The sequence below is a fragment of the Acinetobacter sp. AOR14_HL genome, from assembly GCF_027855175.1.
GTDB classification, from domain to species: domain Bacteria; phylum Pseudomonadota; class Gammaproteobacteria; order Pseudomonadales; family Moraxellaceae; genus Acinetobacter; species Acinetobacter calcoaceticus.
In genome coordinates this window covers 57,672-109,478 of sequence record NZ_JAKTII010000012.1, presented here as the reverse complement: position 1 = coordinate 109,478, position 51,807 = coordinate 57,672, and the positions used below count along the sequence as shown (strand labels likewise).

The window sequence follows — 51,807 nt, the reverse complement described above, 5'->3', positions numbered from 1 at the left end:
GTCGCTTTTTTACTGTTCAAAAACTCAAATTATTGAGCTTGTTGACCAGGTTGAACAACTACAGTACGGCTACCAGTGATTGTCGCGAATACACGACGGTTCATAGCACGGCCTTCTTTAGTTTTGTTGTCAGCAATCGGTTGATCCCAAGCGAAACCTTGAGTAGACAAACGAGATGCATCAACGTTGTATTCGTTTACAAGAGCTGATTTAACAGAGTTAGCACGAGCTAAAGATAAACGTTCGTTCAACTTACGTGGACCAGTGTTATCTGTGTGACCTTCGATACGTGCAGTAGCGTTAGGGTATTCAGTTAACTTCTCAGCAACTTTAGCGATTTCTGGCTTGTATTGGTCTTTGATATTTGATTTGTTAGTATCAAAGAACACACGAAGTTCCATGTTAAGGTCTTCAGTTAACTCTTGTGGTTGTGGAGCAACTGGAGTTGGTTCAACTGGAGCAACTTCTACTACAGGAGCAGCAGGCTTCAAGTGACCACCAAGAACTACGTTCAAACCAGCAAGAGCTGTATAGTTCCAGAATTTTTCGTCAAAGTTATAAGTACCACGAGCTTCTGTACGAAGAGATAAAGCATCGTTTAAGCGCCAGAAAGCACCAAAACCAGCATTACCTAAAGTACCTTCTTCATCATTGTGGTAAGAAAGATCAGGAATCTCGTATTTGTAGTGACCAGCACCTAACAATACGTATGGCTTGATTTTGCTGTCATAGTTTTTAGTGATTAAATCAGAAGTAACATAGAAGTTACCGTTGATTTGTTTTTGTTTGTATTCAGCGCCAGCAGCAAGACCGTCTACATCACCTTTAACTTGGTTATATTCAGCTTCGAAACCTAACCATGGTGTTAACTCAATACCAAGAGCTGCACCAACGAATAAATCGTCTTGTAGTTCAGGTCCGTTAGTTAACTCGCCATCTTTACCGCCATTGTTGTGTTGACTGTCTTGGAAAGTGTAACCAAGCAATAATGGGGTAACAGTTACGCCAGCATTAGCAGCAGCTAATGGAGCAGCGACAAGCATAGCAAGTGCAATACGACTCAATTTCATGGATATCCTCCAGAGATAACAATTGTTGTTCAAGCTCAGCCTAAATTTATTGGCCCCTGAGATATTTTTACCCCAGTATTATTTTTAAGCTATTCACATTTGAATCATACAAACACTTGATAGACTTTCCAAGTGCTTGATAATTTTAATCAAGTAAATTATTGACAAAATTACTTACAATTTCCGTTGTAATTCGGTAATTTTTTACTCAACTAGAAAATATGAACAACTTCTTTCTTTCGCTTAGGGTGATTTTACCAGTATTCTAGCGTCCTGATAACCTTTATTTAATTTTGTGTTTCCTCATTATAAAAAACTATATAAATCATTGATAGAACGCATAAAATCAAAATATTCTTTTATATATTAAGGAATTTTAATGTTTAAATCTCCTGGTTTCACATTGATGGAACTTACTATAACGCTCGCAATTCTTATGATTATGTTCACTATAGCTCTTCCTTTATACCATCAATTTATGGCTTCGGTAGAATTAAAAAACACTCCTCGACTACTGACAATTCATATACAAAAAGCCAAATATGACGCAATTCTACGACATAAGAGTGTCGTAATTTGCCCAAGTGTTGATTTAACGCTGTGTAATAGTAATTGGGATACAAGCCTTATAAGCTTTGTAGACACAAATCATAATCTACAGAGAGAAAGCGACGAAGAGATATTGACCAATGTTGAACTTAATCATCGTTATGGTTCGTTAAAATTTCAAAAATTTGGAAAAAAACTCAATAGTATCGTATTTCAGGGAGACACTGGACTGCCACGTGAATCTAACGGCAGTTTTACATATTGTTCTTATGATCAGCTTAAAAACTTTAAATTGGTTCTCAGCAAAATGGGACATATTCGTTTAGAAGACCTTAAAAATTGTTAGAACTCTACAGTCTAATCCAGAAGATATTTCTCTCTGATTTTTGCAATATACTGCCTAGGTTTTAAACATTTCTTATTTTGAGATTAAGAACAACTGGAGATTAGAACAATGACTGACATCGTAATTGTTAATGGTGCTCGTACTGCCATGGGTGGTTTTCAAGGATCGTTATCGGGACTTACTGCGCCTGAACTAGGTGCTGTAACCATTAAAGAGGCAATCGCAAGAGCAGGTTTACAACCTACTGATGTCGAAGAAGTCATTATGGGTTGTGTTCTTCCTGCTGGTTTAAAACAAGGCCCTGCTCGTCAAGCAATGCGCAAAGCTGGCTTACCAGATTCCACAGGTGCTGTGACTATTAATAAGCTTTGTGGCTCTGGTATGAAAGCAGTAATGCAAGCAACCGATATGATTAAAGCAGGCAGTGCTGAAATTGTTGTTGCTGGCGGTATGGAGTCCATGACAAATGCGCCTTATGTTTTACCAAAAGCACGCGCTGGCTATCGTATGGGTCACGGCGAAATTAAGGATCATATGTTTCTTGATGGACTTGAAGATGCTGAAACTGGTCGTTTAATGGGTTCTTTTGCTCAAGATATGGCAAACACACGTGGCTATACACGCGAGCAAATGGATGACTTTGCAATTCGTTCTTTGAAACGTGCTCAAACAGCGATTACTGAAGGCTATTTCAAAGATGAAATTGTTTCGGTTACCGTACCTAGTCGCAAAGGCGATGTTGTTGTTGATCAAGATGAACAACCTCTAAATGCAAAGATCGACAAAATTCCTTCACTTAAACCAGCTTTTGCAAAAGACGGAACAATCACCGCAGCAAACGCTAGTTCTATTTCGGATGGTGCATCTGCATTAGTACTGACATCAAGTGAAGTTGCTGCTCAACGTGGTTTACAGCCGCTTGCGAAAATTATCGCAACAGCATCAAACTCTCAGCACCCTTCAGAATTTACGATCGCTCCTGTTGGTGCCATCGAGAAAGTTCTGAAAAAAGCTGGCTGGAATGCTCAAGACGTTGACCTTTGGGAAATTAACGAAGCTTTTGCCATGGTCACCATGTGCCCAATTGATGATTTCAAGCTTGATGCTGAGAAAGTAAATATCAATGGCGGTGCTTGTGCATTAGGTCACCCTGTTGGTTCTACAGGTTCTCGTATCATTCTTACGTTGATCCATGCTCTTAAACGCACTGGCGGTAAAAAAGGTATTGCTGCTCTTTGTATTGGTGGTGGTGAGGCTACAGCCGTTGCAATTGAAATCATTTAATTAAAAAAACAATATTTCAAAATCCCGCTTCGGCGGGATTTTTTATGAAAAAACTACAAAAAATGACCCACAAAATCACTTTTACGTTTTAACTTATTCTTCTAAATGAAAACAACAATGGACTATAACAATGCAACTCAATCACTATCTCAACTTTCAAGGTCAAGCAGAGCAAGCTTTTAATTTCTATAAGTCAGTTTTTGGCGGTGAGTTCGGCATGCTGAGCCGCTATGGCGATATGCCATCTACCGAAGGTGTGACTTTATCGGAAGCTGATAAGAATCTAGTTCTTCATGTTTCACTGCCAATTAATGAATACACCGTACTTATGGCATCAGATACCAATGATCAATTCTGTGCTCCTAACAGTGTCTTTACCCAAGGTAATAATCACTACATTTCGATTAACCTTGAAAAAGATGAGCAAGAAAAGGCTAAACAACTTTTTGATGCTTTATCTGCAAATGGTCAAATTGAAATGCCTCTAGAAAAAACGTTCTGGGGCGCATTGTACGGCGCTTTTACCGATCAGTTTGGCATAAAATGGATGATCAACTGCCAGCTTGATACTTAATATTTTCAACACTTAACCTCATAGAAGTACTCTGATATTTCTATGAGGTTCTAAATATCAATATTGGAATATTGAGCAATAATCATCAGCCCTACCGTAATGAATCCAATTCCAACCCACCCTGCCACATCAATATTTTGCCCAAGAAAAATCTTTGCTAGAAAAGCTGTCGCTAATACACCAATTCCAGACCAAAGTACATACAAAATTCCAGCCTGCATATATTTCAAAGCAATCGCAGCACAAGCGAAAGAGATCATATATAGAATAAGAGCAATACCTTGAGCTGTTTTATTAACTAAGCCATTACCTCTGGCAGAATAGAATGTTGAGAGTACATCCGTCGCGATGGCAAATAATAACCACCAAGCACCGGGATTTATTTTTGAAATTAAGCCTAGCATTCTTGTTCTTCAGTTAAGTCATTTAAAAATTATTTATAAAAAAAGCTGAACCTAAGTTCAGCTTTCGTATTTGAAATCTATTTAAGCACCAGTTTGATAACTTGCTTGCGGTACAGCGGTTGAAGCTTGATATGGGTTGGTAAAGTCTTGCAAACCTGCCGCAGCTTCTTGCACGTCTTTGCCTTCTTTTACGACAAAGCTATCAAAACCAGAACGTTTTAAGTAGTTTAAGACATCCTTAAATACATCACCAGTTGCGCGCAATTCACCTTGGAAACCTTGGCGACGTAATAATGCAGCAAATGAATAACCACGACCGTCACCAAAACCTGCAAACTCAATGAAAATTGCATTAAGCTCATTTAATGGGAATGTATGATCTTCAGGTGAATCACTCACAGTCACATACAAAGCTTTTTTGCCTTGAATGTTTGCTAATTGGTCTAGTTGAGCTGTTGTTACAACAACGTCACCTTGAGGAATAACACCATCTTCAGCAATGATTTGATAAGTATTGTCAGCGATCGTGCCATCTTTATAAAGCACTGGTAGAGCTGTATTAAGCATATGCACGCTCCTTAAATGGTTGAATTCCTACACGGCGATATGTATCAACAAAACGCTCACCTTCAGTACGTAAATCAAGATAAGTATTTAATATTTCTTCAATTACGTCTGGAACAGCATCTGCTGCAAATGATGGCCCTAAGATATCACCGATTGATGCATCATGGTCAGAATTACCACCTAATGTAATTTGGTAGAATTCAGCACCTTTTTTATCTACACCTAAAATACCGATGTTACCTACGTGGTGGTGACCACAGGCATTCATACAACCAGAAATATTTAAGTCTAAATGACCAAGGTCATACACCTTATCTAAGTCATCGAAACGACGCGTGATTGCTTCAGCAATTGGAATTGATTTCGCATTTGCAAGTGAACAGAAATCACCACCTGGGCAACTAATAATATCGGTAATGAAACCGATATGTGCACGTGCCATATTTTGTTGTTCAAGCGCTTGCCATACATCGAACAAATCTTTTTGAGGCACATCTGCCAAAGCAATGTTTTGTTCGTGAGTTGTGCGAAGTTCGCCGAAAGTATATTTATCAGCAAGATCTGCAATAAAGTTCATTTCTTCGGTGGTCATATCACCCGGTGCGATACCTGCACGTTTTAGAGAAATCGTAACAATACGATAACCCTTCACTTTATGTGCATGTGTGTTGATATTGAACCATTGCTTGAATTTTGGATGCTCAGCAAATAAAGCAGTGAAATCTTCATCTGCCAAATCTTGATAGTCAAATGGGATGAACTCCTCATCCAGTTTTTTCAAGATTTCTGGCTGAATTTTTAATGATTCACGTGTGTGTTCAAATTCAGCTTCAACTTTCTGAGCAAAAACTTCAGGAGTTAATGCTTTCACTAGAATTTTGATACGTGCTTTATATTTGTTATCACGACGACCATGTAAGTTATAAACACGCAGAACGGCTTCTAAGTAAGAAATTAAATCTTCACGTGGTAAAAACTCACGAATGACACTACCAATGATTGGGGTACGACCCAAACCACCACCCGCCATAATTTTGTAGCCGATTTCACCCCCTTCATTACGCACGATATATACACCAATATCATGGAATGCTGTTGCTGCACGGTCTTTTTCTTCAAGTGCAGAAACGGCAATTTTGAACTTGCGTGGCAAGAATGCAAATTCAGGGTGGAACGTACTCCACTGACGGATCAATTCACATGTTGGACGTGGGTCTGCAATTTCACCAGCAACTACACCTGCATATTGGTCAGTCGTTGTGTTACGAATACAGTTACCACTAGTTTGAATGGCATGCATTTGTACGGTTGCAAGTTCAGCTAAAATTTCTGGTACATCTTCAAGAGCTGGCCAGTTTAACTGAATGTTCTGACGTGTAGATACGTGTGCATAACCACGATCATATTCAGTTGAAACTTCAGCAATTTTACGTAATTGTTTTGAACTCATTAAGCCATACGGCACAGCAATACGCAGCATAGGCGCATAGCGTTGCACATATAAACCATTTTGCAAACGTAATGGACGGTATTCATCTTCAGAAAGTTTGCCCGCTAAATAGCGCTCTGTCTGATCGCGGAACTGAGCAACTCGTTGATTAATCAGCTGCTGATCGAAATCGGTATATAAATACATGGCGTATGGCTAGTAGATTCATTATTAAGGCAGATAGCATAGCGAGCTTTTATTCATCAATAAAATGCTTTTTTTGCATATTTAATAACGGTTTTATTGATAAGCTTTAATATAAATCGATATAAAAAAAGCCTGGATAAATCCAGGCCCTTTTTATAGAAGCATTTTATTTGTTATCTGGTAAGGCATAAGCCACTAAATAGTCGCCCATTTTCGTACCAAATGAACCATGACCACCAGCCATAATTACAACATATTGCTTACCATTGATTTCATATGTCATTGGTGTTGCTTGTCCACCCGCTGGTAAACGCGCTTCCCAAAGTTTCTTACCATTAGTAACGTTAAACGCACGTAAGTAGTTATCTTGAGTTGCACCAACAAACATGACATTACCGGCAGTAGAGATTGAACCACCTAAACCAGGAACACCAATTTTTACAGCTGGTAATTGGAATAGGTTCGGTAAGCTGTCACGAATTGTACCAATACGTTTTTTCCATACCACTTCATGGGTTTTCAAATCTACGCCTGCAACATATCCCCAAGCCGGTTGTTTACAAGGTAAACCAAGTGGAGATAAGAATGCGCTGATTTCTACGCCATAAGGTACGCCGTACATTGGTTGTACGCCCTGCTCAGTTCCCGCACCTTTTGCAGTTTGCGCACGGTTTGGATCAGCAGGAATCAAACGGCTCACAAATGGTAATCCGATTGGGTTCATTACAGCAACTTGACGGTCAGGGTTAACCGACATACCGCCCCACTCAAACACACCTAAGTTACCAGGGAAAACTAAAGTACCGTTTTCAGATGGTGGAGTATAAATACCATCGTAGTTTAGACGTTTGAAAGATACACGACACATGAGCTGATCAAGCATAGTGGCACCCCACATGTCTTTATCAGTCAATTTGTCTTGTGGCGCCAAGTTCAAGTCAGAGAATGGCTGAGTTTTTGAATAATGCTCGCCTTTCGTTTGTGGTCCACGTTTAACTGTTTGTGGAACTGGTTTTTCAGTCACAGGAACAATTGGTTGACCATTACGACGATCAAGAACAAAGGCATTACCTGTTTTCGTCAATACATAGATTGCAGGAACAGTTTGGCCAGCTTTGTTTTTAATATCAGCTAAAGATGGCTGAGATGGTACATCCATATCCCATAAATCGTGATGGGTTGTCTGGAAGTTCCATACTAATTTACCAGTAGAGGCATTAATCGCTAACATTGAGTTTGCATAGCGCTCTTTAAGTTCAGTACGGTCACCACCCCAGATGTCTGGAGTACCTACACCTGTTGGCACATAAACGATATCAAGTTTTGAGTCGTATGCTAAAGGTGCCCACGCATTTGGTGAGTTATGAACAAACGTAGTACCTTGACCCGGCATTGCATTTGGATCTGCTGCGCCAGTATCAAACACCCAAAGAAGTTTACCAGTGTTAACGTCGTAACCACGAATTACACCAGATGGCTCTTTATTTGAGTAGTTATCTGTTACCGAACCAGCAATAACAACTGTTGAACCAGTCACAACACCAGGAGATGTTGGGTTGTAACCACCTGGGTAAGCGTATGGCATAAACTCTTGCAAGTTCACTTCACCATTTTTACCAAAGTCAGTACATGCTTTACCAGTGTCAGCATTCACCGCAACTAAACGGCCGTCATTCACAGGAACAAAGACTTTACGCGGACATTGTGTAGAGTCAGATTTCTTGCCTTGAAGACTTGTTGCAAACTCAGTTGTGTTGTTTGCATCGTAATACATCACACCACGACAAGTTAAATGCTGGAACGATTTATCCGTTTTAAGCTTCGGATCAAAACGCCATTTTTCTTTACCTGTAGCAGGATCAATCGAGATTAATTGCTGATGAGCTGTACAGATAAACATGTTATTACCGATTTTAATCGGAGTAACCTGATTGGTTGTTTCGCCAGAGTCATTACCCGTTTTAAGATCGCCAGTACGTAAAGTCCAAGCAACTTTCAAATCTTTTACGTTTTGGTCATTGATCTGTTTTAACGGAGAATAACGTACACCTGCCTGAGTACGACCATAAGCAGGCCAATCACTCTCAGCAACACCAGGTACTGCTTGAGCAATTTCTGGTTGAGGTGTTTTGATTTCACCATTAATTTCTTGCGGATCATTGAAAATAGAGTAAACCATTAACAAGATTGCAATTGCTAAAGTTGAAGATAACGCAACTTTACTTGATCCAAGGTTGTTGATTCCACGAGTCACAGCTGGAACCAATAACCATAAACCAAGAATACCTAAAATATCTAAACGAGGTGCAAGAGCCCAGAAGTCAGTTCCAACTTCCCAGACTCCCCAAATAATGGTACCTAGCATTAAAGCGGCATATACCCATAGGGCCGTGGATGCGCGCTTATAAAGTTGCCATGCAACAATCAGGAGTAATACACCAGCTATAATGTAGTAAATTGAACCGCCTAGTGTAGCGAGCCAAATACCTCCAATTAACAGGAATAACGCTAATAACCCAATAATAATTACGGTAAAAGTCGTTAAACCTGATCTTGAAGTAGGTTGATTCATAAACCACCTCTTATTAATCATCATTTTTATCGGAAAGATAAACCAAGCTTTTAAATAAAAATCGGCCTATCAATACATCTAAAACAAAACTCAGGCATAAAGAAAAACGGAAGGCCAAGTTACGTCAATTAATGATTTAACCCTCGACAATCCGTTTTCGGAGTAATTACGCTTAGAATGCCGTTGAGAATTTAATACCGCCTACCCAAGTGTTATCACCATTTTTTAATGCACCAACATGACGAACATATTGCACATTTGGACGGATAGTCAGCCAGTTCGTCGCATGGATACCGTAGTAAAGCTCGGTATTGTATTCAGTGTCATATTCTTTATTTTGGACATCGTTCCAATCATCGTTGATATGGATACGTGCAACACCTAATGCCAACTCATCTTGAGGACGTTGATTGAGCAAACCTTTATAGACCAAGCCTACATTTTGCATGTTATCAATTTTGTTGGTGTCAGAGTCGTGGAAAGTCAGGTTCACAAAACCTGTTAAACCGCGATCTGTTTGATCAACAGGCTGGAATAATTTTTGTTTTGCAGTTACCCAAACACCTTGCTTATGAGAATTTTTTGTTTCATCTGCAATTTCTTTAGCATCAGCAGTACTGTAGTAATAACCTAAACGGTATTCACCAGCCATGCTTTGAGCACCTAATTTAGGTGACCAAACCACTTCGGCAGGAATAATTGCACCGTGAGAACCATCCGTACTTAGGTTAAAACCTTTGCCTCGGTCCAGATTTTCTGGGTTATATTCATATACACCAACTTGCGTATATAAGTCTGGTTGCAAGTTATATTTAACACGCATTGCCCATTGGCTAACTGGCCAGTTATACCATTGATCGCCGACCCAGTTCCCTACTTGAGAACCGCAAAGCGCCAAGTTCTGGAAATCACAGTCAAAACTATTGAAGTCTTCACCTTCACCAAAACGACCGACTTTCACGTCTAACTTCTGGTCAAGGAATTTCTTCTTGATCCACAAATCTGTTAAACGCCAAGTCTGCTCACGTCCCCACACTTCTTGTGCCGAGCTTAAGTGCCCTGCTAAAGCTGGTGAGTGTTCAGAAAGCGACTGCCCATCACGATAAGTTAATGTGATTTGAGCTTCGGTATCTTGCCAACCTAAAATTTTATTTAGGTCAAAATGAGTTCCTAGTGCCAGTTGCCCCGTATAAGCACTACCATGCGTAGATGTATTTTTTGAATCTAAAATACCGGCATATTCGCCGGTATATCCAAAAGAAAAATCATAACCTTGTGCTTGTAACGCGGTGCGTTGACCGTTCCAATCACCCAACATCCAAGGACTATTTGGGTCAAATGCAGCAGCAGCTTGTGCGTGCTGTATAAAAAGAGTAATTGATAAAACGGATAAACAGGAAGCCATCAAGGATTTATGTGTTTTCATGTTTACATACCTTTTATGTCTTTGTTTATAAAGGGTACGCTAATTTTATGTAAAGAAATTATTCAAAATGTTAATCAATTGATTAATCTAATAATAATCTTAATACACATTGTATAAGAAATGGCCTCTACTCTTTACCACTGCCCTTCACCAAGCTTTTGACCTATAAAGGAATATCTCATTTTCGATCTTGAAAACTTAATTGGACATGCCAATTGTGGTTCTGTATCTGCTGTATTATTTTGCAAAGGTACATCCACAATCCATCCACGTTGTTGTGCTAGGGGCGAGTTTAAGGACTCAGTTAGGCTTAAAACAGGTTCTACACAAACATCAAGATTTGCGAATATTTCATGCCATTCTTTAAATGTTCTGGTCTTTATTTTTTCTTGAATAGCTTGTTTAACTTCCTGTCGGTCATCGGCATCTAAGGAAGCGCCTTTTTGTAATAATAGTGGCAAATCAAGAGCTATTGATAACCCTGACATAAATTGTGGTTCAAGACTGCCAATTGAAAGATAACGACCATCTTGGGTCATATAATAGTCATAGAAAATGCCACCATTAAGCATGCCATGCTCTGGAGCCTGTTCGACCTGTGCAGCAAGTGTGGCTGATGCAGCCATACTATTTAAGCTTGCCACGCAATCTGTCATAGAAATATCAATATATTGCCCCATGCCGCTACGCGCGCGCTCAACCACTGCGGCTAAAATAGCAATGACTGCATGAAGTGAACCACCTGCAATATCTGCAACTTGAATGCCAAGCGGTGGCGGGCCACTGTCTTGTCGGCCGCTATACCCAGCAATACCAGCTAAAGCTAAATAATTAATGTCATGCCCAGCTCGGTCTTTATAGCTTCCAGTCTGTCCATATCCGGTAATTGAACAATAAATTAAACGTGGATTAATTTCTGCAAGCGTTGAGTAGTCTAATCCTAGACGGCGCATCACATCAGGTCGAAACTGCTCGATGACAATATCAAATTCGGAAATCTTAGCTTTAATCAGCTCGATACTCGCTTGATCTTTTAAATCGAGAACAATCGACTGTTTATTTCGATTTAAATAACTATGTGCCGTTGCTTGTCCATTTGCATAAGGCGGCATAATGCGAATTAAATCTGGACGTGATGGAGATTCAATATGGATGACTTCTGCGCCCATATCGGCTAAATACATTGTGGCAAAAGGTCCAGGTAAGAGTGTCGAGAAATCGAGAACTTTAAGTCCATTTAATGCTGTCGTCATCGTTTTTTAACCACTATTATTCATATTTTCTTTTATATTAGTTAAGCAAATATTCTAAAACAATGTCATGTTCAGCCATTTACCTTGATCATTTCGGCAATTTAACATGTAAAAAGTGCTTTTACTCTGTTGTAAATCGCCAATTTATTTTTTTAGACGGTCATTTAGGTCAATTTAAAGTGAACATCAAAGAGACTGAAGGATTCAATATGAGTCGCGATACGATTAGCATCCACTTCGTGAATGCGGCTTTGACAGGCGTAAAACGCCTTGGCATGGATGTCGAGACGTTACTTTCACATGTGGGTATCGAAGCGGAACTATTACGTCAACCTAAAGCTCGAATCTCGCCAGAACAATACACTCGTTTTATAAAAATGTTGTGGATGGTCACACAAGATGAACACGTCGGTTTTGATGTACAGCCGCGTCGTTTGGGCACTTTTGCCATTATGTGTCAGTTGATTATTCATGCAAAAACCTTGGGCCAAGCCCTTGAACTCTCATCTCAATTTTACAAATTATTCGGTGATGAATGGTCTGTAAGCCTAGAGCGTGACAAACATGAAGCACGTTTAGTTCCACTCATTCCAAAAACATTAGATCCGGACCATTTCATTACTGAAAGTATGTTAATGATTTGGCATGGTTTGGCATCTTGGCTGATTGAACGTCGCTTACCTTTAGAACGTGTTCATTTTAGCTATCCACGTCCTGCCCATGCAGATGAATATGATGCATTATTTTTTGCACCAGTCATGCAGTTTGATGCACCGCGTACTGAAATTACTTTTGCAGCCGATTATCTTGACTTACCAATCCGCCAAGATGAAAAAACGCTAGAAGAGTTCTTAAAAGCAGCTCCTGCTCAGCTTTTAGTAAAATTCAAAAACACCAACTCGCTGACTTCTCGTATTCGTGACGTACTCAAAAGTCAGATTGGTGAAGAAATGCCAACGCTTAATGACGTTGCATCAATGTTGTACTTATCTCCTCAAACCTTACGCCGCCGCTTGGCTGCTGAAGGTAAAAGCTACCAAGGCGTGAAAGATGCCCTACGTCGAGATGCTGCTATTCACTTGTTACTCAACCCTGAATTAACACTTGAAGATGTTGCACAACAAGTTGGCTTTAGTGAAACCAGTACTTTCCACCGCGCATTTAAAAAATGGACTGGTGTGACCCCTGGTTTATATCGCCAGCTACACGGCTACCACTAATTCTTTAATCTATTTAAGTTTCACATTTAGCCCAAGTTCAACTTGGGCTTTTTTGTATCTCTATTGGCAAAAATCATCACCTGACTGGTGCGCTTATCGTCATTGCACTCGCTATTAAAACCAGTACACTCAAAACACAAATAAATTTTAAGCAATAAAAAAGGAACTGTTATGAGCGAGGCTTATATTATTGATGCCATTCGCACACCACGCGGAAAAGGAAAAAAAGACGGCTCTCTTTACGAAGTAAAACCAATTACCTTACTCACCACTTTATTAAATGAATTACAGCAGCGTCATCAACTCGATACGTCTAAAGTCGACGATATTGTTCTGGGCTGTGTAACTCCTATTGGTGATCAAGGTGGTGATATTGCCAAAACAGCAGCCATTGCAGCGGGTTGGAATGATGATGTTGCTGGAGTGCAAATCAATCGTTTTTGTGCTTCAGGTTTAGAAGCAGTCAATATGGCAGCAATGAAAGTTCGCTCAGGCTGGGAAGATTTAGTGGTTGCTGGTGGCGTCGAGTCAATGTCACGTATTCCAATGGGCTCCGATGGCGGGCCGTGGGCGTTAGACCCTGAAACAAACCTTAAATCATCATTTGTTCCACAAGGTGTGGGGGCTGACCTCATTGCAACCTTAGATGGTTATAGCCGCGAAGATGTAGACACATTTGCAGTAAACTCTCAGCAAAAAGCCGCAGCAGCTCAGGCAAATGGCTATTTCGATCAATCAGTGGTTCCAGTAAAAGATCATTCTGGTGTGGTGATTTTAGAAAAAGATGAATTTATTAAAGGAAATACGACAGTTGAAGGACTGACTAAACTCAACCCAAGTTTTGAAATGATGGGACAAATGGGTTTTGATGCTGTTGCCTTACAAAAATACCCTGAAGCACAAAAAATCAATCATGTTCATCATGCAGGTAACTCATCTGGCATTGTCGATGGAGCTGCTGTTGTTTTATTGGCCTCAGAAAAAGCCGTGAAAGAACAAAACTTAAAACCACGCGCTAAAGTTTTGGCGACTGCACTCGTAGGGACAGACCCTACGATCATGCTTACTGGCCCTGCTCCTGCTGCACGTAAAGCCTTAGAAAAAGCTGGTCTTACCATTGATGATATTGACCTGTTTGAAGTCAATGAAGCCTTTGCAGCAGTTGTAATGCGTTTTATCAATGAACTCAATGTTCCACCAGAAAAAGTTAACGTAAATGGCGGTGCGATTGCTTTAGGTCATCCATTGGGTGCAACGGGTGCCATGATTTTAGGCACGCTACTTGATGAGCTTGAACGTCAAAATAAAAAGCGCGGTTTAGCTACGCTCTGTGTTGGCGGTGGTATGGGTATTGCCACCATTATTGAACGCGTATAAAGATTAGGGATATAAAAGATGAGTGCAATCCAATACGAAAAAAATGCCGACAACATTGTCATTTTAACGCTTGATTCAACAGGTCAATCTGCAAACACCATGAATGCCGAGTTTCGTGACTCGCTTGATGAGGCAACGCAGAAACTTAAAGCAGAAACAGCACTTGCGGGCGTTATTTTCCGCTCAGCCAAAAAAACTTTCTTTGCTGGGGGCGATTTAGATGAGCTTATTCAAGTTCAGCCTGAACATGCCACTGATTTTTTCAACATGGTTGAAAAGTTAAAAGGCCATTTACGTACGATTGAAACTCTAGGTATTCCAGTCGTTGCAGCCTTGAATGGCACAGCCCTTGGTGGCGGTTGGGAAATTGCATTAAGCTGCCATCATCGTATTGCAATCAATGACCCAAAAAGTAAGTTCGGCCTACCTGAAGTCACTTTAGGCCTGTTACCGGGTGGCGGTGGTATTGTCCGCATGGTACGCCTACTTGGCTTACAAAATGCATTTCCTTTCTTAATGGAAGGCAAGCAATTTGGTGTCGATAAAGCAAAATCTTTAGGTTTAATCCATGACACTGCCGAAAACGAACAAGAGCTTTTAGATAAAGCGATCACATGGGTAAAAGCCAACCCTAAGTCTCAACAACCTTTTGATGTGAAGGGTTATAAAATTCCGGGCGGCGATCCAAAGACTCCAGCTGTTGCTCAAGTTCTTGCTATTGCCCCAGCCATGTTAAGAGACAAAACAAAAGGTTGTTACCCTGCTCCTGAAGCAATTATGGCGGCAGCAGTTGAAGGCGCTCAGGTCGATGTAGATACCGCTTTACGCATCGAATCTCGTTACTTCACCGAACTCACCACGGGTCAAATCTCTAAAAATATGATCGGCACTTTCTGGCACGGTCTAAATGCAATTAAGTCTGGTGCTAGTCGCCCTGCCGATGTTGCAAAATGGCAAGCCACCAAAGTTGGTGTGTTAGGTGCAGGCATGATGGGTGCTGGTATTGCATATTCAACCGCAATTAAAGGCATTCCTGTTGTACTAAAAGATGTATCTGTTGAAAATGCTGAAAAAGGCAAAGCCTATTCGCAGAAACTCCTTGATAAACGCGTTTCTCAAGGCCGTATGACCGCAGAAAAACGTGACCAAGTATTATCCCTCATTACAGCAACTGCCTCAGCACAAGACTTACAAGGCTGTGATCTCATTATTGAAGCTGTATTTGAAAACCAAGAGCTCAAAGCCAAAGTTACTCAAGAAGCTGAACAATCTTTAGCTGAAGGTGGAATCTTTGCATCAAATACCTCCACCCTACCAATCACAGGTTTGGCAACGGCGAGTAAAGATGACCAGAAGTTTATTGGACTACATTTCTTTAGCCCAGTCGACAAAATGCAGTTGGTAGAAATTATTAAAGGTAAAAACACTTCAAGCGACACACTTGCTAAAGCCTACGACTTTGTACAACAAATTGGAAAAACGCCAATTGTTGTCAATGATAGCCGCGGCTTCTTTACCAGTCGTGTGTTTGGTACTTTTATTCAAGAAGGTATGCGCTTACTTGCCGAAGGCGTTCATCCGGCCCGCATTGAAATGGCAGCGCTTAAAGCAGGCATGCCTGTAGGCCCTCTCGCTATTCAAGATGAAGTATCTTTAACCTTAACCGAACATGTTGCCAGTGAAGCACGTAAAGCGCTACAAGCCGAAGGGAAAGATTTGCCTAAGACCTCTGTCGATGAGGTCGTTCATACCATGATTCATGAGTTAAACCGTAAAGGTAAGGCGGCTGGAGCAGGTTTCTATGAATATCCAGAAAATGGTAAAAAGCATCTATGGGAAGGTTTAAACCGCTGGCAAAAAGATCATGGTATCTCTGAACAAGATATGATCGATCGCATTCTGTTTGTACAGGCCTTAGATACATTACGTTGTTATGAAGAAGGCGTATTGGAGTCAGTTATTGATGCCAATGTTGGCTCTATCTTTGGTATTGGTTATGCACCTTGGACGGGAGGTGCGATCCAGTTCCTCAACCAATATGGTACTGATAAAGCACAAAAACGAGCTGAAGAATTAGCTGCCAAATATGGTGAACGTTTTACACCTCCAACTTTGCTAAAAACCAAAGCTGAGCAGAAACAAAATATTCAATAACTTAGACTTATTGGATATTTAAAAACTGCATAAACCTTGCCCATATAAATATATTTTATTTATATGGGTTTTTCTTTATGACCTTTAAGATTTCAGCCTCCTGCCTAAATATGCTATAAATAGACTTCATTTTTGTGCTTCTAAAGCACATTCGAGAAATCCTTATGTCCGATAAAAATTCTTCCGAGTCAGCAATTTTAGGTTGGAAATTTGTTCTGATCGTTGGTGTTTTGAGTGCGATTTTCCTTGGCTTTTTCTATTTAGCGATGAGTAATGAACCTGACTATATGCCAGGGGCTCAGCGCAAAGCACAACAAGAGCAAATGCAGCAAAAAGCTGAAAATTCCACAGAGCAACACGCTCAACATAGTGACAACATGTCTGAAATGGATATGAAAGAACATCAGAACTCAACTCAGTAATTAGATATCAAATGACAGATTTTTCCCGTAATGCACTCGTTGTAGAGGGTGGAGGCATGCGTGGTGCCTTTACCAGTGGCGTACTTGATGCTTTTTTACAGCAGCAGTTCAACCCTTTCGATTTATATGTTGGCGTATCATCTGGTTCAACCAACGTTGCAAATTACTTAGCTGGTCAACAAGGCCGCACGTTAACGTTTTATATTGATCACTCACTCCGTCCTGAATTTATCGATTACAAACGCTTTTTTAAAGGCGGCGATTTACTTGATTTAGAATGGATGTGGGAAGTTGGTGAAAAAGAACATCCACTTGATCAGCAAAGTCTGTTTGCCAAAAATCCTGATTTTTATATGGTGTTGACGCATGCCAAAACAGGTCATGCAGAATATCTTCGTGCGGGTAAAGACAATTTGCTAAATGCACTTCGTGCGTCTAGCTCAATTCCAGTTTTAACGCGTCATCCCGTCGATATTATGGGTGAACCATACTTTGATGGTGGCGTTGCAGATGCCTTACCTGTTCGTTGGACGGCTCAGCAAAGTGATGTCAAAAAACTGTTAGTTTTACGCACTCGTCCGAAAAATTACTTTAAAGCCAGTAGTAAAGGCGATCAATTCCTCGCGAAATATGCGTTTAAACATCATTATGGTTTTGCAAACAGCTTACGTAGCCGTTGTGCTCGCTATAATGCTTCGGTCGATTTTGTCCGTGGTTCTAACTCAGACCAGCAAATTTTAGAAGTTTGCCCGCCACCCCTTAAGAATATGGCAGGTCGTTTAAGTACTAATCCGAAAAAGCTTCGTTATAGCTATGAAGTTGGTTTAGAAACAGGGCTGCAGGCAATTGAAAGCTGGAATTCAATGAAGTAAATCCAAATTGAGATTTCTAAAAAGAAGTCTCAATTTAACTCTAAAGTCATATCAATATGTGGGATACCACAATCTAGATACTCTTCGCCTTGAACCACAAAGCCCAATGCTTCATAAAACGCGGTCACATAAGTTTGAGCTGAAAGCTTTAGATAAGGTAAGTTCTGCTGGCGCGCATATTCAATAATATGCTGCATTAAAATTTTACCTATACCCTGCTTTCGATAAGGCATTAAAACAGCTACCCGCCCTACACTATGCTGTGGCAACAAGCGTGCTGTAGCAATTGGTTGCTCACGATCATACACAATAAAATGCAAAACTGTGGCATCCAAATCATCCCATTCATCTTCAGGTGCAATTCCCTGCTCTTGAATAAAAACCTGCTCACGAATGAGCTTGGTATCTTTCTCAAGCTGCTCCCACCCACCCGCTATAATTTTATACATGGGATAACCTGCTTAACACTTACAACCAATATTCTCGATAGGCAACTGGTCTTGTAATAACAATTCTAGAGTTTGTTTTTTAATACCATACATGTCTTTCAAGGCTTGAATTTGAGCCATGATCTTGGCATCAGGCTGAGTAACATCCTTACGCTTCGTTGCCAGAATCATTTTGTTTTTACTGGTATGTTCAAGCGATACAAACTCAAAGACTTTGGTTTCATAGCCATAAGCTTTTAAAAGTAATGCACGTAATGTATCCGTTAACATTTCAGCTTGCTGACCAGCATGAATCCCAAATTGCAGCATTGGCTGTAAAACTTCGGGACTATGTAATTGTGGGCGCAACTCTTTGTGGCAACATGGGGCACACATAATCATTGATGCATTTAAACGAATGCCAGTATGAATCGCAAAATCGGTAGCAATGTCACAAGCATGCAAGGCAATCATAACGTCCAACTTCTCCGGTTGATAACTACGTACATCGCCTTCAAAAAAGTCTAAATGATTGAAATCAACTTTATCTGCAACTTTTTGGCAAAATTCAACTAGGTTTGGGCGTAATTCAACACCGGTAATGAGAGGTGTTTTTTGTTGTTCTTGCAAATAATCATATAAAGCAAAAGTTAAATAGCCTTTACCTGAACCGAAATCGACAATCCGTAACTCTTGCTGAGATGCGTCAATCTGTTCATAGGCACTCGCAAAAATTTCAATAAATTTATTTATCTGTTTCCATTTACGGGCCATGCTTGGAATGATTTGGCCTTTTTCATCGGTAATACCAAGCTCTTTTAGAAATGCATTGCCTTGCTGTACATAGCGTTGCTTTTCACGATCATGCGCCTGCACCATTTGTGTCGCATTTACAGCCTGCTTTTTACCCATATTTAATAAGGCTTTTTTCTTATTTTTTTTAAGTTGGATTTCTTGAGTAGTTGAAAATAAGTTCGCTTGCTTACACCGCACTAAAAGCGCTGTAATCTGTTCTAAGCCCTCTTCAAATGAATAATTTTTGGTCACATCTTGGGTTGTATAGTGATATAAAGCCGAAAGCTGCTTTTGTCCATGTAACTCTACAATACGGAAAGTGATTTTTTCCAGTTGTTCCAACTCTCCTTTATATTGGCTCAAAATCAAACGCTCAAAAGTCTGCTCATCAAGCATTTGTTTGATTTCATAAAAGAATTGCTGTTCTTGCTCAAAGGAGAAAACCGACACGGATATACCTAAAAAATGAAGACTCATATAAAATAGAAGTTTAAAGGGTCTAGGATTAAAAATAAAATAACTTTACGACTGTTTTGTATTTCTATACATTTGTATTTTTAATCAAAAAAATTAAACTCATGAGTAAATCTGTGCTGGAAACTTACGATCCAAAAGAAGAACTACTTAACGCCTACAGCCATGGAGCTGGTGTCGTTATGGCAGTTATTGCTTCTATCTTTTTAATTATGAAGGGATCTTATCTTCCAACTGCTCAGTGGGTGGGTTTATGGGTATACTCATTTAGTCTAATTTTAGTTTTCACGAGTTCAACACTCTATCACTTTGCTCAAACACAAAATCTACGTTACTGGTATAAGAAACTAGACCACACTGCTATTTATTATTTAATTGCTGGGACATATACCCCTTTCTTAAGCATCGCGATTCCTACACAAAAAGCCCATATTCTGCTGATTGCTCTATGGAGCATTGCTGCAATTGGTACACTTTTCAAGTTAGTTTTTATTCATCGTTTTCAAAAAATTTCTTTACTTGCCTATATTGTAATGGGATGGCTTGCTGTTTTTGTAATGGATGATATGCGTACTTATTTGAGTAAAGACGCATTGATTTTCTTGATTATTGGCGGGTTAGCTTATACGGTTGGAGCATTGTTTTACGCGTTAAAAAAGGTAAGATATACCCATGCGATCTGGCACATTTTTGTGCTTTTAGGTGCAGGAGCACACTTTCTTGCGATCTATTGGTACATTGTTTAGTTCATTTTTCACTCTTATTCAGTGATCCTGAAAGAGTCATGGATGATGTTCTTTCACGCTATTCTTTGAGAAAAATATGTCTTTAAAAAGAATAGTAAATTAAAAATAAATTTTAACTGATATAAGGTCTTATATGGAGTCAACTTCTGCGACTGCTGCTCCAGCAGTAGCCACTAATTCAAAAACGCGGGTTTTGTTTGCAAGTTTAGTCGGTACAACCATTGAGTTCTTCGACTTTTATATCTATGCAACTGCCGCAGTACTTATCTTTCCTCACCTGTTTTTCCCTGCTAGTAGTGGCAGTGCCGCAGTCTTACAATCTTTAGCAACCTTCGCCATTGCCTTTATTGCCCGCCCTATCGGTGCAGCATTATTCGGCCATTTAGGAGACCGTATTGGTCGTAAAGCAACTCTAGTTGCAGCTTTGCTCACCATGGGTATTTCAACAGTATGTATTGGTTTACTTCCAACCTATGCACAAATTGGTCTTGCCGCACCTTTACTATTAGCTGTATGTCGTCTAGGGCAAGGCTTAGGTTTAGGTGGTGAATGGAGTGGTGCTGTATTACTTGCAACAGAGAATGCACCTGAAGGTAAGCGCGCATGGTATGGCATGTTCCCACAACTAGGGGCTCCAATTGGCTTTATTTTGGCAACAGGTTCATTTTTATTATTGGGTGCAGCCATTCCTGAGCAGGCATTCATGCAATGGGGCTGGCGTATTCCCTTTATTGCAAGTGCTGTATTAGTGATTGTTGGCTTATATATCCGTTTAAAGCTCCATGAAACTCCAGCATTCCAAAAAGTTTTGGATAAGCAAAAAGAAGTCAATATTCCATTTAAAGAAGTCTTAACCAAACATACAGGTAAACTTGTACTTGGTACGATTGCAGCAATCTGTACGTTTGTGGTGTTCTATCTTACAACCGTATTTGCCTTAAACTGGGGAACCACTAAACTCGGCTATTCACGTGGTGAGTTCTTAGAACTTCAACTCTTTGCCACACTGTGCTTTGCTGCATTCATTCCTTTATCGGCTATTTTTGCAGAAAAATTTGGTCGTAAAGCCACTTCGATTGGTGTTTGTATTGCTGCTGCAATTTTCGGCTTGTTCTTCTCTAGCATGTTAGAGTCTGGAAATACGTTAATTGTCTTTCTCTTCTTATGTACAGGCTTGTCGATTATGGGCTTGACCTATGGTCCGATTGGTACTGTTCTTTCTGAACTTTTCCCAACTTCAGTTCGTTATACGGGTTCAGCATTAACGTTTAACTTGGCAGGTATTTTTGGTGCATCTTTTGCTCCACTCATTGCCACTAAGCTTGCTGAAACTTATGGTTTATATGCAGTTGGTTATTATCTTACTGCGGCATCACTTCTATCACTCATCGCTTTCTTATTCATTCGTGAAACAAAAAATGATGATGTGAATAATCAGATTTAAAAACTAGAAATTCTTATAAAAAAAAGCCGGTTCATCATTGACCGGCTTTTTTATAAATATATGACTTAATTTATTGATGCTGGAGCTGCTACATTGCTTGCTGCAACAGCGGCTGCTCCTGCTACAGCTGCTTCACCAATTAAAGCCACTTTTGCTTTTTCTTGGCTCTTCACAGATAAAGCAGGGTTAGTTGCCACAATACGATTAATGTTTGCTGAGTTTGCCGGAGCAATCGCAGTAGTTTGTAAAATAATTGGGCGATTAGCTGTGTTACCCAACGTATAGCGAATACCTGTGCGAGGGCTAATCACTGTTGTATTTTCTTGCTTCACTACAGCTTGAGCCGAAGTTGGGCCTTTTGCTGCAAGTACTTTGTCAACCGTTGTCGTTTGAGGGGCTGAAGCTGCTTCTGCTGCGAAAACAAAACTAGGCACAGCAAGAACAGTTAAAAATAAAGGTTGTAATACTTTTTTCATTGTCTTTCCAACATACACTCTGGATGAGAAGTAAATAGCATTTAATGCTTAAAACTGCAAACATTATTCACAGGCTTACTACAAACGTAAAAAAAAGCAGAACAATTGTTCTGCTTTTTTTTGTGAAGGCAGATTAAATCTTACCGTGACATTGTTTATATTTTAGTCCAGAACCACATGGGCATGGCGCATTGCGGCTTTCTGGAACAGGAAAAGTTTGCTGATCGGCAGACTCGTTCATGGTTTCTTGAGAAAGTGTAACTTCACCCGTTAAACCATCTACATCGTCATGTTCAAAAGAAAGCTTCATCGATTCAGCTTGCTGCTGCTGTTGAGCTTCCATTTCTGCAAGTTCTTCTGGTGTTGGGATATGTACACGAGACAAATCAGTCACAACATCAGTTTTAATAATACCGAGCATATTTACAAACAGGTTGAAAGCTTCTTTCTTGTATTCCTGTTCAGGATTCTTTTGTGCATAGCCACGTAAGTGAATACCTTGACGCAAGTAATCCATTGCAGCTAAGTGATCTTTCCAATGGCGATCAAGAGAGTTTAAAACGAAGTGACGTTCAAGCATTGCTGCTGATTCATCACCCATTTGAGCACGGCGTTGACGATAACGTTCAATCACTTCATCACTGATTCGCTCAACTAAACCCTCTTCATCCAAACGGCGATCTTGATCTAACCATTCCTGAATTGGTAGCTCAATACCCAAATCAATACGTAAAGCATTTTCTAAACCTTCAACATCCCACTGGTCATGAATTGACTCAGGTGGAATAAAGTTAGCAATCACGCCTTTCATCACTTCATGATGCATTTCTTCAACGTATTCTTTTAAAGTATTTTCAGCTAACACTTCATCACGTTGTGAATAAATGATCTTACGTTGTTCATTATTCACATCATCGTATTTCAATAAGTTTTTACGAATATCAAAGTTACGTGCTTCAACTTTACGCTGAGCGTTCTCAATTGAACGACTCACCATTTTATGTTCAATCGCTTCATTTTCTTGTAGACCCATCGCGCGCATCATTCCGACTACGCGGTCACCTGCGAAAATACGCATAAGGTCATCTTCAAGAGACAAATAGAAACGAGAAACCCCAGGGTCACCCTGACGGCCCGCACGACCACGTAACTGGTTATCAATACGACGTGATTCATGGCGTTCAGAACCAATGATATGCAAACCACCTGATTGCAATACATCTTCATGGTCTTGTTCCCATTGTGCTTTCAGACGTGCTTCATCTTCAGCAGTAGGGTTTTCAAGTTTGGCAAGTTTCGCTTTCCAGTTACCACCCAAGATAATGTCAGTACCACGACCCGCCATGTTCGTTGCAATCGTTACTGCATTCGGGCTACCCGCTTGAGCAATAATGTCAGCTTCACGCTCATGTTGTTTTGCATTCAACACTTCATGGTGAATGCCAGCTTGCATTAACTTAGAAGACAAAATTTCACTGGCTTCAATGGTTGCTGTACCAATAAGAATCGGTGCCACACCTTGCTCACGAATATTCGTAATTTCTTGAATAATCGCGTCATATTTACCATTACGGTTTAAATAAATTAAATCGTTTTGGTCATTACGTACCATTGGGCGGTGAGTTGGAATAATCACAACATCAAGGCCATAAATTTCTTTCATTTCCGCAGCTTCAGTATCAGCAGTACCTGTCATACCTGAAAGCTTTTTATATAAACGGAAATAGTTCTGGAATGTTGTGGTCGCTAAAGTCTGGTTTTCAGGCTGAATTTCCAAGCCTTCTTTCGCTTCAACTGCTTGATGCAAACCTTCTGACCAACGACGGCCCGGCATTGTACGGCCAGTATGTTCATCAACAATCACGACTTCACCATCATGAATAATATAGTGAACATCGCGCTGGAATAAGAAATGTGCACGAATAGCGGCAGACACATGGTGAACAAGGCTTAGATTCGTTGCTGAATATAAGCTTTCACCTTCAGCCAACAAGCCCATCTGAATAAGTTCTTGCTCAACAGTTTCATAACCAATTTCGGTCATTTCAACTGAACGCTGCTTTTCATCAATCCAGAAATGCCCGCCATCTGCGACTTTTTCTTCTTTTTGCGGACGTAATCTAGGGGGAATCGTATTGATTGCAGCATAAAGATGTGAAGAGTCTTCACTTTGACCAGAAATAATTAATGGTGTACGTGCTTCATCAATCAAGATTGAGTCAACTTCATCGATAATGGCATAGTGCAAGCCACGTTGTTTCTTTTCTGCTAAAGAAAACACCATGTTGTCACGTAAGTAGTCAAAACCGAATTCGTTATTGGTACCATAAGTAATATCAGCAAGATAAGCTTCCGCTTTTTCTGACGGGCCTTGCATTGAATAGATCGTACCAATAGATAAACCCAAAAATTCAAATAATGGGCGGTTCAACTCAGCATCACGCTGTGCCAAATAATCGTTCACAGTAATGACATGAACGCCTTCGCCACTTAATGCGTTTAAATAACACGCCAAAGTACCCATAAGGGTTTTACCTTCACCGGTACGCATTTCGGCAATCTTACCTTCATGTAAGGTAATACCACCAATAAGCTGAACGTCATAGTGACGCATGCCCATTACACGTTTGGCAGCTTCACGACACACTGCAAACGCTTCTGGAAGTAATTTATCTAAACTTTCGCCATTATTATAACGTTGTTTGAATTCTGGAGTTTTTGCAGATAAGTCTGCATCGCTTAAAGCTGATATCGTCGGCTCGAGCGCATTGATTTGCTCAACAATTTTGCGCATGCGTTTGAGTTCGCGCTCATTTTTTGTACCGAAGATACCTCCGATCAGACTTGCCAACATGGATAAACTCTCTAAATCTTGCTTGGTCAAATGAATAAACTTTTTCTCAGTCGTTTATTATGGTGCCAGAAATTTGAAGTACAAGGGTTTTGCACAAAACCCCTAAAAAAAATCTGATAGTTAGACGAATGGTTTTATCATTCGCCTAGTCCCCCGTAATGCGCCCTGCCCCTAAAAACGTAACATTAACGCTCATCTATTAAGCATAACTTCCGAGAAATCTAATTTAGCAAATTTACCTTAAAGTTACATTGATTAAGCACATAAAATAGTGAGTTTTAGTCATATATATTTACACTTATATAAAAAACTCATAATAAAATACAAAAACAATAATTTTAATCATAAAGATAATGCTGCATATTTATTGGATCGAATAACAAATTATGAGCAATTGAGGAACGATCATGACACTACGATTAGGAGACACTGCCACCGATTTTCAACAAGAATCGAGTGAAGGCACAATTAATTTTTATGATTTTCTAGGGGATAGTTGGGGAATTTTATTTTCACATCCAGCCGACTATACGCCCGTATGTACAACAGAGTTAGGTTACACAGCAAAATTAAAAGATGAATTTACGAAGCGTAATGTTAAAGCGATTGCTTTGTCAGTAGATGATGTAGAGTCTCATAAGGGCTGGATCAACGATATTAATGAAACACAAAATACGACTGTAAATTTTCCAATCATTGCAGATAAAGATCGTAAAGTCTCTGAGCTATATGGTTTCATTCATCCAAATGCCAGTGAAACACTGACAGTACGTTCATTAGTGATTATTGATCCAAATAAAAAAGTTCGCTTAATCATTACCTACCCTGCTTCAACAGGCCGAAATTTTAATGAAGTCTTACGTGTTGTTGACTCATTACAATTAACTGACAAGCATAAAGTAGCGACGCCAGCGAACTGGCAGCAAGGTGAAGATGTCGTTATTGTGCCATCACTTAAAGATGAAGAAGAAATTAAACAACGCTTCCCTAAAGGCTATACAGCGGTTAAACCTTATTTACGCTTAACACCACAGCCTGAGCAAGATTAAAGCCTTTAAAAAAGGCTTTAATCGAAGTGCAAGACAAACGAAGTGCGTAAGCAAGCATTTGAAAAGTTCGCTACAAGACAAGCGAAGCGCGTAGGCAAACATTCTAAAGTTTTCGAATAAAAACTGACAGCAACACGTATGCAACCAGTTAAAAAGTTCATAACAGAGCATCGGAAATAAGTATCAAATTTTTAGAAAATCTTAAGTAAATATCACACCCTAAAAAGTCATCCAACGTGATGGCTTTTTATTTATGTATTGAATACACATGGTTTTTACTGCCCAGATCAGTTATAACTCGAAGCGATTCGGTATAAAAAATAAAAATCATGATCTATAAAATTCATCATTTAAAGTGCGGCAGCATGTGCCCAGTTTGTGCCCCACTCTTTGGACAAAAAGGCTTCCGGGCTGAAGTCGTCTGCCATTGCCTGTTGGTTGAAACCGATCGCGGCCTTGTACTTATTGATACAGGTTTTGGGCTACAAGATTATTTACATATGAAGCAGCGACTAGGTTCATTAGTCCAACGTTTAGGCAAAATTGAGACTAACCTTGAGTTTAGTGCCATCCAGCAAATCCAAAAGCTCGGGTTTAATCCTAAGGATATTCAGCATATCTTTGTCACTCATCTTGATTTTGATCATGCGGGTGGAATTTCAGATTTTCCCCATGCCACAGTTCATGTTTTAGCAGCAGAATATAACGCGGCCCAACTTCCAAATCTTAAGGGCAAACTTCGCTATAGAACTAATCAATATAAAGACCATCGTTACTGGAACTTTGTTGAATATCAGCAAGGTGAAGCATGGTTTAACCTTGAAAAGGTAAAAGGTTTTCCTCTTTTTCAAGATGAAATTTTAATGGTGCCTTTATTGGGTCACTCAGCTGGTCATTGTGGCATTGCGATAAAGCAACAAAATCAATGGTTATTATTTTGTGGAGATGCGTATTACTCACACCTAGAGTTAAACCCTAAAAATAAATTAAGATCTCTTAGTTTGCTGGAAAAAACATTTGCAGAAGATAATGAGAAACGTCTTGTTAATCTCAAACGCTTGCAGCATTTAGCTCAACATGAGCCAACGATTGAAATAATTTGTGCTCATGATCCTTATGAGCTTAACCGGTATCAAACATGAAAAAATTATCACTCATCACACTTGCCATCTGTATAAATTTACAGGGATGTATGCAACATGAAAGTATTGCCCATGAGCATCGACCACAAGACTGGGGGACATTAGTCTCTCAGAGTCATAACTTTTATCAAATTAGTGGTGATGTTTTTCGCAGTGAACAACCCGATGCAACGATGGTTCCCGAGTTAAAACGCCATCAAATTGGAACTATTATTAACCTAAGAGCCAAAGCGGCAGACGATTTAGTTTTTAAAAATGAAATTTTTAATCTTGTGCATATTCCTATCAATACATGGGCAATTGATCGACAAGATCTATTAGAAGTCATGCAACAAATTAAGATTGCCAAACAGAATAATCAACGTGTTTTATTGCACTGCTATCATGGTTCAGACCGTACAGGAGCCAGTGTTGCCATGTATCGTATTATTTTTGAGAATTGGGCAATTGATGATGCGGTTAAAGAAATGAAGGAAGGAGGATACGGTTATCATATTATTTGGAAAAATATTGACCGTTTATTCACCCCTGAAAATGTAAAATGGATTCAACAACAACTGTCGAATTCCAGCAGTTAAAGACTGGATTGCTTTTGTATACAAACACAATTGTTAGGCAAATAAGTTGGCTCAATCACCAACTTATTTATTGTTTTCATTCTTATCAATTACATCGAAAAACATACATTTAAAGATAGATGACCATCAAAAATATGATTTAATTTTATGATTTTCCCAAAGCGGCGTTGCTGAGTAATACCTTCAAAATTTCAGAATCACCACCATCACTGTCTGTCGCTAATAAAAATACTTCGCCATCAGATCTCGACTCAAACCAAGTAATCCCTTCAACCTTGATTGGCAACGTCTGTCCTTTCGCATCTCGAATCAAATGAGCTGCTAAAGCTTTACCCTCAGGCGAAAACACCAAGATAAAACTTCCCAAGACAGCACCGTCATCATAGGTATTGAGTGTTTGTTCGACCGCAGCTGTAGCAACAATCAAATTTTTATCCGCTAAAAAACAAGCATCTGAAATGCCACTTGCTGAACCATCAAGCTCAGCTAAGCTCAGTTTGAGCGAATGTATAAGTGCATTTGCTAAGGATTTTCCTGCTTGAATTTTGATTAAATCAAAGACTAAAACCCCATGATGGAGATTTATGTTACCACGTTGAAAGATATAGAGATAACGATGGTCTGAACATATGGCTTCTATATTGAGATCAGCCCCGCCTGTTAATTCAACCTGATGCTGCAAAAAATCATAATCAACCGCATCCAAGAAAGTTCTGACCTGATCATTGGCAGGGTTATAGAGTAATGCTCGTTTTCGATTTTCTGTAGAACCGGAGCCCATCACCAAAAGCTGTGATTGTCCGTTCCAACTTATGGAGGTTAAAGCTTCAAAATCAGGCTTCTGTTCTTTGCTTAATGCACTTAGCGGTATTTGCTCTGAAGGATCAAATAACGGAATTTTTTCAAAGACCGTTGCATCGGCCATGTTCTGGGTTCGATTGATTCTTAATAAATAAGGGAGATTATCACCAACAAAATAAACATCATCCCCCACACAAGCAACTCCAGACAGCGCGCTAATCCCTGAATCTTGTGCAAAAACAAATCGTTCTAATATTTTGATCGTTGTATTCATCTTTAAGATCCCCTATTGAATGGAACACTCCTCACAAGATAAAGCCTTTGAAGTGTTCCTGATTTGATTTAGGGGATGATCAGCCGTTATCGCTGATCAAGCGGCACCCAGTCAATTACCCAAGCCGATTTCATATTTAAACTTGAATCAGAAGTAATTTTCTTACGGGCTGCATCTGCTGTATCACGGTCTTTCGCTGGTCCAACCATAATACGGATTCCCTTGCTGGTTTGGCTCGTAGTTACCTTGTAGCCTTTAGCTCGTAATTTAGAAACAACTGAATCTGCATTTGCTTGGTTAGCAGCCAATGCAACTTGCACCATCCACTTTTTATCACCATTTTCAAGTAGTTCACGCGCTTTTTCAGCATCAGCTTTTTTATCAGCTTCTGCTTTGCGTTTAGCATCTGATGCTTTCTTATCTGCTTCTGCTTTGTGTTTCGCTTCAGCTGCTTTCTTGTCAGCTTCTGCCTGACGTTTTGCTTCAGCTGCTTTCTTATCAGCTTCTGCTTGGCGTTTCGCTTCAGCTGCTTTCTTATCAGCTTCTGCTTGGCGTTTTGCTTCAGTTACTTTCTTATCAGCTTCTGCTTGGCGTTTTGCTTCAGCTGCTTTCTTGTCAGCTTCTGCTTGTCGCTTGGCATCAGCCGCTTTTTTATCTGCTTCTGCTTTTGCACTATCTACAGATTTTTTATTCACATCAGTTTGTTGACTTTTTACTTTACCATCACTGCCGACAACTTCCGGTGGAATATTGTCTGAACTTTCTTGAGCAGCGGTACGACGCGCATTAATCGCAGCATATTCGGCAGCTGCTTTACGAGCAGCATCTGCTTCAGCTTGTTGTTGCATGGCTAAAAACTCAGCTGCACGTGCTTCCTGTTCTGCAACAGCCTTTTCACGCGAACGGCGTTGTTCTTCTAGCAAACGCTTTTCTGTTGCAACATCAACCGCTAGAGGTTGTAGTTGTACCATTTGTCCTTCGGTTGCTTGCTTTGGCTTAGTTTGAGTTTTTGGTGATGTGGATGGTTGAACTTCAACCTGCTTTATTTCTTCATTTCCTTTTAGAAGTAATGCTGCCAATAAAACACCACCACCCAGTAAAACAACACCACCCATCCAGCGTTGTTTGTTATTCATTGACATTCTTCCAAATACTCCCAAATCGCTTCTAAAGTATGAAACGAACCACAGGCCAAAATCAGCTGATTGTTATTTGTTTGCTCAAGCGCTGATTTAAATGCCTCTTTGATATTGCCATATTGTTGTACTGTCCGACCTTGCAAGGCATCATTGAGTTGCTGAATCGATGCAGCACGCGGCACATTCAACTCAGCAATTTTCCAATGTAAAACAGTAGGTTTCAATAATTCGACTACTGATTTTATATCTTTATCTGCCAGCATTGAAAATACTGCGACAACTTCTGTGTACTGTTTATTGTATTCTAAGAAATTTCGCAATTGCTTTAACAAAAATTCAACACCATGTGGATTGTGTCCGGCATCAAAAATTACCGTTTTCCCTTCCACTTGACGCTGTTCAAAACGCCCGGCTAGGCGTGCAGCTTGAATACCTTTTTCTAAAGCAGACTGAGAAATTTCAAGTCCGCTATTTAAAATGGCTGCAACCGCCCCCGCAATATTTTCGATGGCTAAATGGCCTAAAGGAAGCTTTAAAGTGGTTCCTTCTGAAGCAAAGTACCAGTTTTGCCCATCATCGGCGAGTTTATAAAAATAATCACGATTAACGGTATATAAAATTGCTTGTGTGCTTTCTGCTTTATCTTGAATTGCTTGAGGTAGAAGTTGTTCGCCAGCAAAGACAACCGGAATGTGTGGACGAATAATGCCTGCTTTTTCAAAAGCAATTTTTTCAATGGTATCGCCTAACCAATCGGTATGATCTAGGCCAATATTAGTAATAATCGCAACATTGGGATCAATTACATTAACAACATCTAAGCGCCCGCCCAAACCGACTTCGAGCACCCATACATCGCATTGTTGTTGTTTAAAAATGACAAAAGCAGCCAAAGTGGTTGCTTCAAAAAAAGATAAGCTTAAATCACAATCGCGACGAGCCTGATCGACTTGAACAAAAGCATCAATCAGACTTTGATCATCGACTTCGACTCCACCTAATTTGACTCGTTCATTAAAGCGATAGATATGCGGTGACTGATATAACCCAACTTTGTACCCCTGCTCATTTAATATGGCAGCTAGTGTAGTTGTAGTTGAGCCTTTACCATTCGTTCCGGCTACTGTAAAAACTTTAGCAGTAGGCTGAGTTACGCCCAGCTTTTCTGCCACAGGAATTACACGTTCCAGACCAAGATCTATCCCTGTAACGTGAACATGGCTCCAATAATTGAGCCATGTATCTAAAGAGTCTATTGAAAGTGGAGCTTGTTGATTCAAGGTAAGTTCATCAATTTCGATACAAGTCGAGATACAGTATCACGTAAAGCATGACGATGAACAATCTGATCGATTACGCCATGATCAAGCAAATATTCAGCACGTTGGAATGGCTCTTCCAATGTTTCACGTACAGTTTGTTCAATTACACGTTTACCTGCAAAGCCAATCATCGCTTTCGGTTCAGCAATATGAATATCACCTAACATTGCTAAAGAAGCTGTTACACCGCCATATACCGGATGTGTTAACACCACAATATAAGGTAAACCTGCATCTTTTAATTTTTGGATCGCCGCTGAAGTACGTGCCATTTGCATAAGTGACAACATGCCTTCTTGCATACGTGCGCCACCAGAAGCTGCGAAACAGATTAATGGTTGACGTTTTGCAATAGCAAGTTCAGCAGCTTGAACAAAACGGTCACCCACTACAGTACCCATAGAGCCGCCCATAAAGTCGAACTCAAAAGCACATGCAATCATATCCACGCCATTTAAATTGCCTTGCATTGCAATTAAAGCTTCTGTTTCACCAGTTTTGCTTTGCGCTTCACGCATACGGTCTGGATATGGTTTAGTGTCGACAAACTTTAATGGATCTTTCGCGCTAAACTCTTGACCCAATTCAGTCACGACATTATCGAAGAACCAATTCAAACGATCACGAGCTTTCATTCGTAAGTGTTCATCACACTGCGGACAAACATACGCATTGAAAGATATTGCTGTACGTGTCACTAGAGCATGACATTCAGGGCATTCAATCGTTGGCTCAGTAAATGTTGCTTTGAGAATTTGTTGCTCATTTGCGACTTCAATACCTGGAACCGGACGTTTTGTCCATGGTGTCGAAGGGCTAAGAACTTTCCCTGATTTCACTTCTTGATTCATACTAACTCATCGAGCGCTGCTCGAAGCTCCTTGACTTTATTCACCGTCTGTTCAACAGCGTCATCCGCTGCCAACGTTGCAAAATTTTTAACGAAAGCACTACCTACAATCACAGCATCAGCAACACTACCCATTGCTTTTGCTGAAGCAGCATCACTAATACCAAAACCAACACCAACTGGAATATCAGTGGCATTTTTGATTTTCTGAATACGTGCAGCAGCTTCTGCCGTATCTAGTGTTGCTGCTCCTGTTACACCTTTAAGTGAAACATAGTAGATAAATCCACTTGCCTGATTTGCCACATGTTGAATGCGTTGGTCTGTAGAAGTTGGCGCGAGCAAGAAGATTTGATCCATGTCATGTTGCTTCAACACAGCACCAAACTCTTTTGACTCTTCTGGCGGTAAATCCACCAGCAATAAGCCATCTACACCACACTGTTTCGCATGAGAAATAAACTTCTCGTAACCAATCACTTCAACCGGATTCAAATAACCCATTAAAACAACAGGTGTATCCTGATCCTGTTCACGGAACTCCTTTACCATATTGAGAGCATCTAATGTGTTAGTCCCTGCTGCAAGCGCACGTTCAGCTGCAAGCGCAATTACCGGACCATCAGCCATTGGATCTGAAAATGGTAAACCAAGCTCAATGACATCTACTCCTGCCGCAACCATTTTATGCAGTAACGGAACTGTTACTTGCGGTTGTGGATCACCCGCCATAACATAAGATACAAGCGCTTTACGTTGTTGGGACTTAAGCTTTTCAAAACGGGTGGCAAGACGTGACATAGGGTTGTGCTTTCCTTGAATTATTTAAAATTGAGGAGTTGTTTGTAGAAATACAAGAACATCGCATTTTAACGCTATTTTTTGTCCATTGAACAGGTCTAACGTTATGGCGATATTCGATTGTATGATTCATACAACCCATGGCGTACATTTATCAATATTTTGAAACTTTTCTCAATGATCAAAGCTTCCTATTTTCGAGCCATTATTAGATCGTCATCTGAATAGAAAACCATCCAAAAATGCCTATTTCACTGCATTTTTATTGGTTAGCTGTAATTGTCTTTTTCTTGTCAGCAAGGTTTGTCCTGTCAAATTTTTATGAGCCCGTGCAAGTGCTGACTGGTCCGAATATCCCAACTGTTCAGCAATTAAAGTGAGGCTTGCATTTTGGTTGAGTAATATCTCACAACGTCTCATGCGCTCTGCATCTAAAATTAATTTAAATGAAGTGTTTAATGACTGTAGCTGGCGTTGTAAGCTTCGTACTGAAATATTCAACTCGATGGCAATATCTTCTATTTTTGGCGCTTGCTGTCTTTGCTTAAAATATTCATGCACGATCCAATGTATTTGCTGAGCTAAATCTGTTTGTATTTTACGCTGAGCTAACGCCTCTTCTGCCTGTTTCACCAAAAGTTGCATTAAGGTCGGGTCTGCATGTTGAGGGCGAATACTTAGTCCCTCACTTGCAAAAGTTAATGCATAGTAAGGTTTCCCAAATGATAATTTGCATTGAAAGAAACGCTGATAGTGCACTAACGGACCACGTGCGCTGTGCACAAACTCAACTTGTTGCAAGAGAAAATCATGCAGTGGGGCTATTTGTTTAGCAAGTTGTACCATAGCTGCCAAGGTCAATTCACAAAGTATGATATTACTGTCATCAACCAACGGCCAATACAAACGAATTTTAGAAGCATCTTGCTCGATTTGCATAGGCACGACTTGCTCACCGTCAATCACCAGACGGTGAAACTTCATGATATATTCAAGAACCTCTGCAAAGCTACCACTTCGGGATGCCATATATCCCAATACACCAAAATTGGCAGGTGTAATACAAGTCGCCATTTCCAAAGCTAAATTGGAAACTTGTAGGCGAGATTCGGTCAGCTCTAAAAGCTCAAGAAAAAAAGTTAAAGGTGATTGAGCATCGATAGATGCAGATAAAATGTTTTGAACTTGGCGAACTTGAACATCTGTTAGATTTAATGCCTGCCAGTCCATCCCCTTTTCTTTTAAGTAAGTATTCCAAAGGTAAAAATAACCATTTGAAATCGTAAACTCCTGCATGGCGCATCCTTTTTTTACTGCCACCTTGTCGTAAACTGTATAAAAATTGGCAATAACTGTCAAAACAAAGCCGACCAGTCGCGACATACTAGTGAACAAGTTAGATGCGAGAAATAAAAATATGAACGCACATGTTTCTTATCAGGTCGATCCAGTGGTTCGTAAAGATCTAGATTTTCATTTAAACGAAGCACCTCGCTTTTGGTTTAATAATGATCCTTTTTTGACTCGTATGTTCGATGCACTCAGCTTAACCTTTCCAGATGGAGAGCGTTATTTTATCGAATGTGTTCGTATGTTCCGTGACAAAATTGATGATCCAGAACTACAAAGACGAGTTGTGGACTTTATTAAACAAGAAGCTCAACATGGTATTGCTCATGACAAAATGAATCAGATCATGAAAGAGCAAGGCATGCCCGTTGACCAGTTCACAACCACCCTCAAAAGGATTTTCCGTTTTGAACTGACAAAACGCTCACCTCAATACAACATTGCCATGACAGCCGCGGCAGAACATTTAACAGCCTTAATGGCAGAGACGTTTTATAGCAACAAAAAAACATTGGAAAATGCACATCCGTATGTTCGAGCACTGTTTGCATGGCATGCCATTGAAGAGATGGAGCATCGTGATGTTGCTTTTGATGTCATGAAACAAGTGGGTGAAGTGTCTGAGTCAACACGTCGCTTTGTATTAGTTGCTACAACAGTATTGATGTTTGGTTTTACACTTTATCGCACCAATGTCATGTTGAAATGTGATGGTTTTAGTTCTAGAGAAAGACTGTTGATGACACTTAAAGGTTTGCCTTGGTTTTTCGGTAAAAATGGCACATTAACAGCCATGAAAAGCCAATATCTAGACTGGTTTAAAAAAGATTTTCATCCAATTCAGCATCCGGTAATTCGTCAATATCCTGTTTGGATTGAAACACTCGAAAAGACAAATGACCCTATTGCAGCTGGTGAGGCATTCTGGCAAGCAGGTTTATAACCTGCTTGTTACCATTTTGCGTAATGTTGTTCTAGTAAACCGTATTGCTCATTGCAAGTAATGACATCATTCGTCTCATGTTCAATCGTGCCACTAATTTTAGCTTGCCACTGATTGAACTGACTTCCAATCATTCTTAAATTAATATTTTCGTATCTACACCAACCAATATGGATTTGTAGATTAAGCTTTTGATCTAGAGAACTAATTTGCCAGAGTTCATCATTTACTTTTTCAAATAGAACATCTGTCAGGGGAAATAAAACCCCATTAATCCATAAACAGTTTTCATTACCAAAACTTTCATTAACACCAGAAGCTAAATTTAGGCCAATACGTCGGCCTTGTTCATCCCAAAAATTACATGAAAGCCAAAACCAAGCTGTTTCAGGTCGCAAAAAACCACAAGTATCGTCTAAAGATGCAAAAGTCTTTTCATCAAATTGTACAACTTGGTTTTGTTTATTAATAAACATCCCTTCTACACCCAACGTCGTCTGCTTTTGAGTATAGGTCCAACCATTAATTCCTGTCGGTGTACACAAACTTAATATATCGGTGCCAGCACAAAAAATCCGAGCACTGAGTTTAATCTCACCATATTTAGTGACTCGAATGTACCGCACACCATTCGCATGCTGAATATCAAATTGATAAGGCGATTTAGAAAAATAGCTTTGATTAAACAACGGCTGTTCATCAAGATAGGTTTTATGCCCTAAAGGCTGAATCGCATTCCATTCAATGACCTGCTGGGTTTCATGATCATAAATATAAAAAAAACCATGACCGACCCAGCCAATATCAGCAATGGCAAGACCAATACTATAATGTTTATGTTGAATGCCACAAAATTTAAATTTCTTGTATTTTAATTGCTTACGCCAGCCTTTTAAGACCTTACCATAAGGGGTTTTATAAATATAATGTTGTACATGAATGGTTGACGGTACAGATTCAAAACGCCCATAACGAGGCTGTCCATTTTCTTGAATTAAATCCATTTACCCACTTCCATATGAATATTAGATTTCAAATGACCTATACCACGGTCAAATACGTATTTTCCCAAACTGTTGCAGCAAAATCGCCTTTTATTAAATGAATATAGCGCCCTGCCACACAATCTATCGCTAAGCAGTCATCAATATCAATGACTCGATCCGTATGCGCTTTTTGCCACTGTTGATCTATAAATTGTTTACCCAATTGTTTTGCAACAACAGCATTTGGTGCAACTACAAACTCATAACGGTGAAGCTCACCGAACTCATGAGCATTATATCCGCCCAGATTAATTAAATATAACTTTAAGTCATCTGGTTTTGGTGCTGCGTCAGTAAAATGAATTTGATAATTTTGCTCTTGAGATTTTAGTCCCGAAAGCTTAGCCCAAGCATCAATATGTAATCCTTGAGCCTCACCAAACCAAGCCTGTTTAAGTTGAGGATAAACTTCTTCCAAAGTATCTCCTACAGCCATGACAACATCATGAACTTCTGTATTTGCGCGTGCATGACGCCCACCCAACATTACCATAAACAGACTTGGCATTATATCCTCTTACATCTCAACCATTTCTACGCCATCAATGCGTGCAACAGTCATTAAATCTTTATCACCACGACCTGAAACGGTCGCAATAATAATCTGATCTTTAGACATCGTTGGTGCAAGCTTAGAGACATACGCCATTGCATGTGAGCTTTCAAGAGCAGGAATAATCCCTTCAATTTTGGTTAAATCACGGAAGCCTTGTAGAGCCTCTGTATCATTAATCGGCACATACTCAACGCGCTTCATATCTTTCAAGAAGCTATGTTCAGGACCAACACCCGGATAATCTAACCCAGCAGAGATACTATGTGTTTCGATAATCTGACCTTGCTCATCACTCATCAAGTAAGTACGGTTACCATGTAACACACCAACGTGACCCGCATTTAACGGCGCAGAGTGTTTACCAGTTTCAATACCAAAACCAGCAGCTTCAACACCGTACATTTTCACATTGGCATCGTTTAAGAATGGATAGAACAAGCCCATTGCATTTGAACCACCACCGACACAAGCAACCAATGCATCTGGTAAGCGACCCGCTTGTTCCAAAATCTGTTTACGCGCTTCACGCCCAATAATTGACTGGAAATCACGTACAAGTTGTGGGTACGGATGTGGACCTGCCACCGTACCAATCACATAGTAAGTACTATCAACATTGGTCACCCAGTCACGCATCGCTTCGTTCATGGCATCTTTAAGTGTTTTAGAGCCACTTTGCACAGGCACAACAGTCGCACCCAATAAACGCATACGATAAACGTTCATCGCTTGACGCTTAACGTCTTCAGCACCCATATAAACAACACATTCAAGACCCAAACGCGCTGCAATTGTTGCAGTTGCCACACCATGTTGCCCAGCACCCGTCTCGGCAATAATACGTTTTTTACCAGAAAGCTTTGCCAATAACGCCTGACCAATCGTGTTGTTTACCTTATGTGAGCCTGTATGGTTCAAGTCTTCACGTTTCAGGTAAATTTGTGCACCACCTAACTCTTTTGACCATCGCTCAGCATAATAAAGTGGACTAGGACGACCTACATAGTAGGCGAGATCGCGGTCGAATTCTGCCAGAAACTGTTCATCATTTTTCATGCGGGAATAGAGATTTTCTAAATCTTCTAATGCCGCCATTAAAGTTTCTGACACAAAACGTCCGCCATGGATACCGAAATGCCCTGCAGCATCTGGGTACTGTGTATAGTCAATCACATTGTTTTGCTGATCCACGTTGGACTCCTTGCATAAATCGTTCAATGAGTTGTTGGTCTTTTATACCTTTTGCGGACTCTACGCCTCCGCTCACATCTACTGCAAAAGCACCGGTAGTATGAATAGCGTCAATGACATTGTCAGGGGTTAAACCACCTGCCAAGATTAATGGAATATCAAGTTTTGGGAATTTAGACCAGTCAAACTGATGTCCTGTGCCCCCTTTAAGCTCAGGATGCCACGCATCGAGCAAGACAGCACTGGCTCCAGCCGCCTGATATTTTTGAATTTCAGCAATAACATCAAGGTCAGGCTTAACCTGAATCGCTTTATACCAGCGACGTTTACAATGGCGAGCTATCTCCTGACATTGTTCTGGAGTTTCGTCGCCATGTAGTTGTAATACATCTAGGGGAACACAATCAAGTACTGACTGAATCTCAGTAGCACTTGCATTCACAAACAAACCAACAAGTTGTACATAAGGAGGAATAAGTTTAACTAGTTCTTGTGCCTGCTCGAGTGTGACATGTCTTGGACTTGGCGGAAAAAATACAAAACCAATTGCGTCTGCTCCAGCCGTAACTACTGACTGAACATCTTGAGGGCGAGTAATTCCACAGATTTTCGCTCGTGTACGTTTTTGGTTTGAAGGGCTCATGATCTGCCTAAACTACAACCATTTCTTAAAATAAGCGCCATTGTAATGCAATTTTTGTCCCTTGCGTAAAAGTTCTCTGGGAATTGGTCCAAATGACATTGTATGAAATAAATCGCCACTTTATACTGCGTAAAATTGGAAGCAAGTGTAAGCAATTAATGCTTTAGGGAAGCTGGTGAAAGTCCGGCACTGCCCCCGCAACGGTAACAATGTAAAGCATATTTTTTAAGTCGTTCTCGACTTACACCACTGCAATGATGTGGGAAGGTGAATATGTCCATAACTTAAATATGGCGCTGAAGTCCGGAGACCTACTTGTTTCATCTATCTACCCGATCATTCACGTGGGGTGAATGTATGGAGCATGTTATGTCTAAGACTTTTCAACCTACTCGTCTGGTAGGGGCTATCGCTATTGCGATGGGGTTTTCACCTGTTATTTTTGCTGAAGATACAACGAACGCAACTCAACTTGATCCAATTGTAGTGACTGCTTCAAAAAGTGCTGAAAAAGCGAGTGAAGTTCCAGCGCGTATTTCTATTGTTGAACCTAAAGTTGTAGAACAGTCGCCAATTGCTGAATTACCACACTTATTAATGAATGATGCAGCTATTAATATGGTTCAAAGTGGTGGTTTAGGGCAAACATCTTCAATTTTTATTCGTGGTACTAATTCTGAACATGCTTTGATTTTACGTGATGGCGCTCGTCTGAACACTGCCTCAACTGGTGCAGCAAATCTTGCATTTATTGATACCACTGATATTAAACAAATTGAAGTATTGAAAGGACCAGCATCTGTTCTTTATGGTACTGATGCGATTGGTGGTGTTGTACAAATTATTTCAAAGACTCCAGAAAAAACTTCTGCATTTGTAACTGGAGAAATTGGCGAAAATAAAACTTACAAATCCATTGTAGGTGCCGACCTTGCTGAAAACGGTTTTTATGCGCAAGTTCGCGGTCAACGTTTAGAGTCTGACGGTTCACGCATCACTGATCTAAAAGGTAATGACATTAAAAAAGCCTCTTATGATCAAAAAGGCTTTAGTACTAAAGTTGGGGTAGAAAAAGAAGATTTCGGAGCATCTGTTGACTACACACAAAATGAAGGAACAAGCCAATACGATACTTTTCGTTATGATGGTTCATTAACTTCTCAAGATTTCAAAAATGAATTACTTAATATTCGTGGTCGTGTAAATCTCAATTCTGATATTTCTCTAAATGCAAGATTATCTCAATTTAAAGATGAACTTGATCAAAATGGTTCAAGTGATTTTGTACATAGTACAACAAAAGAGGCTGAGCTTTATGGCAAATGGCAATTCACCTCATCTCAAAATGTATTGGCAGGCGTAACTCATCAGAATATTGATGGGGACGTACTCTCTTATGGCTCACCTTACGATGAAGACGTTAATAGCACAGGCTATTTTGTACAGCACCAATATCAAAATAATGGTTTAAACACTCAAATTGGTGTTCGTGTAGAAGATAACCAAAAATATGGTACACATACAGTTGCACAAGGTGCTATCCGTTATCAAGTTTTACCACTGACGAGTATTTATGCCAACATTGGTTCAGCTTTCAAAGCACCAACCCTTAATGACATGTATGGCTCTGGGGGTAATCCAAACCTGAAGCCAGAAGAAAGTATTTCTTATGAAGTCGGTATAGATCAGAAGTTAAACTACAACATTTCAACTGGACTTTCAGCGTATTACACCAAAATCGACAACTTAATTGAATCACGCTGTATAGCTGTGTGTAATGGCGATTGGATAAATACATTCCCTATTTATCAAAACATCAACATTGATAAGGCATCTATGCGCGGTGGCGAAGTTTATGCAAACTGGAACAGAGATGACTTATTTATTAAATCATCTTATAACTACGTTAAAGCTATCAATGATGAAACTGATCAAGATTTATCACGACGTCCTCGTCAAAGCTTTACTTTAAGTACGGGTTTACAAAACGAACATTATGGACTGAGTGTTTCACTTTCTGCGAAATCTAAAGCAAAAGACTATAATCAAGATACTCCGGGATATACCACTGTTGACTTCAATGGTTACTGGAATGCTACACCAAACGTTAAACTCTTTACCAATATCCAGAATATGGGTGATGTGAAATATAAAACTGCTTCCTATGACAAAGGTATCTATTACGTAAATGGCGGCCGCCTTGCATCAGCTGGTGTGACCTTAAGCTACTAAGCAAAACTTTATTATAAAAATATTTTCTTAACTCCAGTTTCGGGGTAATGTTCTGACCGACATTATCCCCTTTTTTATGTTCAGGATATCCATCATGGGACACCGTTTAAGCAAAATCTATACACGCACAGGCGACTCAGGTACAACAGGTTTAGGCGATGGTTCTCGTGTTGCCAAAGATGATTTACGGATTGCAGCACTTGGTGATGTCGATGAACTCAATGCCATTATTGGCGTTCTTCGAGCTCAAATCACTGCAAGTCAAGTAATAGACAAAGCAAATTGGGATAAGAGTTTGAGCTTAGTTCAACACTGGCTTTTTGACTTAGGCGGCGAGGTTTGTATTCCAAACTACAATTTACTTCAGCCTGTTTGCATTGAATTTCTTGAAAAAGAAATTGACCGTATGAATGAAGACTTACCCATGCTGAAAGAGTTTATTCTACCATCTGGCTCTTTAACTTGCAGTTATGCCCATCAGGCACGTGCTGTTTGCCGTCGTGCAGAAAGATCGCTAATGTCAGTACAAACACGCGACCAAAATATTCAAACCACAGCGCTCCAGCTTTTAAACCGTCTGTCTGACTGGTTGTTTGTCGCATCCCGCGCTTTACAACGTGCTGAAGGTGGACAAGAAGTGCTTTGGCAAAAAAATATTAATGAGATTATTTAAAAATAGATTAGATTAAGAATGGTCTCTACTCTTTTGAAGAGACCATCATTAAAAATAGTTGATAGAAGAAAATTATGCGCATTATTGGTCATCGTGGTGCACGCAAAGAAGGTCCTGAAAACACGCTAGGTGGTTTTCAGCACTTAAAAAATCTAGGTATTCGTGGTGTCGAATTTGATATTCGTCAGCTTCAAGATCAAGAATTAGTTGTGATCCATGATGACAACTTTTTACGTACTGCGGGAATAGATCAAATTGTTGAGCAATCTAATTTGTCTCAAGCATTGTCATTTGATCATCGTCAAAACTGGCCCAATTGGCCAAACTCTGAACCAACACCTACACTTACAGGCGTTTTAAACTTACTTGATAACTTCGATCATATTGAAGTTGAAGTGAAAGCTGTAAGAAACATGGCTTTAGCAGAAAGACTCGTTCAAAAGCTTGAGACTGAATTGCAGGGTTTTGAGAAAGTTGTGACCATCACAAGTTTTGACCTTCAAATTCTAACCGCCTTACGCGACATCAATTCTCAATTTAAACGTGGGTTGTTAGTTGAACTTCCAGTGGGTGCAATCGCAATTGAACTCGCTCATCAATATGGTTGTTGTCATATTGGCTGGCATGATCAACTCGCAACAGATGAAATGATTCAGCTTTCACAACAAGCAAACCTAAATATTAGTGTTTGGACAGTGAATGATGTAGAAAGAGCAAAAAAGCTACGGGATTTAGATGTACAAGGGCTAATTACAGATATTCCAACTGCGATGTTACAAGCGCTTTAGATATAAAAAAGGTGGTAAAACCACCTTTTATTATTTCTTTTGCGCCTGAATCAATCGCTGACCGCTTTGGTCAAGCAAATAGAGTGTATTACCTACCAACTGAAATTTTTGAATACGCTGTAAAGAATCAATCAACTCTGCCTCTTGAGCCAACGCACCATCACAACTTGAATGTCCTGCATTAACCTGCATATCAAGTTTCTGTTGACTGAAATCAAAAGTATATCGACCAAAAACGCCATTGCAGCCTGTATGACCTGATACTGTTTTGACAGCAGAATTTAAAGAAAGAACTGGCCATTGGTTAAAAAACTTAGCCTTGTGACCATTAATTTGGGTAATCTGCCAATCAATATCTTGAATACCATCAGGACTCACTCTCTTTTTTACTACAGGAGGTTGTACGCGATGGACTGGTTTTACTTGAGCTTTCTGGCCTTTCTGAATATTTTGTTGTGGGGTACTTTGACATGCAGCTAATACAAGACTGATCGTGATCAAGATAGACTGCAATGATAATTTTCTTGCAATATCAATGTTGTTCTTTTTTTTCAATCGTTGTACGTTCATTAAACAACTTCTCCTACTTGAAAAACTCTGTTACATAGTTTAAATCTGTTACCGTTCTTTCAATACATCTGTACAATAATGTTAGTGATTCTCACTAAGCACGTGCTAATATGAAGGATAGAATAGCAATATATCTTGATGATTGGTTTTGCTATGTCGTTTTGTCTTTGTACCTTGTCTGACAAGGTTTCTAGGAGCGCTGCCGGATATGACTTCCGCCCCACTCAAAGCCCCAATTAACTGGACCGCTAGCATTACCTTAATTGGTTTACCAATTCTTGCTGCAATCATAATCCCGATTTATGCGTATTATTATGATTTTAGTGTAAGTGCATGGGTAAGCTTATTTTTTCTTTTAGCTCTAAGTAGTATGGGGATTACTGCTGGTTACCACCGCCTGTGGGCTCACCGAGCTTATGAAGCGTCGTTACCACTTAAAATTCTTTTAATGATTGGTGGTACATTTGCCGTGCAAAATAGTATTTTGTTCTGGGCATCTGGTCACCGTACACACCATCGACATGTTGATCATGTTGATGAAGATCCATATTCAATTAATCGTGGTTTTTGGTATGCCCATATGGGTTGGATGATCCGCGATCATTCACCATCTGAGCCAGATTTTAAAAATGCACCAGACTTATTGAACGATAAACTGGTCATGTTCCAACATAAATACTATGGTTTACTCGTAGTTGCAGTTCATGTTGGAATTTTAGGCTTAATTGGTTGGGCAACTGGCGATTTGTGGGGTGTAGTCCTCATTGGTGGTCTATTGCGTTTAATCATTAGCCATCAAGTGACTTTCTTTATTAACTCGCTTTGCCACATGTGGGGTAAACGTCCTTATACAGACGAAAACACTGCACGTGATAATTTCTGGTTAGCCATTGCTACCTGGGGCGAGGGTTACCATAACTACCATCACATCTTCCAATACGATTATCGTAATGGTGTGAAATGGTGGCAATATGATCCAACAAAATGGTTGATCTGGTCATGTTCTAAACTTGGTTTAGCTAAAAATTTACGTCGTATTCCAAGCTTTAATATTAAAAAAGCAGAATTAGCGATGAAATTTAAATACGCTGAACAAGACCTTGCTATTTATGGTCACAATGTAAATGCTGATATGACTCAGATGAAACAACGTATTGCTCAGGAATACGAAGCTTTTACCCATACATTAAATGACTGGGCAAAGCTAAAAGAGCAAGAACTACAAGCGAAAAAAGCAGCAATGGCTGAAAAGATTCATAGAATGGATCACAAGCTTAAAGTTGATTTTCAATTGCTTGAACACCGTTTAAGTCATCATCGTGAGTGTTTAGAAACTTTAATGCGTAACATTAAAAAGAACACTAATGTAGTATCAGACTAAAATAAATTCTGCTCTAAAATAGCTCTTTCGGGAGCTATTTTTATGCCCGCTTTTTAACTATGGTATAGTGAAATCTGCTTTCTCTATTTTGCCAAGCCCATGCAATTTAATCCGCTTTACCCTTCACTTCCGTCTAAATTATTCCATGTTCAGCAACCATCACCTTTACGTGGTGCAAAAGCAGGTCATTTCAATACTGCTTTGGCTGATGAGCTGCAATGGTCAGAAGACGAAAAAAATGCATGGGTTGAAATCTGTAGCGGACAGCGTACTTTCTCTGAATTTCCTTCTCTTGCTATGGTCTATGCTGGTCACCAATTCGGACAATGGGCGGGACAACTCGGAGATGGTCGTGGCTTATTGATTGCGCAAATACTTAATACAAAGGGTCAAACCATAGATCTACATTTAAAAGGTGCAGGCCCGACACCCTACTCAAGAATGGGAGACGGACGCGCAGTGTTGCGTTCTGTGGTTCGTGAATATTTAGCTGGGCATGCTTTAAATGCTTTAGGAGTCGCTTCTAGTCACGCGGTAGGTTTTACAACCTCCACTCAAGGGGTACAGCGCGAAAAACTAGAGTTAGGTGCGATGTTACTAAGAACATCTGAATGCCATATCCGTTTAGGGCATTTTGAATGGATTAATCAATACGCTCCAGAGTTGCTGCCAGAATTCACTCAAAAATGTATTGAGTGGCATTATCCTGAGTGTCTAGAAACCGAGAACCCTATTTTATCTTTTGCCAAAAAGGTGGTTGAGCGTACTGCAATCATGATTGCTAAATGGCAGTTGGTTGGATTTGCTCATGGTGTGATGAATACAGACAATCTTAACATTACTGGTTCTACACTCGATTTTGGTCCATATGGCTTTATGGAGCGCTTCCGTCCGAACTGGATTAATAACCACTCGGATTATCAAGGCCGTTATACATACCAAAATCAACCAAGTATAGGTCATTGGAATTTATGGACGTGGTTAAACAACTTAATCCCTCTCGCTGAGCCTGAACAAAAGGATCAGTTCAAAGAAGAGTTAGCGCGTTGCTTAGAACAATTTGAACCAACCTTCATGGAACATTACACAACTGGTTTATGTCAAAAAATGGGATTACCTCATTTTCATAAAGATAGTCTTGATTGTAGTTTTACTTTTTTAAAAATCTTACAAACTGAACAACTCGACTACACTCAGAGCTTTATCCGACTTCAAAATAAAGAATATAAAACTCTACGAGATGATTGCCTTGATATTCGACAGTTTGATGAGTTTCTTAGCCAATATCAAAGTATTCGTGAACATCAAGATACTGATAAACTTGATGCAAAGATGCAGGAAGCAAATCCGATTTATATTTTACGGAATCATATGGCGCAACGTGCTATTGAAGCAGCTGAGCGAGATGATTTTAGCGAAGTAGATCGTTTATTTAAGCTGCTTAATCAGCCATATACAAGACAACCAGAACTTGAACAGCCACAAGATTTAGGTCCTTTACCAAGTGACGTACCAGATGTAGCGGTAAGCTGTTCTTCTTAATATTTTAAAAGACTAAAACTCTCTTAAGCCGCTTTAGTGGTAGCTTAGAGAGTTTCTTAAACATTAAAGAATAATATATGAAAATTAGACCTATCATTTTTTGTACACTTCTCATGATTCCATTAGGAATCGCTTTTTATAATTATGAAAAATATTTACCGACTTTTACATCATCCCATAAAGCTCTTTCAACCGAAGAGATCTTAGAACTAATTAAGACCAAGCCCATCACCTCAATTGAAGTGTTTAAAAGTCAACGCGTACTTCTACTCAAAAATAATGAAGAAGTAATCCGTCGTTATCCTATTCGTTTAGGCTTTAACCCTGAAGGGCATAAACACTTTGAAAATGATGGAAAAACACCTGAAGGGGTTTATTCTATAGATTGGCGCAACTCACAAAGTGCCTACTATAAATCTTTGCATATTTCCTATCCCGATGCGAAAGATATTGCTTATGCCAAGCAACATAATCAACCAACAGGTGGAGATATCATGATTCATGGATCAGTCCCAAAATCCTTACTATCGATGCCTTTTAGCTCGACTTATATGCCACATAAGGATTGGACTTTAGGATGTATCGCAGTTAGAAATTCAGATATAGACGAGATTTGGCAATTCGTGCCAAATCATACAAAGATTATAATTTATCCATAAAATCTTTAAAATTATCCACATTTTCTGTGGATAACATTGTGGTTATCCACAGAATAACTTCTGTGAGTGTTTTACTCTTCAGGATATTCGAAGCGGTAACCTACACCGTAAACTGCTTGAATCCACTCATGGCGGTTACCAGTTTCAGCCGCTTCACTAATTTTTCGCCGCAAGTTTTTGATATGACTGTCAATCACACGATCGGCAACGTCAAAACTATCTGGATTAATATGATCCAATAATTGTGCTCGTGAATAGACTTGTCCAACATGCTCTAAAAATAGCTCAAGTAAACGAAATTCGGTTGGCGTTAAGCTTAACGATTTTTGTTGATACCAAATTCTTTGCTGTGCTTTATCAATTCGGAAAGAATCATTCTGTTCCGGCTCTGCCTTACGTTCTAAACGGCGTAAAACTGCCTGTACGCGAGCAACCAACTCTTTTGGGCTAAACGGTTTACATACATAATCATCAGCGCCCATATTCAGACCCAAGACGCGGTCGATTTCTTCGGTACGAGCAGTCACCATAATAATCGGCAAATCTGACTGTTCACGAACCTTACGGCAAATGGTCAAACCATCCATTCGTGGAACCATTAAGTCCAGAACCATTAAATTAGGTTTACGTTGCTGGAAACTTGCATAGGCATCTTGACCATCATGAAACATACTTACTTCAAAACCGGCAGCTTCAAGATAATCACGCACCAAATGCGCCAATTCGACTTCATCTTCAACCAACATCACATGTTTCATGAGATATTTTTCCTTTTATATTTAACTCTGCTTTTTAAAAGTGAGTACACAACGTAAACCACCTAAAGGTGAATGTTCAAAACTGAGTGTACCACCGAGCGCCTGCGCAATTTTACAAGACAAAGCCAAGCCTAGCCCTGTTCCACCTGTACTACGCGTACGCGAATCATCTACGCGATAGAAACGTTCACCTAAACGAGATAACTGCTCATCGTTTAAACCAAATGGGCTGTCATCAACATACAAAGTCCACTCCTGCGGAGTTTGAGCTGTATGAATATGAATTTTGCCACCTGTTTCTGTGTAACGAATACTATTACTAATTAAATTAACAATAATCTGTTTAAACCGATCACGATCTAATAATAGCGGAGAGCTTGTTCCTTCAACTTGAATTTCGAGACCAGCCTGCTCAAGTTTCGGTTTAAAGTTTTCAACTTCTTGTAATACAACTTCCCATGGATTTACAGAACTCAAATAACACTTGAGTTGTTGTGCATCTGCCTGCGCCAAGTCTGCAAGGTCTTGTGTTAATTTTTTCAGGCTTGAAACCTGACGCATCATCGCATTAAGATGTTCAGGGGTTGCCTTTCGAATACCGTCTTGCATCGCTTCAATTTGTGCTTGCAATACAGCCAATGGCGTTTTTAATTCATGGGAAGTATCCGCTACCCATTGACGACGTGATTCTTCATGCCGATGTAAAATCTCTGCCAAATGGTTTAATTGGGTGGATAAATCACCTAATTCGTCATTTCGTTTAATAACAACTTGATGCTGATAATTTCCTTTAGTTAATTCATTTGTCGCATTTAATAAACGCTGAATCGGTTTCTTAAAATAAGTTGCCATCAATAGCGCTGCAACTAAACTTGAGAGCAAGGTTAAAGCATAAATTAAGAGTAAATAACGCTTTTGATTACTAAAGAAATTAATACTTAAAGCATCTTCTTTATCCAAAACGGGTTTTAAGCCCAAATATCCCACGACTTGATTGTTTAAGATAATCGGGCGAAATGACATCTGATCTGAAGAAGGCGGTTCACCAACTACAAACTGGTGATTTGCATCATATAAAGATAAACGAGAACTTAAACCCAAGCGGTCAGGTAAAGCAATAAAACGCTTCTTACCATTTTGAGTTTCAATATCTTTTAAGCTCCCCTTCTTTGACTTATTTTTATCATCACTTGGGCGAAACTGGTTTGCACTTAAAGGGAAACGTAGCCCTTCAAACGGTTGATATTGAGAAGGTAAATTTTGCTCAAGCGTTTTTAACTCTTCATCGCTAAAAATAGTATTTTTATTTGTTGGCGTAACTTCGGGTGAAATATTGATGAGGGCATGTTCATCGAAAGAGTGCTGTTGTATGGCAATATCATATTGACGACGAAGCCACCACTGCGAGAGGCGATCATAATCATCGGGAGCCGCAGTCCCTTCGATTTGTAAAATTTGTGCCTGAATCGCATTTCCCCAATCATGGTACACTGTATAGACATTGCCAAGATTGGTAATAAGGCGGTCGAGCTTTTGCATTTCAACGTCGGCCACATATTTGGCAAAGTTCTTTTGCATTGTCCAGTGCAAAACACTCAAGCTTGCAGTCGCAATAAGCAATGTGGTGAGCAAGACTGTCAAAAACAACCGTAATGCAATGGGAACACGTAGAACGTTCAAAAGCACTCTCTCATTTTTACCCTATATTTGGCATTGTAACCAACAACGAAAAGAAAAACTCTCCATTGTTTCTACATCTTTATTATCTAATCTTTAAGCCAATGGTAAACACAACATTAAAAGGCTTTAAATATGAAAATGACGGCAAAAATTGCATTATTCAGTGCGGCAATTGTAACAATGGGAAGTTTAGCGGCTTGTCAATCGACGACTCAACCACCTAAGCCAGAACGTGGCATGATGCAAGATGGCCCACGTGAAGGCCACCACCGTATGAAACATCGTGAGTTCACACCAGAACAAAAAGCAGCATGGGAACAGCACCGTGCAGAACGTCAAGCTCGCTTTGAACAAATCCAAAAAGCATGTGATGGTAAGGCCAACGGACAAGCAGTAAATGTTCAAGTTGGAGATAAGACACTTGAAGGTACTTGTAACCTTCGTTTTGAACCAAAGCGCCCTCAACCACCAGTTAACGCCCCTGCTCCTGCATCAGCTCAAGCAAAATAATTCTAAAAATTATGAAACAAAAGGCGCCTATAGGCGCCTTTTGTTTATACATAACTATTTACGATTTTGACTATTTGTATCATATAAACATAACCAAAAGTGTTTACACTCAAAGCACTTAGCTAGTTTAAGCATTTTTTTCTTGACTTTGCAGTCACAAAGTAAAGGTCCTGAGGTGCTTGTGCAGTTATGCAAGTTGTTGCACGATGTAATAGTCCAAGGTGCCTCATGGCACATTATCATAGATTAAGATTATAACTCTGGTTTCACCAGTATTGAGGAACCCGATATGCCACAATACAAAGCGCCCTTACGTGATATGCAATTCGTTTTGCATGAATTATTAAATGCTGAAGAACACTATGCAAAATTACCTGATTTCCAAGGTAACGTAAGCCGTGAATTGGTTGATCAATATTTAGAAGCTGCGGCAGACTTTTGTGAAAATGAACTTTCTCCTTTAAACCAAGTTGGCGACCGCGAAGGTTGTACTTGGAATGATGGCGTAGTTACCACTCCAACAGGCTTTAAAGAAGCTTATCAAAAATATATTGAACTTGGCTTCCCGTCTTTATCAGCAGAAGAACAATACGGTGGTCAGGCTTTACCTAACTCTTTAGGTATTGCAATTTCTGAAATGGTTGGTACAGCAAACTGGTCTTGGGGTATGTACCCAGGCTTGTCTCACGGAGCTGTACGTACATTAGAACATCATGGTTCTGATGAACAGAAAGATACTTATTTACCAAACCTTGTTTCAGGTGTTTGGACAGGTACGATGTGCTTAACTGAATCTCATGCAGGTTCGGACTTAGGTATTATCCGCTCTAAAGCAGAACCAAATGCTGATGGTAGTTATGCAATCTCTGGCGAGAAAATCTTTATCTCTGCTGGTGAACACGACATGGCTGAAAACATCATCCATATCGTTCTTGCACGTTTACCAGGTGCACCGAAAGGTACTAAAGGTATCTCATTATTCATTGTCCCTAAATTCCATGTAAATGCAGATGGAAGTATTGGCGAGCGTAATGCGGTACGTTGTGGTTCTATCGAACACAAAATGGGTATTCATGGTAATGCGACTTGTGTCATTAACTTTGACCAAGCTAAAGGTTACTTGATCGGACCTGAAAACCGTGGTTTGAACTGTATGTTCACCTTCATGAACACAGCACGTATTGGTACTGCTGTTCAAGGTTTAGCAGCGTCTGAATCATCGTTCCAAGGTGCGTTAACTTACGCGAAAGAACGTTTAGCAATGCGTTCACTTTCTGGTCCGAAAGCTCCAGAAAAAGATGCAGATCCGATTATCGTTCACCCTGCTGTACGTAATATGCTTTTAACTCAAAAAGCGTTTGCTGAAGGCGGTCGTGCACTTGTTTACTTACTTGCTCAATATGCTGATATCGTTGAAAAAGGCGAAACAGAAGAAGAGCGTAAGTTTGCTGACAACATCTTGTCTTTATTGACTCCAATTGCAAAAGCATTCTTAACTGAAACTGGTTCTGAGTCTGCGAAGCACGGTGTTCAAGTCTTCGGTGGTCATGGTTTCATTTCTGAGCATGGCATGGAACAAATCGTACGTGATACACGTATTTCTTGCTTGTATGAAGGTACAACTGAAATTCAGGCACTTGATTTGTTAGGTCGTAAAGTATTGCAAACTCAAGGTGCAATGCTGAAAGACTTTACCAAAATGGTTCACAAATTTGTTGAAGCAAACAAAGACAATGCTGCCATGAAAGAATTTGTTGAGCCGCTTGCAGCGCTTAACAAAGAATGGGGCGATCTCACCATGCAAATTGGTATGCGTGCAATGCAAAACCCAGATGAAGTAGGTGCTGCTGCTGTAGACTACCTCTACTTCTCAGGTTATATCACTTTAGCGTACCTATGGGCTCGTATGGCACTTGTTGCACAAGAGAAATTAGCAGAAGGTACTAGCGAAGTTGACTTCTACAATGCAAAAGTAACCACTGCTCGATTCTACTTCAAAAAAATCTTGCCACGTGTTCGCTCACATGTAGATGTTATTGCTGGTGGCTTAGATCCATTAATGTCATTAGATGCTGAACATTTCGCTTTCTAACCATAGTTAGTTGCGATATGCAATGTTAAAAAACAAAAAAGGACTGCTCAGTTTTGACGGTCCTTTTTTTATAAAATCAATGATAAATTTACACTTTAAATTCCATATCCATTTCGTTTTACAGGATATCTAGCACAGGCCAATGTGCACAAAAAAGGTGAACGATTATGCCAATTTACAATGCTCCTTTAGCTGATATGAAATTCATCTTAAATGATGTATTCAAAGCAGAACAATTTTGGCAGTCTAATGAGAAACTTGCTCATGTAGATGCTGCAACTGCTGAAGCAATTT

The 51,807-nt window shown here is 39.8% G+C and carries 47 protein-coding genes and 1 riboswitch (1 of these 48 cut by a window edge); of the genes, 23 read left to right on the top strand and 24 right to left on the bottom strand.

Annotated elements, in window-relative coordinates; all coding sequences use genetic code 11:
* Positions 1-29 precede the first annotated feature (29 nt).
* Entirely contained in the window at positions 30-1,070 is a 1,041-nt protein-coding gene (gene omp38, locus MKL38_RS13135; protein WP_270903468.1) for an outer membrane protein Omp38, read from the bottom strand.
* Between the two features lie 379 nt (positions 1,071-1,449).
* Between omp38 and MKL38_RS13130 the strand changes: the two genes are divergently transcribed.
* The 3 genes from MKL38_RS13130 to MKL38_RS13120 all read left to right on the top strand — a co-directional run bounded on the left by MKL38_RS13130 (position 1,450) and on the right by MKL38_RS13120 (position 3,823).
* Positions 1,450-1,965, top strand: a complete 516-nt coding sequence (locus tag MKL38_RS13130) for a GspH/FimT family pseudopilin (RefSeq protein ID WP_270903467.1) — start codon at positions 1,450-1,452, stop codon at positions 1,963-1,965.
* Between the two features lie 108 nt (positions 1,966-2,073).
* Positions 2,074-3,249 (top strand): thiolase family protein, encoded by a 1,176-nt coding sequence (locus MKL38_RS13125; protein ID WP_004638962.1) that lies wholly within the window; start codon positions 2,074-2,076, stop codon positions 3,247-3,249.
* Between the two features lie 130 nt (positions 3,250-3,379).
* Positions 3,380-3,823: a VOC family protein gene (locus tag MKL38_RS13120; protein WP_270903466.1), complete on the top strand. Its 444-nt coding sequence runs from the start codon at positions 3,380-3,382 to the stop codon at positions 3,821-3,823.
* A 50-nt stretch (positions 3,824-3,873) separates the two neighbouring features.
* Here the strand turns inward: MKL38_RS13120 and MKL38_RS13115 are convergent, their stop codons facing one another.
* The 6 genes from MKL38_RS13115 to MKL38_RS13090 form a co-directional block, all read right to left on the bottom strand.
* Positions 3,874-4,227: a DMT family transporter gene (locus tag MKL38_RS13115; RefSeq protein ID WP_004638961.1), complete on the bottom strand. Its 354-nt coding sequence runs from the start codon at positions 4,225-4,227 to the stop codon at positions 3,874-3,876.
* A gap of 81 nt (positions 4,228-4,308) precedes the next feature.
* The gene (locus MKL38_RS13110) at positions 4,309-4,794 is read right to left on the bottom strand and encodes a DUF934 domain-containing protein (RefSeq protein WP_005036243.1); all 486 of its coding nucleotides are present in this window, start codon (positions 4,792-4,794) and stop codon (positions 4,309-4,311) included.
* The gene (locus MKL38_RS13105; protein ID WP_270903465.1) at positions 4,787-6,430 is read right to left on the bottom strand and encodes a nitrite/sulfite reductase; all 1,644 of its coding nucleotides are present in this window, start codon (positions 6,428-6,430) and stop codon (positions 4,787-4,789) included. Before MKL38_RS13105 ends, MKL38_RS13110 begins: the two co-directional genes overlap by 8 nt.
* A gap of 166 nt (positions 6,431-6,596) precedes the next feature.
* Positions 6,597-9,002: a glucose/quinate/shikimate family membrane-bound PQQ-dependent dehydrogenase gene (locus tag MKL38_RS13100; protein WP_270903464.1), complete on the bottom strand. Its 2,406-nt coding sequence runs from the start codon at positions 9,000-9,002 to the stop codon at positions 6,597-6,599.
* A gap of 172 nt (positions 9,003-9,174) precedes the next feature.
* The gene (locus MKL38_RS13095; RefSeq protein ID WP_270903550.1) at positions 9,175-10,407 is read right to left on the bottom strand and encodes a carbohydrate porin; all 1,233 of its coding nucleotides are present in this window, start codon (positions 10,405-10,407) and stop codon (positions 9,175-9,177) included.
* 155 nt (positions 10,408-10,562) lie between these two features.
* Positions 10,563-11,681, bottom strand: a complete 1,119-nt coding sequence (locus MKL38_RS13090; RefSeq protein WP_270903463.1) for a CaiB/BaiF CoA transferase family protein — start codon at positions 11,679-11,681, stop codon at positions 10,563-10,565.
* Positions 11,682-11,890: 209 nt separating this feature from the next.
* Here MKL38_RS13090 and MKL38_RS13085 point away from each other — a divergent pair, with 209 nt between their 5' ends.
* The 5 genes from MKL38_RS13085 (at position 11,891) to MKL38_RS13065 (ending at position 17,726) form a co-directional block, all read left to right on the top strand.
* On the top strand, positions 11,891-12,901 hold the full coding sequence (locus tag MKL38_RS13085) for an AraC family transcriptional regulator (protein ID WP_004638954.1): 1,011 nt from the start codon (positions 11,891-11,893) through the stop codon (positions 12,899-12,901).
* A gap of 171 nt (positions 12,902-13,072) precedes the next feature.
* Positions 13,073-14,278 (top strand): acetyl-CoA C-acetyltransferase, encoded by a 1,206-nt coding sequence (locus MKL38_RS13080; protein WP_092708709.1) that lies wholly within the window; start codon positions 13,073-13,075, stop codon positions 14,276-14,278.
* A gap of 18 nt (positions 14,279-14,296) precedes the next feature.
* The gene (locus tag MKL38_RS13075) at positions 14,297-16,432 is read left to right on the top strand and encodes a 3-hydroxyacyl-CoA dehydrogenase NAD-binding domain-containing protein (protein ID WP_270903462.1); all 2,136 of its coding nucleotides are present in this window, start codon (positions 14,297-14,299) and stop codon (positions 16,430-16,432) included.
* Positions 16,433-16,596: 164 nt separating this feature from the next.
* The gene (locus MKL38_RS13070) at positions 16,597-16,854 is read left to right on the top strand and encodes a hypothetical protein (protein WP_004638947.1); all 258 of its coding nucleotides are present in this window, start codon (positions 16,597-16,599) and stop codon (positions 16,852-16,854) included.
* An 11-nt stretch (positions 16,855-16,865) separates the two neighbouring features.
* On the top strand, positions 16,866-17,726 hold the full coding sequence (locus tag MKL38_RS13065; RefSeq protein WP_270903461.1) for a patatin-like phospholipase family protein: 861 nt from the start codon (positions 16,866-16,868) through the stop codon (positions 17,724-17,726).
* Between the two features lie 29 nt (positions 17,727-17,755).
* On the opposite strand, the gene MKL38_RS13060 is transcribed toward MKL38_RS13065, so the two are convergent.
* Entirely contained in the window at positions 17,756-18,175 is a 420-nt protein-coding gene (locus tag MKL38_RS13060) for a GNAT family N-acetyltransferase (RefSeq protein ID WP_270903460.1), read from the bottom strand.
* 12 nt (positions 18,176-18,187) lie between these two features.
* Positions 18,188-19,399: a class I SAM-dependent methyltransferase gene (locus MKL38_RS13055; RefSeq protein ID WP_270903459.1), complete on the bottom strand. Its 1,212-nt coding sequence runs from the start codon at positions 19,397-19,399 to the stop codon at positions 18,188-18,190.
* Positions 19,400-19,527: 128 nt separating this feature from the next.
* On the opposite strand from MKL38_RS13055, the gene trhA reads away from it, so the two are divergent.
* Positions 19,528-20,169: a PAQR family membrane homeostasis protein TrhA gene (gene trhA / locus MKL38_RS13050; protein WP_003655229.1), complete on the top strand. Its 642-nt coding sequence runs from the start codon at positions 19,528-19,530 to the stop codon at positions 20,167-20,169.
* A gap of 133 nt (positions 20,170-20,302) precedes the next feature.
* Positions 20,303-21,613 carry an MFS transporter gene (locus MKL38_RS13045; protein WP_270903458.1) on the top strand — a complete coding sequence of 437 codons (1,311 nt, stop codon included), beginning with the start codon at positions 20,303-20,305 and terminating at the stop codon, positions 21,611-21,613.
* Between the two features lie 65 nt (positions 21,614-21,678).
* Here the strand turns inward: MKL38_RS13045 and MKL38_RS13040 are convergent, their stop codons facing one another.
* A complete protein-coding gene (locus tag MKL38_RS13040; RefSeq protein ID WP_004638939.1) occupies positions 21,679-22,089 on the bottom strand; it encodes a hypothetical protein in 411 nt (136 codons plus the stop codon).
* Positions 22,090-22,222: 133 nt separating this feature from the next.
* A complete protein-coding gene (gene secA, locus MKL38_RS13035; RefSeq protein ID WP_017392451.1) occupies positions 22,223-24,943 on the bottom strand; it encodes a preprotein translocase subunit SecA in 2,721 nt (906 codons plus the stop codon).
* A gap of 407 nt (positions 24,944-25,350) precedes the next feature.
* Here secA and MKL38_RS13030 point away from each other — a divergent pair, with 407 nt between their 5' ends.
* The 3 genes from MKL38_RS13030 to MKL38_RS13020 all read left to right on the top strand — a co-directional run bounded on the left by MKL38_RS13030 (position 25,351) and on the right by MKL38_RS13020 (position 27,712).
* Complete coding sequence (locus tag MKL38_RS13030; protein ID WP_270903457.1) at positions 25,351-25,992, top strand: peroxiredoxin; 642 nt, start codon at positions 25,351-25,353, stop codon at positions 25,990-25,992.
* A gap of 329 nt (positions 25,993-26,321) precedes the next feature.
* A complete protein-coding gene (locus tag MKL38_RS13025) occupies positions 26,322-27,134 on the top strand; it encodes an MBL fold metallo-hydrolase (RefSeq protein ID WP_270903456.1) in 813 nt (270 codons plus the stop codon).
* Positions 27,131-27,712 (top strand): dual specificity protein phosphatase family protein, encoded by a 582-nt coding sequence (locus tag MKL38_RS13020; RefSeq protein ID WP_270903455.1) that lies wholly within the window; start codon positions 27,131-27,133, stop codon positions 27,710-27,712. Before MKL38_RS13025 ends, MKL38_RS13020 begins: the two co-directional genes overlap by 4 nt.
* Before the next feature lie 145 nt (positions 27,713-27,857).
* Here the strand turns inward: MKL38_RS13020 and MKL38_RS13015 are convergent, their stop codons facing one another.
* The 6 genes from MKL38_RS13015 to MKL38_RS12990 all read right to left on the bottom strand — a co-directional run bounded on the left by MKL38_RS13015 (position 27,858) and on the right by MKL38_RS12990 (position 34,195).
* On the bottom strand, positions 27,858-28,787 hold the full coding sequence (locus MKL38_RS13015) for a DUF6929 family protein (RefSeq protein WP_270903454.1): 930 nt from the start codon (positions 28,785-28,787) through the stop codon (positions 27,858-27,860).
* Between the two features lie 86 nt (positions 28,788-28,873).
* Positions 28,874-29,929: an SPOR domain-containing protein gene (locus MKL38_RS13010; protein WP_270903453.1), complete on the bottom strand. Its 1,056-nt coding sequence runs from the start codon at positions 29,927-29,929 to the stop codon at positions 28,874-28,876.
* Entirely contained in the window at positions 29,920-31,206 is a 1,287-nt protein-coding gene (folC, locus tag MKL38_RS13005; RefSeq protein WP_270903452.1) for a bifunctional tetrahydrofolate synthase/dihydrofolate synthase, read from the bottom strand. Before folC ends, MKL38_RS13010 begins: the two co-directional genes overlap by 10 nt.
* Positions 31,203-32,099, bottom strand: a complete 897-nt coding sequence (accD, locus tag MKL38_RS13000; RefSeq protein WP_017392445.1) for an acetyl-CoA carboxylase, carboxyltransferase subunit beta — start codon at positions 32,097-32,099, stop codon at positions 31,203-31,205. Before accD ends, folC begins: the two co-directional genes overlap by 4 nt.
* The gene (gene trpA, locus MKL38_RS12995; RefSeq protein WP_017392444.1) at positions 32,096-32,899 is read right to left on the bottom strand and encodes a tryptophan synthase subunit alpha; all 804 of its coding nucleotides are present in this window, start codon (positions 32,897-32,899) and stop codon (positions 32,096-32,098) included. Before trpA ends, accD begins: the two co-directional genes overlap by 4 nt.
* A gap of 246 nt (positions 32,900-33,145) precedes the next feature.
* Positions 33,146-34,195 carry an AraC family transcriptional regulator gene (locus MKL38_RS12990; RefSeq protein ID WP_004638919.1) on the bottom strand — a complete coding sequence of 350 codons (1,050 nt, stop codon included), beginning with the start codon at positions 34,193-34,195 and terminating at the stop codon, positions 33,146-33,148.
* Positions 34,196-34,316: 121 nt separating this feature from the next.
* Here MKL38_RS12990 and MKL38_RS12985 point away from each other — a divergent pair, with 121 nt between their 5' ends.
* Positions 34,317-35,192 (top strand): metal-dependent hydrolase, encoded by an 876-nt coding sequence (locus tag MKL38_RS12985; protein ID WP_270903451.1) that lies wholly within the window; start codon positions 34,317-34,319, stop codon positions 35,190-35,192.
* Positions 35,193-35,200: 8 nt separating this feature from the next.
* Here the strand turns inward: MKL38_RS12985 and MKL38_RS12980 are convergent, their stop codons facing one another.
* The 4 genes from MKL38_RS12980 to MKL38_RS12965 are packed head-to-tail and all read right to left on the bottom strand — an operon-like array spanning position 35,201 to position 38,628.
* The gene (locus tag MKL38_RS12980) at positions 35,201-36,196 is read right to left on the bottom strand and encodes a DUF2804 domain-containing protein (RefSeq protein WP_005050104.1); all 996 of its coding nucleotides are present in this window, start codon (positions 36,194-36,196) and stop codon (positions 35,201-35,203) included.
* Between the two features lie 37 nt (positions 36,197-36,233).
* Positions 36,234-36,746, bottom strand: coding sequence for a DUF1543 domain-containing protein (locus tag MKL38_RS12975; protein WP_270903450.1), 513 nt, complete (start codon positions 36,744-36,746; stop codon positions 36,234-36,236).
* 9 nt (positions 36,747-36,755) lie between these two features.
* Positions 36,756-37,985, bottom strand: coding sequence for a tryptophan synthase subunit beta (gene trpB, locus MKL38_RS12970; protein WP_003655197.1), 1,230 nt, complete (start codon positions 37,983-37,985; stop codon positions 36,756-36,758).
* Positions 37,960-38,628: a phosphoribosylanthranilate isomerase gene (locus MKL38_RS12965; protein WP_205468545.1), complete on the bottom strand. Its 669-nt coding sequence runs from the start codon at positions 38,626-38,628 to the stop codon at positions 37,960-37,962. The genes trpB and MKL38_RS12965 overlap by 26 nt, the downstream gene beginning before the upstream one ends.
* 126 nt (positions 38,629-38,754) lie before the next feature.
* Positions 38,755-38,961, top strand: a riboswitch (cobalamin riboswitch).
* Positions 38,962-38,997: 36 nt separating this feature from the next.
* Here MKL38_RS12965 and MKL38_RS12960 point away from each other — a divergent pair.
* From MKL38_RS12960 to MKL38_RS12950, 3 genes are all read left to right on the top strand, one after another.
* Positions 38,998-40,860, top strand: a complete 1,863-nt coding sequence (locus tag MKL38_RS12960; RefSeq protein ID WP_209831997.1) for a TonB-dependent receptor plug domain-containing protein — start codon at positions 38,998-39,000, stop codon at positions 40,858-40,860.
* A 94-nt stretch (positions 40,861-40,954) separates the two neighbouring features.
* Positions 40,955-41,533, top strand: coding sequence for a cob(I)yrinic acid a,c-diamide adenosyltransferase (locus MKL38_RS12955; RefSeq protein WP_209831998.1), 579 nt, complete (start codon positions 40,955-40,957; stop codon positions 41,531-41,533).
* A 74-nt stretch (positions 41,534-41,607) separates the two neighbouring features.
* Positions 41,608-42,321: a glycerophosphodiester phosphodiesterase gene (locus MKL38_RS12950; protein WP_270903449.1), complete on the top strand. Its 714-nt coding sequence runs from the start codon at positions 41,608-41,610 to the stop codon at positions 42,319-42,321.
* Positions 42,322-42,351: 30 nt separating this feature from the next.
* On the opposite strand, the gene MKL38_RS12945 is transcribed toward MKL38_RS12950, so the two are convergent.
* Positions 42,352-42,891 carry an META domain-containing protein gene (locus MKL38_RS12945; protein WP_127493904.1) on the bottom strand — a complete coding sequence of 180 codons (540 nt, stop codon included), beginning with the start codon at positions 42,889-42,891 and terminating at the stop codon, positions 42,352-42,354.
* Between the two features lie 208 nt (positions 42,892-43,099).
* On the opposite strand from MKL38_RS12945, the gene MKL38_RS12940 reads away from it, so the two are divergent.
* The 3 genes from MKL38_RS12940 to MKL38_RS12930 all read left to right on the top strand — a co-directional run bounded on the left by MKL38_RS12940 (position 43,100) and on the right by MKL38_RS12930 (position 46,473).
* Positions 43,100-44,272 carry an acyl-CoA desaturase gene (locus tag MKL38_RS12940; RefSeq protein WP_017392438.1) on the top strand — a complete coding sequence of 391 codons (1,173 nt, stop codon included), beginning with the start codon at positions 43,100-43,102 and terminating at the stop codon, positions 44,270-44,272.
* Between the two features lie 99 nt (positions 44,273-44,371).
* Entirely contained in the window at positions 44,372-45,814 is a 1,443-nt protein-coding gene (locus MKL38_RS12935; protein ID WP_270903448.1) for a protein adenylyltransferase SelO, read from the top strand.
* Positions 45,815-45,891: 77 nt separating this feature from the next.
* Entirely contained in the window at positions 45,892-46,473 is a 582-nt protein-coding gene (locus MKL38_RS12930; RefSeq protein WP_270903447.1) for a L,D-transpeptidase family protein, read from the top strand.
* 71 nt (positions 46,474-46,544) lie between these two features.
* Here MKL38_RS12930 and MKL38_RS12925 read toward each other — a convergent pair whose 3' ends face one another.
* Both MKL38_RS12925 and baeS read right to left on the bottom strand, forming a co-directional pair.
* A complete protein-coding gene (locus MKL38_RS12925; protein WP_003655179.1) occupies positions 46,545-47,231 on the bottom strand; it encodes a response regulator in 687 nt (228 codons plus the stop codon).
* 21 nt (positions 47,232-47,252) lie between these two features.
* Positions 47,253-48,911: a sensor histidine kinase efflux regulator BaeS gene (gene baeS, locus MKL38_RS12920; RefSeq protein ID WP_132071551.1), complete on the bottom strand. Its 1,659-nt coding sequence runs from the start codon at positions 48,909-48,911 to the stop codon at positions 47,253-47,255.
* Between the two features lie 132 nt (positions 48,912-49,043).
* Between baeS and MKL38_RS12915 the strand changes: the two genes are divergently transcribed.
* The 3 genes from MKL38_RS12915 to MKL38_RS12905 form a co-directional block, all read left to right on the top strand.
* On the top strand, positions 49,044-49,421 hold the full coding sequence (locus MKL38_RS12915) for a hypothetical protein (protein WP_005309618.1): 378 nt from the start codon (positions 49,044-49,046) through the stop codon (positions 49,419-49,421).
* A 289-nt stretch (positions 49,422-49,710) separates the two neighbouring features.
* Positions 49,711-51,513, top strand: a complete 1,803-nt coding sequence (locus tag MKL38_RS12910) for an acyl-CoA dehydrogenase C-terminal domain-containing protein (protein WP_209832005.1) — start codon at positions 49,711-49,713, stop codon at positions 51,511-51,513.
* Positions 51,514-51,680: 167 nt separating this feature from the next.
* Positions 51,681-51,807 carry the start of an acyl-CoA dehydrogenase C-terminal domain-containing protein gene (locus MKL38_RS12905; protein WP_004638890.1) on the top strand. It continues 1,655 nt past the right edge of the window, so only the first 127 of its 1,782 coding nucleotides appear in the window; it begins with the start codon at positions 51,681-51,683; the stop codon falls past the right edge of the window.

Coding starts and splice junctions, on each gene's coding strand:
- MKL38_RS13085 (WP_004638954.1), top strand. CDS start 11,891: ATGAGTCGCGATACGATTAGCATCCACTTCGTGAATGCGGCTTTGACA.
- MKL38_RS12985 (WP_270903451.1), top strand. CDS start 34,317: ATGAACGCACATGTTTCTTATCAGGTCGATCCAGTGGTTCGTAAAGAT.
- trhA (WP_003655229.1), top strand. CDS start 19,528: ATGAGTAAATCTGTGCTGGAAACTTACGATCCAAAAGAAGAACTACTT.
- MKL38_RS12945 (WP_127493904.1), bottom strand. CDS start 42,891: ATGAACGTACAACGATTGAAAAAAAAGAACAACATTGATATTGCAAGA.
- MKL38_RS12910 (WP_209832005.1), top strand. CDS start 49,711: ATGCCACAATACAAAGCGCCCTTACGTGATATGCAATTCGTTTTGCAT.
- secA (WP_017392451.1), bottom strand. CDS start 24,943: ATGTTGGCAAGTCTGATCGGAGGTATCTTCGGTACAAAAAATGAGCGC.
- MKL38_RS13030 (WP_270903457.1), top strand. CDS start 25,351: ATGACACTACGATTAGGAGACACTGCCACCGATTTTCAACAAGAATCG.
- MKL38_RS13040 (WP_004638939.1), bottom strand. CDS start 22,089: ATGAAAAAAGTATTACAACCTTTATTTTTAACTGTTCTTGCTGTGCCT.
- MKL38_RS12965 (WP_205468545.1), bottom strand. CDS start 38,628: ATGAGCCCTTCAAACCAAAAACGTACACGAGCGAAAATCTGTGGAATT.
- MKL38_RS13070 (WP_004638947.1), top strand. CDS start 16,597: ATGTCCGATAAAAATTCTTCCGAGTCAGCAATTTTAGGTTGGAAATTT.
- MKL38_RS12925 (WP_003655179.1), bottom strand. CDS start 47,231: ATGAAACATGTGATGTTGGTTGAAGATGAAGTCGAATTGGCGCATTTG.
- MKL38_RS12940 (WP_017392438.1), top strand. CDS start 43,100: ATGACTTCCGCCCCACTCAAAGCCCCAATTAACTGGACCGCTAGCATT.
- trpA (WP_017392444.1), bottom strand. CDS start 32,899: ATGTCACGTCTTGCCACCCGTTTTGAAAAGCTTAAGTCCCAACAACGT.
- MKL38_RS13075 (WP_270903462.1), top strand. CDS start 14,297: ATGAGTGCAATCCAATACGAAAAAAATGCCGACAACATTGTCATTTTA.
- MKL38_RS12980 (WP_005050104.1), bottom strand. CDS start 36,196: ATGGATTTAATTCAAGAAAATGGACAGCCTCGTTATGGGCGTTTTGAA.
- MKL38_RS13090 (WP_270903463.1), bottom strand. CDS start 11,681: ATGACGACAGCATTAAATGGACTTAAAGTTCTCGATTTCTCGACACTC.
- MKL38_RS13025 (WP_270903456.1), top strand. CDS start 26,322: ATGATCTATAAAATTCATCATTTAAAGTGCGGCAGCATGTGCCCAGTT.
- MKL38_RS12975 (WP_270903450.1), bottom strand. CDS start 36,746: ATGCCAAGTCTGTTTATGGTAATGTTGGGTGGGCGTCATGCACGCGCA.
- MKL38_RS13115 (WP_004638961.1), bottom strand. CDS start 4,227: ATGCTAGGCTTAATTTCAAAAATAAATCCCGGTGCTTGGTGGTTATTA.
- MKL38_RS13065 (WP_270903461.1), top strand. CDS start 16,866: ATGACAGATTTTTCCCGTAATGCACTCGTTGTAGAGGGTGGAGGCATG.
- MKL38_RS13060 (WP_270903460.1), bottom strand. CDS start 18,175: ATGTATAAAATTATAGCGGGTGGGTGGGAGCAGCTTGAGAAAGATACC.
- MKL38_RS13020 (WP_270903455.1), top strand. CDS start 27,131: ATGAAAAAATTATCACTCATCACACTTGCCATCTGTATAAATTTACAG.
- MKL38_RS13100 (WP_270903464.1), bottom strand. CDS start 9,002: ATGAATCAACCTACTTCAAGATCAGGTTTAACGACTTTTACCGTAATT.
- MKL38_RS12915 (WP_005309618.1), top strand. CDS start 49,044: ATGAAAATGACGGCAAAAATTGCATTATTCAGTGCGGCAATTGTAACA.
- MKL38_RS13095 (WP_270903550.1), bottom strand. CDS start 10,407: ATGGCTTCCTGTTTATCCGTTTTATCAATTACTCTTTTTATACAGCAC.
- MKL38_RS12930 (WP_270903447.1), top strand. CDS start 45,892: ATGAAAATTAGACCTATCATTTTTTGTACACTTCTCATGATTCCATTA.
- MKL38_RS13105 (WP_270903465.1), bottom strand. CDS start 6,430: ATGTATTTATATACCGATTTCGATCAGCAGCTGATTAATCAACGAGTT.
- MKL38_RS13125 (WP_004638962.1), top strand. CDS start 2,074: ATGACTGACATCGTAATTGTTAATGGTGCTCGTACTGCCATGGGTGGT.
- accD (WP_017392445.1), bottom strand. CDS start 32,099: ATGAATCAAGAAGTGAAATCAGGGAAAGTTCTTAGCCCTTCGACACCA.
- MKL38_RS13080 (WP_092708709.1), top strand. CDS start 13,073: ATGAGCGAGGCTTATATTATTGATGCCATTCGCACACCACGCGGAAAA.
- MKL38_RS12990 (WP_004638919.1), bottom strand. CDS start 34,195: ATGCAGGAGTTTACGATTTCAAATGGTTATTTTTACCTTTGGAATACT.
- MKL38_RS13130 (WP_270903467.1), top strand. CDS start 1,450: ATGTTTAAATCTCCTGGTTTCACATTGATGGAACTTACTATAACGCTC.
- MKL38_RS12960 (WP_209831997.1), top strand. CDS start 38,998: ATGTCTAAGACTTTTCAACCTACTCGTCTGGTAGGGGCTATCGCTATT.
- omp38 (WP_270903468.1), bottom strand. CDS start 1,070: ATGAAATTGAGTCGTATTGCACTTGCTATGCTTGTCGCTGCTCCATTA.
- MKL38_RS13015 (WP_270903454.1), bottom strand. CDS start 28,787: ATGAATACAACGATCAAAATATTAGAACGATTTGTTTTTGCACAAGAT.
- MKL38_RS12955 (WP_209831998.1), top strand. CDS start 40,955: ATGGGACACCGTTTAAGCAAAATCTATACACGCACAGGCGACTCAGGT.
- MKL38_RS13120 (WP_270903466.1), top strand. CDS start 3,380: ATGCAACTCAATCACTATCTCAACTTTCAAGGTCAAGCAGAGCAAGCT.
- MKL38_RS12935 (WP_270903448.1), top strand. CDS start 44,372: ATGCAATTTAATCCGCTTTACCCTTCACTTCCGTCTAAATTATTCCAT.
- MKL38_RS12950 (WP_270903449.1), top strand. CDS start 41,608: ATGCGCATTATTGGTCATCGTGGTGCACGCAAAGAAGGTCCTGAAAAC.
- MKL38_RS13045 (WP_270903458.1), top strand. CDS start 20,303: ATGGAGTCAACTTCTGCGACTGCTGCTCCAGCAGTAGCCACTAATTCA.
- MKL38_RS13110 (WP_005036243.1), bottom strand. CDS start 4,794: ATGCTTAATACAGCTCTACCAGTGCTTTATAAAGATGGCACGATCGCT.
- MKL38_RS13010 (WP_270903453.1), bottom strand. CDS start 29,929: ATGTCAATGAATAACAAACAACGCTGGATGGGTGGTGTTGTTTTACTG.